General features: G+C 69.7%; 46 protein-coding genes (1 of these 46 cut by a window edge). 22 read left to right on the forward strand and 24 right to left on the reverse strand.

All coding sequences use genetic code 11. The features are described 5' to 3' along the window. Window positions 1-135: 135 nt before the first annotated feature. On the reverse strand, window positions 136-363 hold the full coding sequence (locus KGA65_RS16020; RefSeq protein WP_225864129.1) for a hypothetical protein: 228 nt from the start codon (window positions 361-363) through the stop codon (window positions 136-138). 682 nt (window positions 364-1,045) lie between these two features. Between KGA65_RS16020 and KGA65_RS16025 the strand changes: the two genes are divergently transcribed. From KGA65_RS16025 to KGA65_RS16035, 3 genes are read left to right on the forward strand one after another with little or no spacing between them, the layout of a single operon-like run. Continuing rightward, a complete protein-coding gene (locus KGA65_RS16025; RefSeq protein ID WP_225864130.1) occupies window positions 1,046-2,257 on the forward strand; it encodes an efflux RND transporter periplasmic adaptor subunit in 1,212 nt (403 codons plus the stop codon). 10 nt (window positions 2,258-2,267) lie between these two features. Continuing rightward, a complete protein-coding gene (locus KGA65_RS16030; protein WP_225864131.1) occupies window positions 2,268-4,256 on the forward strand; it encodes a MacB family efflux pump subunit in 1,989 nt (662 codons plus the stop codon). Between the two features lie 4 nt (window positions 4,257-4,260). Next, entirely contained in the window at window positions 4,261-5,667 is a 1,407-nt protein-coding gene (locus KGA65_RS16035) for an efflux transporter outer membrane subunit (RefSeq protein WP_225864132.1), read from the forward strand. Window positions 5,668-5,688: 21 nt separating this feature from the next. Here the strand turns inward: KGA65_RS16035 and KGA65_RS16040 are convergent, their stop codons facing one another. Beyond that, window positions 5,689-6,231 (reverse strand): hypothetical protein, encoded by a 543-nt coding sequence (locus KGA65_RS16040; RefSeq protein WP_225864133.1) that lies wholly within the window; start codon window positions 6,229-6,231, stop codon window positions 5,689-5,691. Continuing rightward, a complete protein-coding gene (locus tag KGA65_RS16045) occupies window positions 6,219-7,676 on the reverse strand; it encodes an aminotransferase-like domain-containing protein (RefSeq protein ID WP_225864134.1) in 1,458 nt (485 codons plus the stop codon). Before KGA65_RS16045 ends, KGA65_RS16040 begins: the two co-directional genes overlap by 13 nt. Before the next feature lie 152 nt (window positions 7,677-7,828). Between KGA65_RS16045 and KGA65_RS16050 the strand changes: the two genes are divergently transcribed. The 6 genes from KGA65_RS16050 to KGA65_RS16075 all read left to right on the forward strand — a co-directional run bounded on the left by KGA65_RS16050 (window position 7,829) and on the right by KGA65_RS16075 (window position 14,052). Beyond that, entirely contained in the window at window positions 7,829-8,152 is a 324-nt protein-coding gene (locus tag KGA65_RS16050; protein WP_225864135.1) for a DUF2917 domain-containing protein, read from the forward strand. 93 nt (window positions 8,153-8,245) lie between these two features. Beyond that, entirely contained in the window at window positions 8,246-9,142 is an 897-nt protein-coding gene (locus KGA65_RS16055) for an aspartyl/asparaginyl beta-hydroxylase domain-containing protein (protein ID WP_225864194.1), read from the forward strand. A gap of 19 nt (window positions 9,143-9,161) precedes the next feature. Further along, entirely contained in the window at window positions 9,162-9,545 is a 384-nt protein-coding gene (locus KGA65_RS16060; protein ID WP_225864136.1) for a hypothetical protein, read from the forward strand. A 37-nt stretch (window positions 9,546-9,582) separates the two neighbouring features. Then, the gene (locus KGA65_RS16065; RefSeq protein ID WP_225864137.1) at window positions 9,583-10,671 is read left to right on the forward strand and encodes a 5'-methylthioadenosine/S-adenosylhomocysteine nucleosidase; all 1,089 of its coding nucleotides are present in this window, start codon (window positions 9,583-9,585) and stop codon (window positions 10,669-10,671) included. Next, window positions 10,668-11,717 (forward strand): purine-nucleoside phosphorylase, encoded by a 1,050-nt coding sequence (locus KGA65_RS16070; protein WP_225864138.1) that lies wholly within the window; start codon window positions 10,668-10,670, stop codon window positions 11,715-11,717. The genes KGA65_RS16065 and KGA65_RS16070 overlap by 4 nt, the downstream gene beginning before the upstream one ends. 67 nt (window positions 11,718-11,784) lie before the next feature. Further along, entirely contained in the window at window positions 11,785-14,052 is a 2,268-nt protein-coding gene (locus KGA65_RS16075; RefSeq protein ID WP_225864139.1) for a TonB-dependent receptor, read from the forward strand. A gap of 3 nt (window positions 14,053-14,055) precedes the next feature. Here the strand turns inward: KGA65_RS16075 and KGA65_RS16080 are convergent, their stop codons facing one another. Beyond that, a complete protein-coding gene (locus KGA65_RS16080; RefSeq protein WP_225864140.1) occupies window positions 14,056-15,120 on the reverse strand; it encodes an adenosine deaminase in 1,065 nt (354 codons plus the stop codon). Window positions 15,121-15,293: 173 nt separating this feature from the next. Between KGA65_RS16080 and KGA65_RS16085 the strand changes: the two genes are divergently transcribed. The 5 genes from KGA65_RS16085 to KGA65_RS16105 are packed head-to-tail and all read left to right on the forward strand — an operon-like array spanning window position 15,294 to window position 21,192. After that, on the forward strand, window positions 15,294-16,298 hold the full coding sequence (locus KGA65_RS16085; protein ID WP_225864141.1) for a BMP family protein: 1,005 nt from the start codon (window positions 15,294-15,296) through the stop codon (window positions 16,296-16,298). 12 nt (window positions 16,299-16,310) lie between these two features. Further along, window positions 16,311-17,888, forward strand: a complete 1,578-nt coding sequence (locus KGA65_RS16090; RefSeq protein WP_225864142.1) for an ABC transporter ATP-binding protein — start codon at window positions 16,311-16,313, stop codon at window positions 17,886-17,888. After that, the gene (locus tag KGA65_RS16095; RefSeq protein WP_225864143.1) at window positions 17,878-18,963 is read left to right on the forward strand and encodes an ABC transporter permease; all 1,086 of its coding nucleotides are present in this window, start codon (window positions 17,878-17,880) and stop codon (window positions 18,961-18,963) included. Before KGA65_RS16090 ends, KGA65_RS16095 begins: the two co-directional genes overlap by 11 nt. Further along, on the forward strand, window positions 18,960-19,883 hold the full coding sequence (locus tag KGA65_RS16100) for an ABC transporter permease (RefSeq protein WP_225864144.1): 924 nt from the start codon (window positions 18,960-18,962) through the stop codon (window positions 19,881-19,883). Before KGA65_RS16095 ends, KGA65_RS16100 begins: the two co-directional genes overlap by 4 nt. Window positions 19,884-19,911: 28 nt before the next feature. Next, entirely contained in the window at window positions 19,912-21,192 is a 1,281-nt protein-coding gene (locus KGA65_RS16105) for an amidohydrolase family protein (protein WP_225864195.1), read from the forward strand. Between the two features lie 11 nt (window positions 21,193-21,203). Here the strand turns inward: KGA65_RS16105 and oxlT are convergent, their stop codons facing one another. From oxlT to KGA65_RS16140, 7 genes are all read right to left on the reverse strand, one after another. Continuing rightward, the gene (gene oxlT, locus KGA65_RS16110; RefSeq protein ID WP_225864145.1) at window positions 21,204-22,481 is read right to left on the reverse strand and encodes an oxalate/formate MFS antiporter; all 1,278 of its coding nucleotides are present in this window, start codon (window positions 22,479-22,481) and stop codon (window positions 21,204-21,206) included. A 113-nt stretch (window positions 22,482-22,594) separates the two neighbouring features. After that, complete coding sequence (locus tag KGA65_RS16115) at window positions 22,595-24,190, reverse strand: gamma-glutamyltransferase family protein (protein ID WP_225864146.1); 1,596 nt, start codon at window positions 24,188-24,190, stop codon at window positions 22,595-22,597. A 200-nt stretch (window positions 24,191-24,390) separates the two neighbouring features. Further along, on the reverse strand, window positions 24,391-25,131 hold the full coding sequence (locus KGA65_RS16120) for a GntR family transcriptional regulator (protein WP_225864147.1): 741 nt from the start codon (window positions 25,129-25,131) through the stop codon (window positions 24,391-24,393). 42 nt (window positions 25,132-25,173) lie between these two features. Next, entirely contained in the window at window positions 25,174-25,788 is a 615-nt protein-coding gene (locus tag KGA65_RS21100; protein ID WP_310740979.1) for a TetR/AcrR family transcriptional regulator, read from the reverse strand. Between the two features lie 11 nt (window positions 25,789-25,799). After that, complete coding sequence (locus tag KGA65_RS16130) at window positions 25,800-27,269, reverse strand: efflux transporter outer membrane subunit (RefSeq protein ID WP_225864148.1); 1,470 nt, start codon at window positions 27,267-27,269, stop codon at window positions 25,800-25,802. A 1-nt stretch (window position 27,270) separates the two neighbouring features. Beyond that, a complete protein-coding gene (locus KGA65_RS16135) occupies window positions 27,271-30,429 on the reverse strand; it encodes an efflux RND transporter permease subunit (RefSeq protein ID WP_225864149.1) in 3,159 nt (1,052 codons plus the stop codon). A gap of 24 nt (window positions 30,430-30,453) precedes the next feature. Beyond that, entirely contained in the window at window positions 30,454-31,644 is a 1,191-nt protein-coding gene (locus KGA65_RS16140; protein WP_225864150.1) for an efflux RND transporter periplasmic adaptor subunit, read from the reverse strand. Window positions 31,645-31,839: 195 nt separating this feature from the next. Here KGA65_RS16140 and KGA65_RS16145 point away from each other — a divergent pair, with 195 nt between their 5' ends. Continuing rightward, window positions 31,840-32,451 carry a TetR/AcrR family transcriptional regulator gene (locus KGA65_RS16145; protein WP_225864151.1) on the forward strand — a complete coding sequence of 204 codons (612 nt, stop codon included), beginning with the start codon at window positions 31,840-31,842 and terminating at the stop codon, window positions 32,449-32,451. Between the two features lie 28 nt (window positions 32,452-32,479). On the opposite strand, the gene KGA65_RS16150 is transcribed toward KGA65_RS16145, so the two are convergent. The 8 genes from KGA65_RS16150 to KGA65_RS16185 form a co-directional block, all read right to left on the reverse strand. Beyond that, entirely contained in the window at window positions 32,480-32,911 is a 432-nt protein-coding gene (locus KGA65_RS16150; protein WP_225864196.1) for a universal stress protein, read from the reverse strand. Between the two features lie 156 nt (window positions 32,912-33,067). Continuing rightward, window positions 33,068-34,234 carry a BMP family ABC transporter substrate-binding protein gene (locus KGA65_RS16155; protein WP_225864152.1) on the reverse strand — a complete coding sequence of 389 codons (1,167 nt, stop codon included), beginning with the start codon at window positions 34,232-34,234 and terminating at the stop codon, window positions 33,068-33,070. Between the two features lie 37 nt (window positions 34,235-34,271). Beyond that, on the reverse strand, window positions 34,272-35,192 hold the full coding sequence (locus KGA65_RS16160) for an ABC transporter permease (protein WP_225864153.1): 921 nt from the start codon (window positions 35,190-35,192) through the stop codon (window positions 34,272-34,274). Beyond that, complete coding sequence (locus KGA65_RS16165; RefSeq protein WP_225864154.1) at window positions 35,189-36,256, reverse strand: ABC transporter permease; 1,068 nt, start codon at window positions 36,254-36,256, stop codon at window positions 35,189-35,191. The genes KGA65_RS16160 and KGA65_RS16165 overlap by 4 nt, the downstream gene beginning before the upstream one ends. Next, a complete protein-coding gene (locus KGA65_RS16170; protein WP_225864155.1) occupies window positions 36,243-37,751 on the reverse strand; it encodes an ABC transporter ATP-binding protein in 1,509 nt (502 codons plus the stop codon). Before KGA65_RS16170 ends, KGA65_RS16165 begins: the two co-directional genes overlap by 14 nt. A gap of 135 nt (window positions 37,752-37,886) precedes the next feature. After that, window positions 37,887-38,750, reverse strand: a complete 864-nt coding sequence (locus KGA65_RS16175; RefSeq protein WP_225864156.1) for an outer membrane protein OmpK — start codon at window positions 38,748-38,750, stop codon at window positions 37,887-37,889. Window positions 38,751-38,852: 102 nt separating this feature from the next. Continuing rightward, entirely contained in the window at window positions 38,853-40,190 is a 1,338-nt protein-coding gene (gene guaD / locus KGA65_RS16180) for a guanine deaminase (protein WP_225864157.1), read from the reverse strand. Further along, window positions 40,187-41,203 (reverse strand): LysR family transcriptional regulator, encoded by a 1,017-nt coding sequence (locus KGA65_RS16185; protein ID WP_310740980.1) that lies wholly within the window; start codon window positions 41,201-41,203, stop codon window positions 40,187-40,189. Before KGA65_RS16185 ends, guaD begins: the two co-directional genes overlap by 4 nt. 108 nt (window positions 41,204-41,311) lie before the next feature. Between KGA65_RS16185 and xdhA the strand changes: the two genes are divergently transcribed. The 4 genes from xdhA (at window position 41,312) to KGA65_RS16205 (ending at window position 46,927) form a co-directional block, all read left to right on the forward strand. After that, complete coding sequence (gene xdhA, locus KGA65_RS16190; protein WP_225864159.1) at window positions 41,312-42,847, forward strand: xanthine dehydrogenase small subunit; 1,536 nt, start codon at window positions 41,312-41,314, stop codon at window positions 42,845-42,847. Between the two features lie 10 nt (window positions 42,848-42,857). After that, window positions 42,858-45,224 (forward strand): xanthine dehydrogenase molybdopterin binding subunit, encoded by a 2,367-nt coding sequence (xdhB, locus tag KGA65_RS16195; RefSeq protein WP_225864160.1) that lies wholly within the window; start codon window positions 42,858-42,860, stop codon window positions 45,222-45,224. Window positions 45,225-45,240: 16 nt separating this feature from the next. Next, a complete protein-coding gene (gene xdhC, locus KGA65_RS16200) occupies window positions 45,241-46,056 on the forward strand; it encodes a xanthine dehydrogenase accessory protein XdhC (RefSeq protein ID WP_225864161.1) in 816 nt (271 codons plus the stop codon). Window positions 46,057-46,144: 88 nt separating this feature from the next. Next, window positions 46,145-46,927 (forward strand): sulfite exporter TauE/SafE family protein, encoded by a 783-nt coding sequence (locus KGA65_RS16205; protein WP_225864162.1) that lies wholly within the window; start codon window positions 46,145-46,147, stop codon window positions 46,925-46,927. Between the two features lie 36 nt (window positions 46,928-46,963). On the opposite strand, the gene KGA65_RS16210 is transcribed toward KGA65_RS16205, so the two are convergent. Beyond that, window positions 46,964-47,773, reverse strand: coding sequence for a Crp/Fnr family transcriptional regulator (locus tag KGA65_RS16210; RefSeq protein WP_225864163.1), 810 nt, complete (start codon window positions 47,771-47,773; stop codon window positions 46,964-46,966). A gap of 299 nt (window positions 47,774-48,072) precedes the next feature. On the opposite strand from KGA65_RS16210, the gene scpC reads away from it, so the two are divergent. Further along, window positions 48,073-49,587, forward strand: a complete 1,515-nt coding sequence (scpC, locus tag KGA65_RS16215) for a succinyl-CoA:acetate CoA-transferase ScpC (RefSeq protein ID WP_225864164.1) — start codon at window positions 48,073-48,075, stop codon at window positions 49,585-49,587. Window positions 49,588-49,669: 82 nt separating this feature from the next. Here scpC and KGA65_RS16220 read toward each other — a convergent pair whose 3' ends face one another. From KGA65_RS16220 to hyi, 3 genes are read right to left on the reverse strand one after another with little or no spacing between them, the layout of a single operon-like run. Further along, the gene (locus tag KGA65_RS16220) at window positions 49,670-50,929 is read right to left on the reverse strand and encodes a putative Na+/H+ antiporter (RefSeq protein WP_225864165.1); all 1,260 of its coding nucleotides are present in this window, start codon (window positions 50,927-50,929) and stop codon (window positions 49,670-49,672) included. Between the two features lie 19 nt (window positions 50,930-50,948). Beyond that, a complete protein-coding gene (locus KGA65_RS16225; protein WP_225864166.1) occupies window positions 50,949-52,265 on the reverse strand; it encodes a glycerate kinase type-2 family protein in 1,317 nt (438 codons plus the stop codon). Then, entirely contained in the window at window positions 52,262-53,053 is a 792-nt protein-coding gene (gene hyi / locus KGA65_RS16230; RefSeq protein ID WP_225864167.1) for a hydroxypyruvate isomerase, read from the reverse strand. Before hyi ends, KGA65_RS16225 begins: the two co-directional genes overlap by 4 nt. A gap of 66 nt (window positions 53,054-53,119) precedes the next feature. On the opposite strand from hyi, the gene KGA65_RS16235 reads away from it, so the two are divergent. Next, the gene (locus KGA65_RS16235) at window positions 53,120-54,205 is read left to right on the forward strand and encodes a DUF4056 domain-containing protein (RefSeq protein ID WP_225864168.1); all 1,086 of its coding nucleotides are present in this window, start codon (window positions 53,120-53,122) and stop codon (window positions 54,203-54,205) included. A gap of 25 nt (window positions 54,206-54,230) precedes the next feature. Further along, on the forward strand, window positions 54,231-55,622 hold the full coding sequence (locus KGA65_RS16240) for an 8-oxoguanine deaminase (protein ID WP_225864169.1): 1,392 nt from the start codon (window positions 54,231-54,233) through the stop codon (window positions 55,620-55,622). Here the strand turns inward: KGA65_RS16240 and KGA65_RS16245 are convergent. Beyond that, window positions 55,607-57,127: the 3' portion of a serine/threonine protein kinase gene (locus tag KGA65_RS16245; RefSeq protein ID WP_225864170.1), read on the reverse strand. 945 nt of this gene lie beyond the right edge of the window; the window shows 1,521 of its 2,466 coding nt (coding positions 946-2,466); its start codon lies beyond the right edge, outside the window; the stop codon is at window positions 55,607-55,609. The genes KGA65_RS16240 and KGA65_RS16245 overlap by 16 nt on opposite strands.

The following is a 57,127-nucleotide window of genomic DNA, read 5'->3' on the forward strand; positions in this document are numbered from 1 at the left end:
CTGAACTGGCGCAGCCCCATTCAGGTCTTCGCAGAACTCATGCGCGGCTTGGCCCAAGCCCATCAGGCTACAGTCCACTGATCAAGCAACCCGGGTGGGGTGTTGCACTTCAGATTTGAGAACGCCCCTGTTAATTCAAACGTTGAGGCTGGGCGGTCTCAAATCTGAAGTGCAACACCTTGCCAACCGGTAAGGTGTGAGGATGACGACGAGATACAGGCAACTGCAACCCGAAGAGCGCGTGACGATTGCGGCGCTGCGTCTGCAAAACCGGGCAAATTCAAAGGTGCCGGGCAACAACTGCTCGGACAGCACCACCGGCAGGAAGCAAGGTTGGTTGGCAACGGTGCGGTAGCGGGCCATGGGCATCCCCAGCACAAGGCGACACATTCACCTGCAAGCCCCATGCCGCAACGATAGGCTGGGGCCATTACCCCACATCCGAACCAAGCACCGACACGGACGTCCCATGCCTGAGATCCACATGCTGCTCGACCGCACCGGGACCGCCATGGGCGGGGTTTCGCTGCAGCTTCGTTAGCCGCATGAAAAAGCGACTACTCTTTGCAGTCCTCATCGGGGCGGGCGCAGTCGGGCTGCTCATGGTCCCCTTTCTCGGCGCTTTTACAGTTGGGCTGGTGCTGGCAATTATTTGCGCCCTGTCTGGCAGTCTCTTGGGTCCGTATTGCCACAACAGTGAGTACGTTGAAGTTGGTTTCGCGTGGATCACAGTTCACTCCAGCCACGTCTACGTCGTATATTGGGCACTGTTCAGTGCAACCATATTCGTCTTGCTTACGCTAGTTTCATTCGTCTCCCGCGGGCGCGGCAAGCGGAATGGGAAACAGTGACGATTCAGCCCCGGAGTGCAAAGCCCTGGGGCCCCTATATGCCCCTCTCCAAACACTAGGCTGGTCTCGGCTTCAGCAAAGCCAGTCGCACCTCCTGACCCGCCCCCTAGCTTCGTGAAGCCGCTTCACAGACCAGCAAAACGCCAGCCCTGAAGCACAGCGACAGTCACGAGAAAACTCCCCGTTCTTGCCTCATGAAACTCTCTTCCCCGCGCATCCGGCGCCTGGCCCTGGGGGTCGTCGTGCTGGTGCTGGTCGCCCTGGGCGTGCAGCACTTTGTCTTCCGCCAGCCCGCGCCGCCGTCGCTGATCACCGCCAAGGTGCAGCGCGCCGACATCGAGGACACCGTGCTGGCCAATGGCACGCTGCAGGCCTTCAAGCAGGTCAGCGTGGGCGCCCAGGTGTCGGGCCAGGTCAAGTCGCTCAAGGTGGCCTTGGGGGACATGGTCAAGAAGGGCCAGCTGGTGGCCGAGATCGACTCGATGACGCAGCAGAACACGCTGCGCACCACTCAGACCACGCTGGCCAATGTGCAGGCCCAGCTGAAGTCGGCCCAGGCCACGCTGGCGCAGAACCAGCGCACCCTGGCCCGCCAGCAGCAGATGCGGCGTTCGGACGCCAGCGCCCAGGCCGACCTGGACAGTGCCCGTGAAGGCGTCGAGACCGCGCAGGCCAATGTGGAGGCGCTGAAGGCCCAGGTAGAGGCCGCCCGCATCGCCGTGGACACTGCCCAGGTGAACCTGGGCTACACGCGCATCACCTCGCCGATCGACGGCCAGGTGGTCTACATCGTGACCGAGGAGGGCACGACGGTGAACTCCAACCAGTCCACGCCGACCATCCTGATCGTGGCCCAGGTGGACACGATGACGGTGAAGGCGTCCATCTCCGAAGCGGATGTGACCAGTGTGAAGCCGGGCCAGAAGGTGTACTTCACCATCCTGGGCGAACCCGACCGCCGCTGGGACACCACGCTGCGCAGCATCGAGCCCGCCACCGACAGCATCAGCTCCAGCAGCACCTCCAGCACCAGCAGCAGTTCCACCAACAGCACCACCAGCGCCACCGCCATTTACTACAACGGCAAGCTGGATGTGCCCAACCCGGACCACCTGCTGCGCATCTCGATGACGGCCACGGTGCACATCGTGCGCAACGCGGCGAAGAACGCGCTGACCATCCCCGCCGGCGCCCTGGGCCCACGCGGCCAGGATGGCCAGACCCAGGTGCAGGTGGTGGGCCAGGACGGGCGCCCCCAGACCCGCGCGGTCAAGATCGGCATCAACAACAACGTGACCGCCCAGGTGCTGGACGGCTTGCGCGAAGGTGAGCAGGTGGTGCTGGGCAACGCGGCCAGCACCAGCAGCGGCAGCAACCAGCGGCGCATGGGCCCGCCGATGTTCTGACGCCGGCACCATGAGCGAACACACGCAAGCCGCCCCGCTGCTGGACCTGCGCGGCGTCGGCCGCGAATTCCCCGCCGGCGAAGGCACCCTGACGGTGCTGCAGGACATCAACCTGCAGATCCAGGCCGGTGAGATGGTGGCCATCGTCGGCCAGTCGGGCTCCGGCAAGTCCACATTGATGAACCTGATCGGCTGCCTGGACCAGGCCAGCCGCGGCCGCTACGCCATCGCCGGGCGCGAGGTGGCCCAGCTCCGCCCGGACGAGCTGGCCGAGCTGCGGCGCGAACACTTCGGCTTTATCTTCCAGCGCTATCACCTGCTGTCCGACCTGACGGCCCAGGGCAATGTGGAGGTGCCGGCGATCTACGCCGGCCTGCCGGCCGCGGAGCGCCACAGCCGCGCACAGGCCCTGCTGCAGCGCCTGGGGCTGGGCGACCGCACGCAACATGTGCCGGGCAAGCTCTCCGGCGGCCAGCAACAGCGGGTGTCCATCGCCCGCGCGCTGATGAACGGCGGCAGCGTCATCCTGGCCGATGAGCCCACCGGGGCGCTGGACAGCGGCTCGGGCGAAGAGGTGATGCGCATCCTGGGCGAGCTGCATGCCCAGGGCCAGACCATCATCATCGTCACCCACGACATGGGCGTGGCCCGCCACGCCGAGCGCATCGTGGAGCTGAAGGACGGCCGCATCGTCTCCGATGCGCCCAACACCCCGGTGCGGTCCGCCACCCCGGCGGCCGGCCCGCACACGCCACCCGCGCACGCCCGCCCCCAGACCCTGGCCCGCCGTTGGCGCGCCACCGCCGACAGCCTGGGCGAAGCTTTCCACATGGCCTTGCTGGCCATGAACGCGCACCGCCTGCGCACCCTGCTGACCATGCTGGGCATCGTCATCGGCATCGCCTCGGTGGTGTCGGTGGTGGCCCTGGGCCGCGGCTCGCAGCAGAAGGTGCTGGCCAACATCAGCAGCATCGGCACCAACACCATCGAGGTGTTCTCGGGTCTGGGCTTTGGCGACCCACGCTCCGCGCGCATCCAGACCCTGCGGCCAGACGACGCCGACGCCCTGGCCGAGCAGTCCTATGTGGACAGCGTGACGCCCAATGTGCAGACCTCGGTCACGGCGCGGGTGGGCAACATCGACGCCTCGGTCAACGTCAACGGCGTGGGCGAGCAGTACTTTCGCGTCAAGGGCCTGACCATGGCCCTGGGCACCGCCTTCGATGCCAACGGCATCCGCCGCTACGCCCAGGTGGCGGTGATCGACGACAACGCCAAGAAGAAGCTGTTCCCCACCGGCGACCCGATCGGCCAGGTGCTGTTCCTGGGCAGTATGCCGGTCTACGTGGTGGGCGTCACCGCCAAGAAGGACAGCGCCTTCGGCCCCAACAGCGAGAGCCTGAACATCTTCGTGCCCTACACCACGGCGATGCGGCGTCTGATCGGCCAGGGCTATCTGCGCAGCATCACGGTGCGGGTGGATGACTCCGCACCGATGGCCGCGGCCGAGCAGGGCATCAACCAGCTGCTGGAGCGCCGCCACGGCCGGGTGGACTTCTACGTGCTCAACACCGACAGCATCCGCCAGACCATCGAGAGCACCACCCAGACCCTGACCCTGCTGATCGCCTCGATCGCGGTCATTTCCCTGGTGGTGGGCGGCATCGGGGTGATGAACATCATGCTGGTGAGCGTGACTGAACGCACCGCCGAGATCGGCGTGCGCATGGCGGTGGGCGCGCGCCAGCGCGACATCCAGCAGCAGTTCCTGATCGAGGCGGTGCTGGTCTGCCTGCTGGGCGGCGTGCTGGGCATCGCCGGCGCCCTGGGCTTCGGCGCGCTGTTCTCGCATTTCAGCCAGGACTTTGCCCTGTCCTTCTCACCCACCGCGATGGGCGCGGCCTTCCTCTGCGCCACGCTGATCGGCGTCGTGTTCGGCTACCTGCCAGCCCGCAGCGCCGCCCGCCTCAACCCGGTCGAGGCCCTGTCCCGTGATTGATCCCATGGCCGCTCGCTCCCGCTTCTTCCCGCTCCAGGCGCTGACCCTAGCCACCCTCACCTTGCTGGCCAGCGGCTGCGCCGTCACCCGCACGCCCTACAGCGCGCCCGAACCGGCCGTGCCGGCGCAGTGGGACACCCCGAGCCCGTCGGCAGCCCCGGCGGCCGCCGCCACCGACCGCTGGTGGACCCGCTTCGACGACCCGACCCTGACCGCCCTGGTGGACGAGGCCCTGCGGCGCAACGCCGACATGGCCGTGGCCGCCCTGTCGGTCAAGCAGGCGCAGCTGGCCGCCGGCCTGGCCGACAACGACCGCTGGCCCGTGCCCAGCGCCAGCCTGGGCAGCACCTCGCAGCGCGCCATCCACCACGCCGGCACCCGCAGCCAGACCCACAGCGTCAGCGGGGGCGTGAGCTGGGAAGTGGACCTGTGGCAGCGCCTGGCCGCGCTGAGCGACGCCGCCGAATGGGAGGCCCAGGCCACCGAGCAGGACCGCCAGGCCACCGCCCTGAGCCTGGCCGGCACCGTGGCCGAGGATTACTGGCAGCTGGCCTACCTGAACCAGCGCGTGACCAGCGCCCAAGCCAGCCTGGACTACGCGCAGCGCACCCGCGATCTGGTGAAAGCGCAGTACGCGGCCGGTGCGGTCTCAGGCCTGGACCTGCAGCAGGCCGAGCAGACCGTGCTGAGCCAACAAGCCAGCCTCTCGGCCCTGGCGGAACAGCGCTCACAAGCCCGCCACGCGCTGGTGCTCCTGTTCGACCATGCGCCCAGCGCGGCGGCGCTGGCCGGCCTGCTGCCGCAGGAGCCGCAGACCCTGCCCGAGCGACCCCTTCCGCCGGTGGCCGCCGGCGTACCCGCCGAGGTGCTGGGCCGCCGCCCCGACCTGCGCGCGGCCGAACTGCGCCTGCGCGAAACCCTGGCCAGCCACGATGCCGCCGCCGCGGCCTACTACCCCACGCTGAGCCTGACGGGCGCCCTGGGCAGCAGCAGCAACGCGTTGGGCAACCTGCTGTCCAACCCGGTGGGCACGCTGGGCGCGGGCCTGACCCTGCCCTTCCTGCGGGTGCGCGAAATGCACCTGACCAATGCCAAGAACCAGGCGGCCTATGAAAGCGCGGTCATCGGCTACCGCCAGACCCTCTACAGCGCCCTGGCCGATGTGCAGAACGCCCTGAGCAACCGCGAGGCCCTGGCCCGCCAGGGCGAGTGGCTGGCCGGCTCGCTGGCTGCAGCCCGCCAGGTCGAGGCCATGACCGAGGTGCGCTACCGCCACGGCGCGGTGGCGCTCAAGGACTGGCTGGACGCCCAGGAAAGCCGCCGCAGCGCAGAGGTCGCCCTGGCCGAAAACCAGCTCGCGCGCCTGCAGAACCAGGTGACGCTTTACCAGGCCCTGGGCGGCGGGGTCTGACCCCCGTCTCCGGCCCTGGTCTCAGGGCAAGGCCTGCAAGGCCGCCCGCAGCGCGGCGGCATCCGGCAGAAAGCGGATGTCCGTCACCTCCAGCGCCTTCAGCTGGATCAGCGTGGCCTGCCCGGTTTGGCGTGGCAGGTCGGCGGCCTCGGCCGCGTCCTGCACCAGCCCGAGGGAGAACGGCAGTTCGCGCAGCTTGGGCAGGGCGAACATGCGGGTGATCAGCGCCGGCATGGCACTGATGTCGGCCAGCGCGATGACCCGGTGCTGCACCAGGGCCGCGGCACCCCACTCGGCCAGCACCGGGTGAACCCAGGCACTGGCCTGCTTGTCGGCCGTGAAGACGATCGCCTGGACCGAGGCATCCAGATAGACGGCACGGGCATTGGCGTCCAGCACCCTGCGCACGGTCAACGATGTGCCCACCATGGCCGGCTCCGTCGGAATGGGGGCGGCTTCGGGCGCGCCCCAGGCCAGCCCCGCCCAGCCGCCCAGGGCCCCCAGCAGCCACTGGCGACGGCGCGGCGCGCCACGGAAAGGTGTCGTCGAGGTCAGCGTGTGCATGGCGCGATGGTAGCGGCCGCGCGCATCAGCCCGCAGGCCAGCGCCCCCACCCGTTTCAGGCCGGCGCGCTGCGCGTCGTCCCAGCGGCTGGCCACGCCCAGGCGGATGCAGTGGCGGAAGCGGTCGGTGGCGCTGAACATGGTGCCCGGCGCAATGCAGATGCGCTCGGCCAGGCAGGCCTGGTAGAGCGCCCTCGAGTCCACGCCTTCGGGCAGCTCTACCCAGAGGATGTAGCCACCGGGCGGGTCGGTCACCCGGCTGCCCTTGGGAAAGTGGCGGGCGATCAGGTCACGCGCCTCGTCCACCCGGGCGGCGATGGTGCTGCGCAGCGCGCGGTAGCTGGCCTCGATGCCGGGCTGGGTCAGCAGATCGGCCATGGCCCGCTGCAACATCACCGTCTGTCCGCCGCCGGTGGTGGCCTTCAAGCGGGCCAGCTTGTCCAGCCAGCGGCCCGGCGCCACCCAGCCCATGCGCAGACCCGGGGCGATGGTCTTGCTGAACGAGCCGCACAGCATCACCTGCCCGCTGGGGTCGAAGGAGGCCACCGCCCGGCGCTTGTCCTCCTGCTCGACCAGGTCGTTGCACAGCACATCCTCGATCAGCGGGATGCCGCGCGCGGCCGTCATCTGGGCCAGCCGGCGCCGCTCCGGCAGCGGCATGCAGGCGCCCAGCGGGTTGCTCAGCGTGGGCACCACCAGCACGGCCTTGACCGGCTGGGTGTCGAAGGCCAGTTGCAGCGCATCCAGCGAGAGGCCGGTGCGCGGGTGAGTGGGGATCTCCAACGCGCGCAGGTGCAGCGCCTCCAGGATCTCCAGAAAGCCGAAATAGGTCGGGGACTCCAGCGCCACCACATCGCCCGGCCGCGTCACCGCCCGCAGGCACAGGCTGATCGACTCCAGACAGCTGTTGGTGACCACGATGTCGCGCGCCTCGTAGCCGCAGCCCATGCGCAGCGTGTGGCGGGCGATGGCGCGGCGCAGTTCTTCGTCGCCCTGCCCGAGCGGGTACTGGCACAGCGTGGCCCGGTGCCGCTGGGTGGCTCGGCTGACCGCGCGCCGCACCCGCTCCTCGTCGAACAGATCGGCCGAGGGACAAGCGGCGCCAAAGGACAGATAGCTCGGATCCGACGCGAGCTGCATCACCTGCTGCGACATGGAGCTCACATCCACCGGCAGCGAGGCCTCGGGCGGGCGCGAGGCCTCGGGCTCCGGCAGCCGGCGCGGCCGGGCCGCCACAAAGTAGCCGGAACGGGCCCGGGCCTCGATCAGCCGGGCATCCTCCAGCGTGCGGTAGGCCTGCACCACCGTGGCCAGCGAGACCCCGCGGGCGCGGGCCAGCTCGCGCACCGAGGGAATGCGCTCGCCGCGGGCCAGCGTGCCGGCCCGGATCGGCCCGGCCAGCGATTCGGCGATCTGCAGGTACAGGGTGTCGGCGGCGGTGTTCATGGCCCCATTCTGTATGGGTCACTCCCGGCCCAACCAGTACAGATACCCTCGAGACAGACCAGCACAGCCGCGCCCCAGGGCCGGGTGTGGTGCCCAAGATCATCGCGCGCTGTGGCTGGGCCAGACGGGCGGCACCGCCTACGGTAGAGGCCATGAACACGCTGCCCTTTCCACCGCCTTCCGCCCTGCGGCAAGACCGCAGCCTGCCCCCAGCCGTCCGCGCGTCGGCGCCCGCCCTGCCGGCCCACCTGGCCCCGCCCACGTTGGCCCTGGCGTCCGGCGAGGTTCACAGCCGCACCGGCGCGGCCGGCAGCCGGCTGCACGTCCAGGCCGGGCGGGTGTGGCTGACCGAGACCGACGATGCGCAGGACCACTTTCTGGATCCCGGCGACAGCCACCTGGTGCGCGGCTCCGGTCTGCTGGTGGTGGAGGCCCTGGGCCCCGAGGTGGCGGTGCTGGCCTGGGAAGCGCGCTAGCCTTGTCCTGACGCAGACTGGGCCCATGGGCGGCCGTTTAAGATGCCGTCTTTACGCTCGGAAACGTCGGTCATGGAAGCTTGGATGCCCCCGCTGCGCTATTGGGTTCTGGCGATCTTCATCGCGTCGGCGCTCTACGCCCACCTGCGCGGCAAGGTGCGCTTTGGCCTGGTGCGGGCGCTGACGGACTTCACCGTGCTGCTGGCCCCGGTCAACGCGCTGCTGTACCTGGGCTCCAAGGTGCCGGCCAAGCCCTTCCTGGACGCCAAGGACTTCCCCGAGCTGAAGCCGCTGCAGGAACACTGGGAAGAGATCCGCGCCGAGGCCTTGCGCCTGAACGACGAAGGCTTCATCAAGGCCGCCGAGGGCTACACCGACATCGGCTTCAACTCCTTCTTCCGCACCGGCTGGAAGCGCTTCTACCTGAAGTGGTATGGCGAGGACATGCCCTCGGCCACCAAGCTGTGCCCGCGCACGGTGGAACTGGTCAACCAGATCCCCGGCATCAAGGCGGCCATGTTCACCTCGCTGCCGCCGGGCGCGCGCCTGGTGCGCCACCGCGACCCCTTTGCCGGCTCCATCCGCTATCACCTGGGTCTGATCACGCCCAACTCGGACGAATGCTTCATCGAGGTGGATGGCCAGCGCCGCTCCTGGCATGACGGCGAGCCGATGATGTTCGACGAGACCTACATCCACTACGCCGAGAACAAGACCGACCACCCGCGGGTGATCCTCTTCTGCGACGTGGAGCGCCCGGTCTACACCGCGCCGCTGGCCTGGTTCAACCGCGCCTTCGGCCGCATCGTGCTGAACGCCGCCCGCACCCAGAACGTGGAAGGCGAGTCGATCGGCCTGGTCAACAAGATCTTCGCCCACGGCTACAAGCTGCGCCTGGCCGGCAAGGCCCTGAAGGCCAAGTCCCGCACCACCTATTACGTGCTCAAGTGGGTGGCCATCCTGGGCGCGCTGTACCTGATCTTCCGCTGAAGCCCTCCGGGCGCGCGACATGATCCTGCTGCTGTGGACCGCCGCTGCGCTGGGCCTGCTGCTCTGGACCGGCCTGAGCTGGGCGCTGTGGGCCCTGCTGACGCACGACCCCAGCTGGGTCGTTGCGCTCAAGACCTGGCTGGATGCCAGCCCGCTGGCCGGCTGGCTGGATCAGGTGGCGCCGGGTTGGGACGGTGTGCTGGCCGCCACGGTGGGCCTGCTGCAGGCCCTGCTGCGCGGCGTGGCCCCGTGGGTGTCCTGGGTGCTGGGGGCCGTCTGGGTCGGTGGCTGCCTGCTGGGTCTGGCCCTCGCCGGCCTGCTGCACTGGGCCATCCGGGTCGGCAGCACCCCGGTCCGTCCTGCGGCCCCACCGCCTGCCGCGCCCCCACCGGCCACGGCCTGAGCGGGCCCCGGGCATCCCACTTGCTTGCCCGGCCGCCATGAACTTCCGACCCCGTTTTGTCCTGGCGCCCCTGGTCGCCAGTGCCGCCGCCCTGCTGGGGCTGCTGGCCCCGGCCGCCCAGGCCGCCACCCCGCCCCGCCCGGCCCCCCCCACCGCGGCGCAGGCCAGTTGCCTGAGCGACTGCACGCCCCGCATCGGCATCGTCTCGGCCTTCGGCGCCGAGGCCGACCTCTTGCTGGGCCGACTGCAGCACCCCAAGACCTGGACGATCACCGGCAAGCGCTTCACCACCGGCGAGCTCGAAGGCCACCGCGTGGTGGTGGTGCTCAGCGGCGTCAGCCTCGTCAACGCCACCCTCACCACCCAGCAGCTGCTGGACCACTTCCGCATCGACCGGCTGGTGATGAGCGGCATCGCCGGCGGCGTGAACCCGGCCAACCATGTGGGGGACGTGACGGTGCCCGAGCGCTGGGCCCTGCCGCTGGAGACCTTCTGGAACGAAAGCGACACCCTGCCCGCCCCCTGCGGCCAGACCGGTGACCTGAGCTGCCTGGGCCTGAACCTGGCCGCGCCGGACGGCCAGCCCCTGCCGCCCTTCCAGCACCAGTTCCCGCGGGGCACCTACCTGCTCAACACGGCCAATGCCCCGCAGGGCGAGTACCGCTTCGACTACCCGGTGGACGCGGCCATGCTGGCCACGGTGCGCACGCTGCAGCCGCGCCTGCAGCGCTGCGGCCCCAAGGCCAAGCAGACCGATGGCAGCGTGGACGAAAAGCTCTGCGTGAAGGAACAGCCACGCCTGCGGGTGGGCGGGCGCGGCGTCTCGGGCCCGGTCTTCCTGGCCAATGCCGAGTACCGCGAGTACCTGTTCAAGCACCTGCAGGCCCAGACCTTCGAGATGGAGACCGCCGCGCTGGCCCATGTGGCCGCGGCCAACCAGGTGCCCTACATCGCCTTCCGCTCGCTGAGCGACCTGGCCGGCGCCGAGGGCTTCAATGCCGACGTGGGCGCCCTGTTCGCCAGCGGCCTGGCCGAGACCAACGAGGCCGAGGTGACGCTGTCCTTCCTGCGCGCCTGGCGCTCGCCCGTCACCGCCGTGGCCCACCGCCATGGAGGCGCCCGATGAGCCGCTTCCTGCGCCGCCCCGCCGCGCTGCTGAGCGCCCTGCTGCTGAGCGCCGGCCTGGCCCAGGCCCAGACCGTTCCCGTGGCCCCCCGCCCGGTCAAGGCGCTGGTGATCTCGATGTTCGGCCCCGAGGCCGAACCCTGGATCGAACCCTTCCAGCTGACCGAGTCGATCTCGGTGCCGGGCCTGTCGCCTGACCACCCGGCCCTGCGCTGCAACCGCGACGACGTCTGCCTGCTGACCACCGGCATGGGCCACGCCAATGCGGCCGCCTCGGTGCTGGCGGTCACGCTGGACCCGCGTTTCGACCTGCGCAAGACCTGGTTCCTGATCGCCGGCATCGCTGGCATCGACCCGGCCCAGGGCACGCTGGGCAGCGCCGCCTGGGCCCGCTGGCTGGTCGACACGGGCATCGCCCACGAAATCGATGCCCGCGAGATGCCCCAAGATTGGAGGACCGGCTACTTTGGCGTGCTGACTGCCGGGCCCGGCATCAAGCCCAAGCTGGAGTACCGCACCGAAGTGGCGCACCTGGACGACGCGCTGGTGAACAAGGCCCTGGCCCTGACCCGCGGCGTGCCGCTGGCCGACAGCCCCCAGGCCCAGGCCTACCGGGCCCACTACGCCAAAGGCAGCCCGGCGGCCCGGCCGCCCGCGGTGATCCAGTGCGACACCGCCGGCGGTGACACCTGGTGGCACGGCCACCGCCTGGGCCAGCATGTGCGGGACTGGGTGAAGCTGATGACCGACGGCCAGGGTCGCTACTGCACCACCCAGCAGGAGGACAACGCCAGCTACAACGCGCTGGAACGCGCAGCCGCCGCCGGCAAGGTGGACCTGAAGCGCCTGGCCGTGCTGCGCACCGGCTCCAACTTCGACCGCCCCTACCCCGGCCAGACGGCCCAGGCCTCGCTGAAGGCCTCGACCACCGGTGCCACCGGGGGCTTCGTGCCCGCCACGCAGAACCTGGCCCGTGTCGGTGGCGTGCTGGTGCGCGACATCGTCGCCCACTGGGACCAGTGGAAGGACGGTGTGCCCGCCCCGTGAGGGGGCCGGAGTGATGGCATGTGGGTTGCTTTACAGCGCGAACGACAACTTTGCGTTGCAGCAACCCATGACCACCCGTCATCACCCAGCCGCCCACCCCGCGGCGCAGTTCCGTCCCTCTCTGCTGAGCCTGGCGGCGCTGGCCGCCCTGCTCCCCACCGCCCCCACCTGGGCCCAGGACGCGACGGCCGGCGCCGAAGCCGGCAAGCTGACCACCATCACCGTGACCGCCGAGCGCCGCGAGGAAAACGCGCTCGAGGTGCCGATGTCGATCACGACGCTGCGCGGCGAGGCGCTGGACGTGATCAACTCCAGCGGCGAGGACCTGCGCATGCTCTCGGGCCGCGTGCCCAGCCTGAACATCGAATCCTCCTTCGGCCGGGCCTTCCCGCGCTTCTACATCCGCGGCTACGGCAACACCGACTTCCGCCTGAACGCCTCGCAGCCGGTGTCCCTGATCCTGGACGACATCGTGCAGGAGAACCCCATCCTCAAGGGCTTCCCCATCTTCGACAGCGAAGGCGTGGAAGTGCTGGCCGGCCCGCAGGGCACGCTGTTCGGCCGCAACACCCCGGCCGGCGTGGTCAAGTTCGACTCGGTCAAGCCGCAGAAGACCTTTGGCGGCTACGGCAGCCTGAGCTACGGCACCTACGGCACGGTCAACGCCGAGGGCGCGATCAACCTGCCGGTGGACGAACAGTGGCAGGCCCGCGTCTCGCTGCAATCGCAGCACCGTGACAACTGGGTCACCAACGAAGCGCCGGCCCCGGTGGTGCAGCAGACCCACAAGCTCGAAGGCTATGACGACAACGCCGTGCGCGCCCAGCTGCTGTACGGCGCCGGCACCCCCTTCAGCGCGCTGTTCAACGTGCACGCCCGCGACCTGAACGGCAGCGCCCGCCTGTTCCGCGCCAACATCATCCAGAGTGGCACGAACGACCTGGCCGACGGCTTCGACAAGAGCAAGGTCTCTCTGGATGGCAAGAACGAGCAGAAGCTCAGCAGCACCGGCGCCAACGCCCACCTGACCTGGGCCTTCGACGGCTACAAGCTGCACTCGATCACCGGCTTCGAGAAGGTCCATTCCTTCAGCCGCGGCGACGTGGACGGTGGCTACGGCGCCAGCTACCTGCCCTACATGGGGCCGGGCCTCATCCCCTTCTCCAGCGAGACCGCGGACGGTCTGCGCGCGCACCAGCAGTGGACGCAGGAACTGCGCGCCGAGTCCGCCACCAGCGGCCCGCTGAGCTGGCAGAGCGGCCTGTACTTCTTCCACGAGAAGTACGCCATGGACGCCTACAGCTACGACTCCACCAGCGGCGGCGCCCAGACCGGCCTGTCCACCACCACCCAGACCAACAACTCCTGGGCGGCCTTCGGTTCGGTCAACTACGCCATCGCACCGGATGTGACCGTGCGCGCCGGCCTGCGCTACACGCACGACTGGAAGAAGCTCTCGACCGACCCCGGCGACGTGGCGGTGGACGCCAGCGCCGGCCTGAGCGACACGGTGTCCAGCAACAAGGTCACCGGCGACCTGGCCGCCACCTGGTCGATCACCAAGGACACCAACCTCTACGCCCGCATCGCCACCGGCTACCGCGGCGCCAGCATCCTGCCGGCCTCGGGCTTCAACCCGATGTCCAACGCCGACCCGGAGACCACGACCTCCTACGAGGCGGGCGTGAAGTCCGAGCTGTTCGACCGCCGCGCCCGCGTGACGGCCAACGTCTTCCACTACGACGTCAAGAACCAGCAGCTGACCGCCGTGGGCGGCGCCAGCAACTCCACCCTGTTGCTCAGCGCCAAGAAGGCCATGGGCGAGGGCGTGGAAATGACGCTGGACGCCTACCTGACCGAGAACCTGCTGTTGAACCTGAACGGCAGCGTGAACACCACCAAGATCAAGGACAAGAACCTGGTGGTGGCCGGCTGTGCGCTGTGCACCGTGACCGACCCGGCGGGCACCGTCAGCGGCACCTACCACATCGACGGCAACCCGCTACCGCAGGCGCCCAAGTACGTGGCCAACGCCAACCTGCGCTACAGCCTGCCGATGGCCGATGGCAGCGAGTTCTACGTCTACACGGACTGGACCTACCGCAGCAAGATCAACTTCTTCCTGTACGAGTCCACCGAGTTCACGGGCAAGTCGCTGACCCAGGGCGGTCTGCGCCTGGGCTATGTCTGGGGCAACGGCAAGTACGAGGTCGCCGCCTTCGGCCGCAACATCACCAACAAGGTGGTGGTCAACGGCGCCATCGACTTCAACAACCTGACCGGCTTCATCAACGAACCGCGCACCTTCGGCGCGCAGTTCAAGGCGATGTTCTGAGCCTCAGGCCGCGGCGGCGCGGAAGGCGGTGTCCAGCTGGGCCAGCCACTGCGCCCGCTGCGCCGGGGCCACGAAACTGGCCTCGAAGCTGTTGCGGGCCAGCACATAGGCCTCCCGCGCGCCCAGCGCCGGCATGGCCTCGAAACAGGCCAGGTAGTTGGCGTTCAGGTAGCCGCCGAAATAGGCCGGGTCGTCCGAGTTCAGCATCGCCACCAGGCCGTGCGCCAGCAGCTGCGGCAGCTGGTGCTCGGCCAGGTCCTGGACGCCACAGAGCTTCAGGTTGGACAGCGGGCAGACCGTCAGTGGCACCCGCTCGGCGGCCAGCCGGTCCATCAGGGCCGGGTCCTCCACGCTGCGCACGCCGTGGTCGATGCGCTCGACCTTCAGCACGTCCAGCGCGCCCGTCACATAGGCGGGCGGCCCTTCCTCGCCCGCGTGGGCCACGCGGTGCAGGCCCAGCTCGGCCGCCTTGGCAAAGACGCGGGCGAACTTCTCCGGCGGGTGGCCGCGCTCGGAGCTGTCCAGGCCCACGCCGATGAAGTACTCGCGCCAGGGCAGCGCGGCCTCCAGCGTGGCCAGCGCGTCCTCCTCGCTCAGGTGGCGCAGAAAGCACAGGATCAGCTTGGCGCTGATGCCCAGTTCCTGGTGCGCCCGCTGACAGGCATGGTGCAGGCCCAGGATCACCGTCTGCATCGGCACGCCGCGGGCGGTGTGGGTCTGCGGGTCGAAGAAGATCTCGGTGTGGACCACGTTCTCGGCCGCCGCCTTCTCCAGGTAGGCCCAGGCCATGTCGAAGAAGTCTTCCTCCTTCAGCAGCACGCTGGCCCCGGCGTAATAGATGTCCAGGAAGCTCTGCAGGTCGGTGAAGGCATAGGCCGCGCGCAGGGCCTCGACGCTGGGATAGGCCAGCGCCACGCCATTGCGCTGGGCCAGCTTGAAGATCAGCTCGGGCTCCAGCGAGCCTTCGATGTGGATGTGGAGTTCGGCCTTGGGCATGGTGCGCAGCAGCGCAGGCAGCCGGTCGCGGCCAATGCGGTCAAAGGGGATGTTTGGCAGGGCGGCGGTCATGAACGGGCTCCGGAATGAACGGACGCGAGCGGCGTCCACGGGGCCATTCTGGCGCCCGCGCGGGGCTTTTTGTACACAGGATGTGTGGCACGTGACTTGCACCCACACCGTGCCCCTTCCCGGGGCTCCCGCACTTGGTGCATTTCCCTTCTTCTTTTTTGGAGTTCGATCCCATGACGTCTCGTCGCTCCCTGCTGGCCTCGGCCGGTGCGCTGGCCGGATCCCTTGCGCTGTCGAGCCCGGGCCTGGCCCTGGCCGCCGGCGGCAAGATCAAGGTGGCCGCGGTCTACACCGTGCCCTTCGAGCAGCAATGGGTGAGCCGCATCCACAAGGCCCTGAAGGCGGCCGAGGCCCGCGGCGAGATTGAATACAAAGCCACCGAGAACGTGGCCAACGCCGACTACGAGCGCGTGATGCGCGAGTACGCCACCGGCGGCGCCCAGCTGATCCTGGGCGAGGCCTTCGCGGTGGAAGCCGCCGCCCGCAAGGTGGCCAAGGACTTCCCCAAGACCGCCTTCCTGCTGGGCAGCTCGGGCAAGTCGCAGGCGCCCAACTTCGCGGTGTTCGACAACTTCATCCAGGAGCCGGCCTACCTGAGCGGCATGATCGCCGGCGCCATGACCAAGACCAACAAGATCGGCATGGTCGGCGGCTTCCCCATCCCCGAGGTGAACCGCCTGATGAACGCCTTCATGGCCGGCGCCAAGGAGACCAACCCCAAGGTCAGCTTCACCGTCAGCTTCATCAACAGCTGGTTCGACCCGCCCAAGGCCAAGGAGGCCACCTTCGCGATGATCGACAAGGGCGCCGACGTGCTCTACGCCGAGCGCTTTGGCGTCAGCGACGCGGCCAAGGAGAAAGGCAAGCTGGCGATCGGCAACGTGATCAACACCCAGCCCCAGTACCCCGACACCGTGGTGGCCTCGGCGCTGTGGAACATGGAGCCCTCGGTGGACCGCGCGATCCAGCTGGTCAAGGCCGGCAAGTTCGCCGCCGAGGACTACGGCATCTACTCGACCATGAAGTACAAGGGCTCCGAGCTGGCCCCGCTGGGCACCTTCGAGAAGAAGGTGCCGGCCGACGTGGTCGCCAAGGTCAAGGCCAAGGAAAAGGCCATCCTGGCCGGCAGCTTCAGCGTCAAGGTGGACGACAAACAACCCAAGTCCAGCGCCCAGTGAGTTCGTGAGCCAGTGACTTCCAACGACACGACGACCGGCACGGCCCCCGCGCCGGTGCTGCGCCTGTCGGGCATCACCAAGCGCTTCGGTGCGCTGACCGCCAACGACGGCATCTCGCTGGACCTGCGGGCCGGCGAGGTGCTGGCCCTGCTGGGCGAGAACGGCGCCGGCAAGAGCACGCTGATGTCCATCCTGTTCGGCCACTACACGGCCGACGCGGGCCACATCACCGTACATGGCCGGCCGTTGCCGCCGGGCCAGCCGCGGGCCGCGCTGGCGGCCGGCATCGGCATGGTGCACCAGCACTCCACGCTGGCCGACAACCTGACGGTGCTGGACAACGTGATGCTGGGCACCGAGCCGCTGTGGCAGCCCTTCACCCGCCGCCGGGCCGCGCGTGCGCGCCTGCTGGCGGTGGCGCAGCGCTTTGGCCTGACGGTGCAGCCCGAGGCCCGGGTGGGCACGCTCAGCGTGGGCGAGCGCCAGCGGGTCGAGATCCTCAAGGCCCTCTACCGCGATGCCCGCATCCTGATCCTGGACGAGCCCACCGCGGTGCTCACCCCGCAGGAGAGCGAGGCCCTGTTCGACACCCTGGGCCAGATGGTCGCCCAGGGCCTGGCCATCATCTTCATCAGCCACAAGCTGGGCGAGGTGCTGCGCGTCTCGCACCGGGTCGCCGTGTTGCGCGCCGGCCGGCTGGTGGCGCAGGCCCGCGCGGCGGACACCGATGCCGCCACGCTGGCCCAGTGGATGGTGGGCCAGGCCGTGGCCCGCACCGAACGCCACCCGGCCGAGCACCGGGACGGCCCGGTGGTGTGCGCGCTGCGCGGCGTGGCCACCGACGGCCACCCACGCGAGCAGCTGCACGACATCCACCTGGACCTGCGCGCCGGCGAGATCGTCGCGGTGGCCGGCGTCTCCGGCAATGGCCAGGTGGCGCTGGCCGAGCTGCTGTGCGGCACCCGCCGCGCCAGCCGCGGCACGCTCACCCTGGCCGGCCAGCCGCTGCGCGCCGCGCCGGCCTGGCTGGTGCAGCAGGGTGTGGCCCGCATCCCGGAAGACCGGCACGGCACCGGCGTGGTGGGCGACCTGCCGGTGTGGGAGAACGCGGTGGCCGAGCGCCTTGGCGAGACCCGTTTCTCACGCTGGGGCTGGGTGCGCCGCGACGCCGCCCGGGCCCATGCCGATCGGCTGGTGCGGGAATTCGACGTGCGCGGCGGCGGCCTGGATGTGCCGGCCCGTTCGCTGTCGGGCGGCAACATGCAGAAGCTGATCCTGGGCCGCGCCCTGCGCGCGCCCGATGGCCAGCCGCCGCGGCTGATCGTCGCCCACCAGCCCACCTGGGGCCTGGACGTGGGCGCGGTGGCGGCCATCCAGGCCCAGCTGCTGGCGGCCCGCGACGCCTGGGCCGCGGTGCTGCTGCTGTCCGATGACCTGGACGAGGTGATGACCCTGGGCGACCGCATCGCGGTGATGCACAGCGGCCACCTCGGCCCCGCCCGGCCCGCCGAGGCCTGGACCCGCGAGACCATCGGCCTGGCCATGGCCGGCCATGCCGAGGCCCCGCAAGGAGACCCTGTTGCGACTTGAACCCCGCGCCACCCCGTCCGCCCGCGCGCTGCTGCTCGCGCCGCTGGCGGCGGTGGGCTTCACCCTGTTGATCGCCTCCGCCCTGGTGGCCTGGGCCGGTGCGCCGGTGGGCACCACCTGGGGCCTGCTGCTGCAGGGCGGCTTTGGTTCCGTCTTCGCCTGGAGCGAGACCCTCACCCGCGCGGTGCCGCTGATGCTGACCGGCCTGGCCGCGGCGGTGGCCTTCCAGGCCCGCTTGTTCAACATCGGCGCCGAGGGCCAGCTCTACCTGGGCGCGCTGGCCGCGGTGGCGGTGGGCGGCCTGCACGACGGCACCGGCTTCGCGCTGCCGCCCTATGTGCTGTTCCCGCTGATGATGGCCGCCGCCGCGCTGGCCGGCGGCCTGCTGCTGCTGGGCCCGGCCCTGCTGAAGGCCCGCCTGGGCGTGGACGAGGTGGTGACCACGCTGCTGCTGAACTTCATCGTCGCGCTGTTCATCGGCGCCATGCTGGACGGCCCGATGAAGGACCCGCTGGCCATGGGCTGGCCGCAGAGCGTGGCCCTGCAGCCCGCGCTGGAGCTGGCCAAGCTGATCCCGCAGACCCGGGTGCACACCGGCCTGCTGTGGGCGCTGCTGCTGGCCGGCGCGCTGTGGGCGGTGATGCGCCGCACGGTGCTGGGCTTCCAGATCCGCGCGGTGGGGGCCAACGCCCGCGCCGCCGCCTTTGCCGGCGTGCCGGTGCAGCGCACCGTGGTGTGGGTGGCCCTGCTGTCGGGCGCGCTGGCCGGGCTGGCCGGCGCCATCGAGGTGGCCGGCCGCACCAGCTACCTGACGTTGGACATGTCCCCCGGCTACGGCTACAGCGGCATCGTCATCGCGATGCTGGCCGGCCTGCACCCGCTCGGTGTGGTGGTGGCCAGCATCTTCGTGGCCGGCGTGCTGGTGGGCGCGGACAGCATGAGCCGCGCCATCGGCGTGCCCACCTACCTGGCCGACGTGATCGTCGCCACCGCGCTGCTGGCGGTGCTGGTGGCCGCGCTGGCCGCCCGTTACCGCCTGGTGCGCAACCCGGCCGCGGCCAAGGGGGTGGCATGAACGATCTGCTGTCCTGGCTGGTGTTGCCGGAGTTCTGGGTCGCGGTGCTGCGCATCGCCACGCCGCTGATCCTGGGCACGCTGGGCGTGCTGCTGTGCGAGCGCGCCGGGGTGCTGAACCTGGGCGTGGAGGGCATCTGGGTGGCCGGCGCCTTTGCCGGCTGGCTGGCCGTCTACCACGGGGCCCCGCTGTGGGGCGGAGTGCTGGCCGCGGCCGCCGTGGGCGCGCTGGCCGGCCTGCTGCTGGCCGCGCTGACCGTGGGCCTGGCCTTGTCGCAACATGTGGCGGGCCTGGGCATCACGCTGCTGGCCACCGCGCTGAGCTATTTCGGCTACCGCGTGGCCTTCCCCAAGGTCAGCACGCCGCCCACCATCACCCCCTTCGCGCCGATGGACTGGCTGCCGGTGCCGGTGCTGAACCAGGAGACCCCGCTGACCCTGCTGGCCCTGGGGCTGGTGCCGTTGATCGCCTGGGGGCTGTTCCGCACCCCGCTGGGCCTGGCGGTGCGCATGGTGGGCGAGAACCCGCAGGCCGCCGAGGGCCAGGGCATCCCGGTGCGGGCGGTGCGCACCGGCGCCATCGTGGCCGGCTCGGCCCTGATGGGCGTGGCCGGCGCCTTTCTGACCCTGGCGGCCTTCAACGCCTTCTTCTTCAACATGGTCAACGGGCGCGGCTGGATCTGCGTGGCGTTGGTGGTGTTCGCCTCCTGGCGGCCGGGCAAGGCGTTGCTGGGCGCGCTGCTGTTCGCCTTCTTCGACGCGCTGCAGCTGCGCCTGCAGCAAAGCGGCGGGGCGGCCCTGCCCTTCCAGGTCTACCTGATGCTGCCCTATGCCCTGTCCATCCTGGCCCTGGTGCTGGTGGCCCGCCATGCGCGCTACCCTCAGGCCCTGATGAAACCCTACCGCAAGGGCGAGCGCTGAGCGCCCCGCCCCCTTGCCCGAGACCACCATGCTGGACCTGCTGATCCACAACGCCCGCCTGCCCGACGGTCGCGCCCACATGGGCGTGGCCGTGCAGGGCGGCCGCATCACCGCCCTGGAAGCGGGCCTGAGCCCCGCCACTGCGCCCGCCGCCCAGGTGGTGGACGCCGGCGACCAGCTGCTGAGCGCGCCCTTCGTCGATGCCCACTTTCACATGGACGCGACGCTGAGCTACGGCCTGCCGCGGGTCAACCAGAGCGGCACGCTGCTGGAGGGCATCGCGCTGTGGGGCGAGCTCAAGCCCCAGCTGACGCAGGAGGCACTGGTCGAGCGCGCCCTGGCCTACTGCGACTGGGCGGTGGCCAAGGGCCTGCTGGCCATCCGCAGCCACGTCGACGTGTGCGACCCGCGCCTCTTGGCAGTGGACGCGCTGCTGGAGGTCAAGCGGCGCGTGGCACCGTATATCGACCTGCAACTGGTCGCCTTTCCGCAGGACGGCGTGCTGCGCAGCCACGGCGCGCTGGACCTGCTGAAGGAGTCACTGAAGCGCGGTGTGGACGTGGTGGGCGGCATCCCCCACTTCGAGCGCACCATGGCCGATGGCGCGGCCAGCGTGAAGCTGCTGTGCGAGCTGGCCGCCGAGCAGGGCAAGCGGGTGGACATGCACTGCGACGAGAGCGACGACCCGCTGTCGCGCCATGTCGAGACCCTGGCCTACGAGACCCAGCGCCTGGGCCTGCACGGCCGTGTCACCGGCTCGCACCTGACCTCCATGCACAGCATGGACAACTACTACGTCAGCAAGCTGCTGGCCCTGATGGCCGAGGCGCGGCTGAACGTGGTGGCCAACCCACTGATCAACATCACGCTGCAGGGCCGGCACGACAGCTACCCCAAGCGGCGTGGCCTGACCCGCGTGCCCGAGCAGCTGGCCGCCGGCCTGACGGTGGCCTTCGGCCACGACTGCGTGATGGACCCCTGGTACAGCCTGGGCAGTGGCGACATGCTGGAAGTGGCGTCCATGGGCTTGCATGTGGCCCAGATGACCAGCCAGGCCGCGATGCGCCAGTGCTTCGAGGCGGTGACCACCGCCCCGGCCCAGATCCTGGGCCTGGACCACTTCGGCCTGGCGGTGGGCCGGGAAGCCAGCTTCGTGCTGCTGCAGGCCCGCGACCCCATCGAAGCCCTGCGCCTGCGGGCCCACCGCCTGGGCGTGTGGCGCCGGGGTGTGCAGCTGGCCGCCAGCGCCCCAGTGCAGACCACCCTGACGCTGCCCGGGCGGCCTGCCAGCACCGACTTCCGGCGCTGAGGCGCGGGGCTTCAGGCCCGCGTCTGGCCTTGCAGATAGCGCTCGCGCATCGGCTTGAGCAGCAGGATCGCCAGCAGCGCGGCACAGACGTCGAGCGTGATGGCGGTGCCGAACACCGGCAGCCAGCTGCCGGTGGACTGGTGCATCAGCGCGGCCAGCGGGCCGCCGAACACCGCGCCCACGCCCTGGGCGATGTAGAGCCAGCCGTAGTTCGCCGTGGCGTGGCGGGCGCCGAAGGTGTCGGTCAGCGTGGAGGGGAACAGCGAGAAGATCTCGCCCCAGCCGAAGAACACCACGCCCGACAGCAGCACGAACAGCGCTGGGTGATCCCTGTTGGCCAGCCACAGGGCCATGGCCGCGGCCTCCAGCGTGAAGGCAATGAACATCGTCTTCTCGCGGCCGATGCGGTCCGACACCCAGCCGAAGAACGGGCGGGTCAGGCCGTTGGTGAGACGGTCGATGGTGAGGGCCAGCGGCAGCGCGGTGAAGCCGAACACCATCATGTCGGCCACGCCGAAGTCGCGGGCGAAGCTGGCCATCTGCGAGGTAACCATCAGGCCCGAGGTGGCCATCATCGCCATCATCAGGAACATCAGCCAGAAGATCGGCTGACGCAGCATCTGCGAGGAGTTCAGGTCGCGCACCGTCTCGGCACCGGCCTCGCCGCTGGCGCTCGCATAGTCGATGGCCGGCTCGCGCAGGCCCTGGGCCACGATCCAGCCGATCACGGCAAAGGCCACGCCGTACTGCCACAAGGTGGTCTCCAGCCCGCGGGTGCTCAGCGAGCCTGCGATCGGGAAGGTGGTGAGGATGGCGCCCATGCCGTAGCCGGCCGCCACCACGCCGGCGGCAAAGCCGCGTTGGCGGGGGAACCAGCGCACCATCAGCCCCACGACGCCGACATAGACGATGCCGGTGCCCAGGCCCGCGAACAGGCCATAGGTGAGGTAGAGCATGGCCACGCTGTTGGCCTGCGAGGCCAGCACCCAGCTCAGGCCCGTCAGCACGATGCCGAAGCCGATCAGCCGGCGCGGCCCGAAGCGCTCGGCCAGCTTGCCTTGGAAGGGTGAGAACAGGGTCTGCAGCACGATGACGATGGAGAAGGTCACCTGCAGAACCGCCAGCGAGGCGCCCAGCTTGGCGCCGAAGGGCTTGGTGAACAGCGTCCACACGTACTGCGGGCTGGAGATCACCATCATGCAGCCCAGGCCCAGCAGCAGCTGCACCCAGCGGTTGGCGAAGACCGAGACGGGTGAGGCGGGGATGGCCCCGGCACTTTGGATGCTCATCGGAGATTCCTTTTGACGGACAGGAGACGGCATGCGGGCATGCGGCAGCCGTTCCCGGGCTGTCCAGACCCCGGGAACGTCGTGAAAAAGGGAGGGGCGGTGCGGCGGGAGGGCTACCAGCCCGCGACGATGCCGTCGCTGCGCAGGTCGAAGCCGCCTTCGAGCAGGCCGTCCGGGTGCCGGACGATGGCGCCAGCGTGGCCCATCGTCTCGTCAAAGGCACCCAGCACATCCACCTCATGGCCCCAGTCGCGCAGGGTCTGCACGGTGGCCTCCGGGAAGCGGCTTTCCAGCTTCAGGCTGTCGCTGCTCTGGCCCCATGTGCGGCCCAGCAACCAGCGCGGCGCAGCGATGGCGTCCTGCGGGTTCAGGCCCAGGCGGGCGATGCGGCTGAACACGGCCGCCTGCGACTGCGGCTGGCCGTCGCCCCCCATGTTCCCGTAGACCAGCGTGCGGCCGTCGTCGAAACGGGCCAGGCCCGGGATCAGCGTGTGATAGGGCTTGCGGCCCGGCATCAGCGGGTTGCGTGCCTCGGGCGAGAGCGAGAAGCTGCAGCCCCGGTTCTGCCAGCAGATGCCCGAGCTTTCCAGCACCAGCCCGCTGCCGAACTCGTGGTAGACGCTCTGGATGAAGCTCACCGCCAGCCCCTGGCCGTCCACCGCCCCCATCCAGACGGTGTCGCCCGGCCCACGGCCACGCCCCCAGGGCGCGGCTTGGCCGGGCAGGATCTTCGCGGCCATCGCATCCAGACGCGCCGGCTGCAGGTAGTCGGCGGGATCCTCCGTCATGTAGGCCGGGTCGGTGATCACGCGGTCGCGGATGCGGAAGGCTTGCTTGGTGGCCTCCACGCAGGCATGCACGAAGGCCGGGCTCTCGGACGTCATGCCCGGCTGCCACAGGCGCTCCAACTGGCCCAGGATCAGCAGCGCCACCAGGCCCTGGGTCGGCGGCGGCATGTTGAACAAGGTCCAGTCGGCCTGCCGCAGCGACAGCGGCGTCTTGCGCTGGGCTTGGTGGGCCTGCAGGTCGGCCAGCGTCACCGGGCTGTCCTGCGCCGCCAGGTCCTTGGCCAGGCTGCGGGCCAGGTCGCCACGGTAGAAGTCGTCCAGCCCCGCGCGCACCAGCTGCTCCAGTGTCTGCGCCAGACGCGGCAGGCGCAGGCGCTCACCCGTGCGCATGGCGCCGGCTTGCTGGAAGCTCTGCGCGTAACCCGACACCGGCAGCAGGTCCCCGGCCAGCTTGTCCATCGCGGCCACCTGGCTCTCGGTGATCGGGAAGCCGTCGCGGGCATAGCCGATGGCATCGGCCAACAGACGCGACAGCGGCAGGCGCGCGCCCAGGCTCTGTGCCAATTCCAGCGCCGCGGCCCAGCCCGAGACCGTGCCCGCCACGGTGCAGGCCGCCCGCCCACCCCGGAACGGGATGCTCGACAGACCGGCGGCCCGGTAGGCGGCCATGCTGGCCCCCGCCCCGGCGGCGCCGCAGGCGTCAATGGCGATGGGGGCCTGGCCCGGCTGGGCCACCAGCCAGAAGCCATCGCCCCCGATGCTGTTCATGTGGGGATAGACCACTGCGATGGTGGCGGCCATCGCCACCATCGCCTCGATGGCATTGCCGCCGTCCCGCAGGACCGCCTGCCCCGACTGGGCGGCCAGCGCGTGCGGTGCGGTCACCATGCCATGTGTGCCGCGAATGGGTTGCAAATGCATGGAAAAGACTCCTTGGCCGAGGTTGACCAATTTATGCATACATAATTTCGACCGACCGATGTAAGCAGCATCTGTGCCATACCTTGGCGCGGCATGACACGGGGTAAACCCTCTCGGCGCAGGGACCGGAGCGTGACGGAAAAGAACCCGGTGTACCCCGGGGAAAACGGCCGCCGGCGAGGCGGCACGGCCAGACGCGGTCAGCTGCGGTCCGACGCGGTGCGGACGAAGCGTTTGCGCCGCGCCGGAGCCCCAATCAGGGGCGAATGCACCACATTGGCCCGCGCCTGTTCCAGGCGCTCGATGGTGATCTGCTGCACCGAGGCATGCCCACTGCGGATGTGGTTGCGCAAGGCCGCCTCGGCGGCGGCTTCGTCATGGGCCTCAATCGCGTGCAGGATGGCCAGGTGCTCATGGCGGGTGCCGGGGGTGCAATTGCCATAGGCGAAATCCAGCCGCCGCATGATGCGGATGCGGTCCGTCACCTGCGCCAGAACGCGGTCGATCTCCGGGTTGCCCGCCCCCGCCACCAGCGTGGCATGGAAGGCTTCGTCCAGGGTCGCCGCTTCCAGCGGATCCTCGGCCAGGGCGGCCGCCGGGCGGCTCCACTGGGCCCGCAGCGCCCGCACCTCGAGCGGCAGCTCGGGCAGCGCGCACAGCTTGCGCACCGCCTGCAGCTCCAGCAGTTCGCGCAGCTCGTACAAGGCATCGAAGCGCGCGAAGTTCAGCGGCTCGACCTCCCACCCATTGCGGAAATAGCCGCGCACCAGCCCCTCGGCCTCCAAGCGGGCCAGGGCTTCATGCACCGGTGTGCGCGACACCTGCAGCCGCTCGGCGATGTCGTTCTCGGCGAAGCGGTCGCCGGGCAGCAGCCGGAAATCGAAGATGTCCTGCCGGATCAGGCGGTACACCGTGTCGGAATGGCGGACGCGATCGTTCACGGGCGATGGGGTGGCGATACGGGTGGGGGGAATGAATGACCATTATCTGGCTTCACCAGCCCTGCCGCTGCGCAAAGCCTGCGCCAGCACCGGCTGCAGCGCGCGCAGCACCTGCTCGGGCGGCAAGGGATGGGCCACCAGCTCACCCAAGGCCCCCACCACGCAGGCCCGGACCACCCAGCCTGCCGCGCGGGCGGACTGCCGGGGCCAGACACCGGGCTGCCATGTGGCATCGCCCCGCAGGGCGACCAGGATGCAGCGCTGCAGCCGCAGCCGTGCCTGGTGCAGGCGCTGCCGCACTTCCGGCACCTCCGGATTGCGCACCAGCAGATGACACAGGCGCCGGCTGGCCGGCTCGGTCACCGTCTCCGCCACGGCCTGCGCCAACACCCCGGCCGGGTCGGTGCGCAGCGCCGCCACGGCCACGCGCTCCAGCGGCATGCGGTGTCTCTGCAGCACCGCCTGCAGCAGCTCGGACTTGCCGGCAAAGTGCCAGTAAAGCGCCCCCCGGGTGAGGCCGGCCTGGGCCACGATGGCCTCGAGGGTGGCCGGGGCGATCCCGTCGCGGCAGAAGACCGCCTCGGCCGCGGCCAGCAGCCGCGAGCGCGTCTGCGCCGCGTGCTGGTTCTTGCGCCCCGGCCCGGCCACGCCCACCACGCTCGGCCTCTTCAGGGGCGGGCGGCCCCGCCGCCGGTCAGCCCCGGCGTGGCCGCGGCCACCGTCTGATCGGTCCAGCCGCCGCCCAGCACCTTGTAGAGCGTCACCAGGTTGCTCGCCCGGGTCAGCTCGACGCTGATCAGGCCCTGCTGCGCCGCGTACAGCGTGCGTTGCGCATCCAGCAGTGTCAGGTAGCTGTCCACCCCGTGCTGGAAGCGGGCCTGCGACAGGTTCAGGCTCTGCTGCGAGGCGTCGACCAGCCGCGCCTGGGCGCCGCGCCGGTCGTTGATCGTCGAACGCACGGCCAGTGCGTCGGCCACCTCCCGAAAGGCCGACTGGATGGACTTCTCGTACTGGGCCACCGTGATGTCCCGCTCGGCCCGGGCGCTGTCCAAGGTCGCCTGGTTGCTGCCGGCGTCGAACAGCGGCAGCGTGATCTGCGGCGCGAACGACCAGACCCCATGCCCGCTCTTGAAGAGCTCGCTCAACTGGCTGCTGCTGTAGCCGGCCGAGGCCGTCAGGCTGATGCGCGGGAAGAAGGCCGCCCGGGCCGCACCGATGCTGGCGTTGGCCGCCCGCAGCGCATGCTCAGCCGACCGGATGTCCGGGCGGCGGGTCAGCAAGTCCGAGGGCAGGCCCACCGGCAGCTCGTCCCGCGCACCGAACACCTGCGCCAGCACCTCGGTCGAGGGCGGCGGCAACAGCTCGGCCGGCACATCGGTGCCCACCACCAGCGCCAGCGCATTGCGGGCCTGGGCCACCTGGGCGGTGTAGGCGGCCACATCGACCCGGGCCGATTCCAGGCTGGTCTGCATCTGCCGCAGGGTCAGCTCGGAAGCCGAGCCCAGCGCATGGCTGCGCTGGGTCAGCTCGTAGCTGGTCTGGCGGGTGGCCAGCGTCTGCTCGGCCAGCCTCAACAGGGCAGCATCGGCCGCCAGGCTCAGGTAGTTGCTGGCCACCTCGGCCACCAGGCTGATGCGGGTCGTCTGGGCCGCCTCGGCCGTGCCGAGGTAGGCCTGCAGCGCCTGCTCGTTGAGACTGCGCACCCGGCCGAACAGGTCCAGCTCGTAGGCGGCAAAGCCGATCCCGGCACTGTAGGCGTGCGTGACCTCGACCTGACCGGTGCCGCTCTGATCCTTGGCGAGCCGGTTGCCGCTGCCATCCGCCGTGGCGTTCACGGCAGGGAACAACTCGGCGCGTTGGATGCGGTAGGTGGCGCGCGACTTCTCGATGTTGAGCAAGGCCACGCGCAGATCGCGGTTGTGGTCCAGTGCCATCGCGATCAGCTTGCGCAGCCGCGCGTCGGCAAAGAAGTCCTGCCAGCCCAAGTCGGCGGTGGCCACACCGCTGGCCGCCGTCGGCGCGGCCAGCGGGTAGTCCTGCGCCACGGGCGAGGCCGGACGTTCGTAGGCAGGCATCAGCGTGCAGCCGGTCAGCAGGGCCAGCGCGGACGCCGCCAGAGAGAAGGTTCCTCGTGTCATCTCAATGCACCTCCGCGGTGGTGGAACGGGAGACCGCGGCAGGCGGCTCGCCCGCCGGTGTCCGGTTGAAGAGCCGCATCACCACCACGAAAAACAGCGGCACGAAGAAGATGGCCAGGAAGGTGCCCGTCAGCATGCCGCCGATCACGGCGTTGCCCAGCGCGTTCTGCGCCCCGGAACCGGCGCCGCTGTTGTGGGCCAGCGGCAGGATGCCCAGCACGAAGGCCAGCGAGGTCATCACGATCGGACGCAGCCGCAGACGGGCCGCCTCGATCGCGGCCTCCACATAGGACTTGCCCTGCGTGGTCAGCTCCTTGGCGAACTCGATGATCAGGATGGCGTTCTTGCTGGCCAGACCAACCGTGGTCAGCAGACCCACCTGGAAGTACACGTCGTTGAGCTTCCAGGTCAGCATGGCTGAGACCAGCGTGCCCAGCACGCCCAGCGGGACCACCAGCACCACCGCGAACGGAATGGACCAGCTCTCATACAGCGCCGCCAGGCACAGGAACACGATCAGGATGGAGATCGCATACAGCGCCAGGGCCTGCGAGCCGGCCTGCCGCTCCTGCAGCGACACGCCGGTCCATTCGTAGCCGATGCCCTTGGGCAGCTGGGCCACGAGCTTCTCCATCGTGTCCATCACCTCCCCGCTGGAGGCCACGCCCGGCAGCGCCATACCCAGGATCTCCACCGACGGAGAGCCGTTGTAGCGCTCCAGACGGGGCGAGCCCGTGGTCCAGTGGCCCGAGGCGAAGGTGTCGAAACGCACCATCTCGCCCGCACTGTTGCGCGCGTACCAGCGCTGCAGATCCTCCGGCACCATGCGGTAGGGCGCATCGCCCTGCAGGTAGATCTTCTTGACGCGCCCCTTGTCGATGAAGTCATCGACATAGGCGCTGCCCCAGGCGGCCGACAGCACGTTGTTGATATCCCCCAGCGAGAGGCCTTGCGCCGTGGCCTTGGACTGGTCGATCTTCACCGCGTACTGCGGGGTGTCGTCCATGCCATTCGGGCGCAGACCAACGATGCCCTTCTCCTTGGCGGCCAGGCCCAGCAGCTGGTTGCGGGCCTGCATCAGGGCCTCATGGCCCAGGTTGGCGCGGTCCTGCAGCATCAGGTCGAAGCCGGTGGCATTGCCCAGCTCGGCCACCGCCGGCGGCATGAAGGCATACACCGAGGCGTCCCGGATCAGCGTGAACGCCTTCAGGGCCTTGGCGACCACCGCATCGGCCTTGAGCTCGGGCGAGGTGCGCTCGTCCCAGGGCTTGAGCTTGACGAAGGCAATGCCCATGTTCTGGCCCCGGCCCGAGAAGCTGAAGCCGCTCACGGTCATCACCGATTCCACGGCGTCCTTCTGGTCCACCAGATAGTGGTGCTCGACCTGCTTGAGGACCTCGATGCCGCGCTCCTGCGTGGCGGTTGGCGGCAGCTGCACCAGCGTGAAGACGATGCCCTGGTCCTCATCAGGCAAAAATCCCTTGGGCAGCTTGGTGTAGGCCCCCACGACCAGCAGGGACAGCAGGCCGTAGATCAGCAGATAGCGTCGGCTGCGGCCCAGCACATGGCCGACCGCCCCCTCGTAGGCCCGGCTGCTGCGCTTGAAGGTCCGGTTGAACCAGCCGAAGAAACCGGCCGTGGCCTCCTGGTGGCCCTTTTCGACCGGCTTGAGCAGGGTCGCACACAGGGCCGGCGTCAGCACGATGGCGGTCAGCACCGACAAGGTCATCGCCGCCACAATGGTGATCGAGAACTGGCGGTAGATCACCCCGGTGGAGCCCGGGAAGAAGGCCATCGGCACGAACACCGCGGCCAGTACCAGGGCCACGCCCACCAGCGCGCCGGTGATCTGGCCCATGGACTTCTTGGTCGCCTCCTTGGGCGAGAGCCCCTCCTCGCTCATCACCCGCTCGACGTTCTCCACCACCACGATGGCGTCGTCCACCAGCAGGCCGATGGCGAGCACCATCGCGAACATGGTCAGGGTGTTGATCGTGAAGCCCGTGGCCAGCAGCACACCGAAGGTGCCCAGCAAGACCACCGGCACCGCGATCGTCGGGATCAGCGTGGCGCGGAAGTTCTGCAGGAACAGGTACATCACCAGGAACACCAGCACGACGGCCTCGCCCAGGGTCTTGACGACCTCTTCGACGGCGATGCGCACGAACGGCGTGGTGTCGTAGGGCGTGACCACCTGCATGCCCTGCGGGAAGTAGGGCGACAATTCATCGAGCCGGGCCTGCACGGCCTTGATCGTGTCCAGCGCATTGGCCCCGGTGGCCAGCTTGATGGCCAGACCGGCGGAGGGCTGTCCATTGAAGCGGCCGACGACGGCGTAGTTCTCGCCGCCCAGTTCCACCCGCGCCACGTCCGACAGGAACACGCGCGAGCCATCGGCCTGCGTGCGCAGCAGGATGGCCTTGAACTGGTCCACCGTCTGCAGCCGCGTCTGGGCCGTGATGGTGGCGTTGAGTTGCTGCCCCTTGACGGAAGGAGCACCGCCGAACTCGCCGGCCGAGACCTGCGCGTTCTGTGCCTGGATGGCCGCCGAGACATCGGCCGGCGTCAGCTTGTACTGGTTGAGCTTGCTCGGGTCCAGCCAGATGCGCATCGCGTACTGGGCCCCGAAGAGCTGCGTCTCACCGACCCCTGGCACACGGCTCATCGGGTCCTGGATGTAGGCCGCCACATAGTCGCTCAGGTCGGAGGCCGACATCTTGCCGTCCTTCGAGATGAAGGCCAGCACCGCCAGGAAGTTGGTCGAGGACTTGGTGACCTTGACCCCCTGCGCCTGAACGGCCGATGGCAGCAGAGGCGTGGCCAAGGCCAGCTTGTTCTGCACCTGCACCTGGGCGGTGTCCGGGTTGGTGCCGTTCTCGAAGGTCAGCGTGATCTGCACGTTGCCGGTCGAGTCGCTGGTGGAGGCCATGTACAGCAGGTGGTCCAGGCCCTGCATCTTCTGCTCGATGACCTGGGTGACGGTATCCTCCAGCGTCTTGGCAGAGGCGCCGGGATAGGTGGCCGTGATGGCCACCGCGGGTGGCGCGATGCTCGGATACTGCGCCACCGGCAAGGCGTGGATGGCCATCGCGCCGGCCAGCATCGTGACGATGGCCAGCACCCAGGCGAAGATGGGCCGGTCAATGAAAAAACGAGCCATGGTGTGTGTTTCTCCCGGGCCGGGTCAGTGTTCAGCCGGGGCCGAGGGTGCGGCCTTCGGCGGCGTGGGTCCGGCGGAGGCCGGCAGGACCTCCACGGTCTGGCCCGGGCGCACCTTCTGCAGGCCATCGATCACCAGCCGGTCCCCGGCCTTGAGGCCCGCACTGACCAGCCACTGGTCACCCATCGTCTGGCCGGTCTGCAGGACGCGCAGCTCGATCTTGTTGTCGGCCGTCACCACATAGGCGGTGGGCTGGCCCTTGTTGTCGCGCACGATGGCGCGCTGGGGCACCGCGATGGCGTCCTCGGCCACGGCCTGCTGGATGACCGCCCGCACATACATGCCGGGCAGCAGCTCGCCCTTGGGGTTGGGAAACTCGGCTCGCAGCGTGACGGCCCCGGTGCCCTCGTCCACCGACACCTCCGAGAATCTCAGCGTGCCGGTCTGGGCATAGCGACTGCCATCCTCCAGCAGCAGCTCAACCTTGGCGCCATTGGCCCCGGCCTGCTTGAGCTGACCGGCCTCCAGCGCCCGCTTGAGCTGCAGCAGTGCCGCGCTGGATTGGGTCACATCGACATAGATCGGATCGAGCTGCTGCACCGTGGCCAGGGCCGTGGCCTGGTTGGCCGTCACCAGCGCCCCCGGGCTGACCGTGGAGCGCCCCACCCGGCCCGCGATGGGCGCGGTGACACGGGTGTAGTCCAGACTGATCTTGGCCGTGGTGAGCGCTGCTCTGGCGCTGTTCACATCGGCCTGGGCCTGCCGACGTGCGGCAAAGGCGTCGTCCGCATCCTGCTGACTGACCGCCTTGATCTTCACCAGCTCCTGGTAGCGGCCGGCCTTGAGCTGCGCCGTGGCCAGCGTGGCCTCGCTGCGCTCCAGCGCCGCCTGGGCCGACGCGACCGCGGCCTGGTAGGTGGCGGGGTCGATCTGGTAGAGCACCTCGCCTGCCTTCACCAGGCTGCCCTCGGTGAAGCTGCGGCGCTGAACGATGCCCGTCACCTGCGGCCGGACCTCCGACACCATCTTGGCCGCCGTGCGCCCCGGCAGCTCGCGCGTGATGGGCAAGGCCCTGGCCTGCACCGTCACCACCCCCACCTGCGGCACGGCCAGGCTGGGCGGCGGCCCACCCGCCGGCGGTTTGCCGCAGGCCGCCAGCAGCACCGCGGCGCTGGCCATGGCCAGCAAGCTCTTGGGAAGGGGGAGATGGGTCATGGTGGGGTCTCTTTCAGCCATGGGCAAACCTAAACTGTACAGTTCGGTATTGTATTGATGGCCGGCTTAACCTCAAGCCATTCAGGGGGCTTTCTGGGGCTCACCCACCCCACGGGGGCAGCGGCCCCGTGCACAATCACACGGCCCACCACCCCGCCTGACGGTTTCCACCCGGGGCAGACCCCACAGCAACAGATGCGCACCAAGAGTGAAGAACGCCGGCAGCACATCCTGGCCATCGCCGCCGAGGTGTTCCGGGAAGTCGGTTTCGAGAAGGCCTCCATGGCCGAGATCGCCTCACGCGTGGGCGGCTCCAAGGCCACCCTCTACAACTACTTCCCCTCCAAGGACGAGCTGTTTGTCGCCGTGATGGAGCACGCGGCCGAACGGCTGATCGGCTCCGTGTTCGAGCGGCTCCAACGGCCCGGCCCCGTGCAGCAGGTGTTGCTGGAAACCGGTGTGGACTACCTGTTGGGCCTGCTCTCGCCGGAGATGGTGGCCATCCAACGCATGGCGACGCACGAGGGCGATCGCAGCGAGGTGGGCCGCCTGGTGTATGAAAAGGGCATCTCGCGGGGCTGGTCCCAGATGCGCGACTACCTCGCCGCGGCCTTCCAGGCCGCTGGGCAGCCGAAGACAGATGCCGGCGTGGCCGCCTGGCACTTCAAGGCTCTGATGGAAGCGGAACTGCGGGAGCCCCGCATGCTGGGCGTCTACCGCACGGCCCCGTCACGGGCCCAGGCCACCAAGGCGGTGCAGCGGGCCTTGACGGTCTGGCTGCGGGGCTACGGGTTGGCCGCCGACTGAGGCCCACCGCGCGGGCCCTCAGTCGGCCTCAGCGATAGACCAGCACCGGCACGCGGCAGTGCGTCAGCACCTTGCGGGTCTCACTGCCCAGCAGCCAGGCATCCAGACCATGGCGCCCGTGGGACGCCATGAACACCAAATCGCATCCTAGGGACTCGGCGGCTTCGACGATCAGTTGCCAGGGCTGCTCGCCCTGCGCCATCTGCCAGGTGGCCTGCACGCCGGCGGCCTCCAGCACACGCTGGGCGGCATCCAGCGGCGGCTCGGGCAGCACCTCCGGCGCCGGGTCACGGGCCCAGACGGGCGTGGGGCGCACGCCACGGTAGAACGGCAGCGCAGCCGACGCGACGTGGAACACCGTCACCCGCGCGCCGGTGGCACGGGCCCACTCGGCTGCAGCCGCCACAGCGCGCAGAGACAAGTCCGAGCCATCGGTCGGCACCAGGATGTGCTGAAACACGCTCACGTCGTCTTCCTTTCCCCACAGCGACTTCCCCGGGGCCCTTCGCTCCCGGCCGAATCAGACTGCCACTATAAATGAACTGTACCGTTCAGTATTGTTTTTGGCACAAAAAAGCCGCTGGAATGCCAGCGGCTTCGGTGGTCAGCGACCGGCTTACTTGGCGCCCGGCACCTTGCCTTCCACGCCCTTGACGTAGTACTTCACGCCGCCCAGGAAGGCGTCGTCAGCGACCTTGTCCTTCTCCAGCACCACCTTGCCGGTGTTGTCGGAGATCGGGCCCTTCCAGATCACGAAGCTGCCGTCCTTCAAGCCTTCCTTGATCTTGGCGACCTTGTCCTTGACCTCGGCCGGCACGTCGTCGGCGATGGAGACCAGGTCCACCATGCCTTCCTTGACGCCCCACCAGGTCTGCTCGGTCTTCCAGGTGCCGGCCAGCATGTCCTTGGCGGCCTTCACGTAGTACGGTGTCCAGTTGATGATGGACGAAGCCAGGTGGGCCTTCGGACCGTAGGACTTCATGTCGCTGTCCCAGCCGAAGGCGCGCTTGCCCTTCTCTTCCGCGGTCTTCAACACGGCGGGCGAGTCGGTGTTCTGCATCAGGATGTCGGCGCCGCCGTTGATCAAGGCGGTGGCGGCTTCGGTTTCCTTGGGCGGATCGAACCACTGGTTGACCCAGACCACCTTGGTCTTGACCTTCGGGTTCACGCTCTGGGCGCCCAGGGTGAAGCTGTCGATGTTGCGGATCACCTCGGGGATGGGCACCGAACCGACCACGCCCAGCACGTTGGACTTGGTCATCGAGCCGGCGATCACGCCCGCCAGGTAGGCACCTTCGTAGGTGCGGGCGTCGTAAGTGCGCAGGTTGTCAGCGGTCTTGTAGCCGGTGGCGTGCTCGAACTTGACGTCCTTGTGGTCGGCCGCGACCTTCAGCATCGGCTCCATGTAGCCGAAGGAGGTGCCGAAGATGATCTTGTTGCCCTGGGCGGCCAGGTCGTTGAAGACGCGCTCGGCGTCCGCGCCTTCGGGCACGTTCTCAACAAAGGTCGTCTGGACCTTGTCGCCCAATTCCGCCTCCAGCGCCTTGCGGGCGCTGTCGTGGGCGAAGGTCCAACCCCCGTCGCCGACCGGGCCGATGTAGGTGAAGGCGATCTTCAACGGCTCGGCCTTGGCTTCGGCCGAAGCGGCAGCGGAAGCAGGCTCGGCAGCCGCCGGTGCCGCTTCTTCCTTCTTGCCACATCCCACGAGGGCAGCGGTGGCCGCCAGCGTGGTCCAGCCGGCCAGCTTGAGCAGGCGGCGCTTCGAGGTCACGTTGTGATTCATGAATTCTCCATGGAGGAACTGCGAAGGAAACGAGGCGTCACTGCCCCGGTGAGAAAGGTTTGCCCAGCGAGGCCGGCATGTTGACCCGGATCCAGGTTGGGTTGCGCGAGATCAGCACCAGCACCAAGATGGTGGCCAGGTAGGGCAGCATGGTCAGCCACTGGCTGGGCAGTTGCACGCCCTCGCCCTGCAGGTAGAACTGCAGCATGGTGACCCCGCCGAACAGGTAGGCGCCCACCAGCACGCGGGCCGGCCGCCAGGTGGCGAAGGTGGTCAGGGCCAGCGCAATCCAGCCGCGGCCGGAGACCATGCCCTCCACCCACAGCGGGGTGTAGATCACGGACAGATAGGCTCCCGCCACGCCGCACAGCGCGCCGCCCACCACCACCGCCAGCAGACGGATGCGGCGCACCGGATAACCCAGCGCATGGGCCGACTCGGGCGACTCGCCCACCGCCCGCAGGATCAGGCCGGCGCGCGAACGGTAGAGGAACCAGGCCAGAAAGATCGCCAGCGCGATGGTCAGGTAGACCAGCGGGTGGTGGCGGAACAGGGCCGGGCCGACGAAGGGCAGGTCGCTCAGGCCCGGGATGTGCAGCTTGAAGCGCTCGCTCAGCCGGGCCTGGGTGAAGCCGGTGCCGACGAAGGCCGAGAAGCCAGTACCGAACATGCTCAACGCCAGGCCGGTGGCGTACTGGTTGGTGTTCAGCCAGATCACCAGCACGCCGAAGATGGCGGCCAGCAGCGCCCCGGCGCCCGCACCGGCGGCGAAGGCCGCCACATCCGAGCCGGTGTGCACCGCGGTGGCGAAGCCGGCGATCGCGGCCACCAGCATCAGGCCCTCGGCGCCGAGGTTGATGATGCCCGAGCGTTCGTTGATCAACAGGCCCAGGCCGGCCAGGGCCAGGGCGGTACCCGCGTTCAGCGTGGCCGCCAGCAGCAATGCGAATTCGTTCATGCCCGCTCCCCCGTGACACGCCGGATGCGGTAGTTGATGAGGGTGTCACAGGCCAGCAGCGCGAACAGCAGCAGGCCCTGGAACACGCCGGTCAGCGCCTTGGGCATGCCCAGCCGGCTCTGCGCCAGCTCGCCGCCGATGTAGAACATGCTCATCAGGATCGAAGAAAACACGATGCCCACCGGGTGCAGACGCCCCACGTAGGCCACGATGATGGCCGCAAAGCCATAGCCCACCGGCACATACGGTGTGAGCTGCCCCAGCGGACCGGCAGCTTCCATCGCCCCGGCCAGGCCGGCCATGCCGCCGGAGATCAGCAGCGCCGACCACAGCGCGGCGCTGGAGGAGAAACCGGCATAGCGCGCGGCTGCCGGCGCCAGCCCGCCCACCTGCAGCGCAAAGCCGCGGCGGGTGCGGAACAGAAACACCCAGGCCCCTGCCACCGCCACCAGGGCGATCAGCACCCCGATGTTGGCCCGCAGGCCGTCGATCAGGCGGGGCATCTTGGTGGACGCGGCGAACACCACCGTCTGCGGGAAGTTGTAGCCGTCCGGGTCCTTCCAGGGCCCGTAGACCAACCAGTTGAGCACCTGCACCGCGACGTACACCAGCATCAGCGTGACCAGGATCTCACTGGCATTGAACTTGTCGCGCAACCAGGCGGCGATCGCGGCCCAGGCCATGCCGCCCAGCACGCCGGCCAGCAGGATGGGCACGATGATCCAGCGCGAAGTGTCGGGCCCGGCCTGCATGGCCACCCAGCCGCCGGCCAGCGCACCCAGCACGTACTGGCCTTCGGCGCCGATGTTCCAGACATTGGAGCGGAAGCACACCGCCAACCCCAGGCCGATCAACACCAGCGGCACCGCCTTCACGCTCAGCTCGGAGAGCGCATAGGCGCTCTTGAGCGGCTCGACGAAGAAGGCCTGCAGGCCCTTGGCCGGATCCTTGCCCAAGGCCCAGAACAGGAACACCCCGATCACCACCGTGATGGCCAGCGCCAGCAGCGGCGAGGCCAGGGACATCCATTTCGACGGCTGCGGCCGCGCTTCAAGCTTCAGCATGGGTGCCTTCCCACAGTCCCGACATCCATTCGCCGATCATTTCCCGTGTCGCGTCCGCCGTGGGCACCGACGGGGAGAGCTTCCCCTGCGCGATGACCACCAGCCGGTCGCTGATTTCAAACAATTCGTCGAGTTCCTCGCTGACCACCAGCAAGGCACAGCCGGCATCGCGCAGCGCCAGCAACTCGCCGCGGATCTGTGCCGCGGCGCCCACATCCACGCCCCAGGTCGGCTGCGAGACGATCAACAGCCGGGGCTGGGCGTCGATCTCGCGCCCGACGATGAACTTCTGCAGGTTGCCGCCCGACAGCGAACGCGCCGGGGCATCTGGGCCGCCGGCCTTCACATGGAAGCGCGCGATCAGGTCGGCGGCCATCTTGCGGGTGGCGGCCAGGTCGAGCCAGCCGCCCGGCCCCACCGCCTCCTTGCGGGTGAGCAAGGTGTTCTGGGCCAGCGACAGGGTGGGCACGGCGCCTCGCCCCAAGCGCTCCTCGGGCACGAAGTGCAGGCCCTGGGAGCGTCGCGTGGCGGGCGAGGCCGCCGCGATGTCCTGTCCGAACAGCGCGACCGAGCCGGCCGGCGCACGCCGATCTTCGCCGGACAAGGCCGCCATCAATTCCTGTTGGCCGTTGCCGGACACCCCGGCCACGCCCACGATCTCGCCCGCCCGCACGGTCAGGCCAATGTCTTTCAGGGTCACACCGAAGGGATCGAGCTGTGGCAGCGACAGCCCTTGCACCGACAGCGCCACGGCTCCGGCCTTGGACGGTCGGTGGGTCAGCGCCGGTGGTTCCGCGCCGATCATCAGCCGGGACAGGCTGGCATTGGTTTCCTGGCTGGGGTCCACCTCGCCGGTCACCTTGCCACCGCGCAACACGGTGCAGTGGTGGCACAGCGCACGGATCTCGTCGAGCTTGTGGCTGATGTAGAGGATGGAGCAGCCCTCGTCGCTGAGCTTGCGCAGCGTGACGAACAGCTTCTCGACCGCCTGCGGCGTCAGCACCGAGGTCGGTTCATCCAGAATCAACAATTGCGGGTTGGTCAGCAGCGCCCGCACGATTTCGACCCGCTGACGCTCGCCCACGCTCAGCGTGTGCACCGGTCGCAGCGGGTCCACTTCCAGCCCATAGCCGGCCGCCACCTCGCGGATGCGTTCGACCACCTCGGCCAGCGGCTGGCTCTTGTCCAGGCCCAGCCAGACGTTCTCGGCCGCGGTCAGCGTGTCGAACAGCGAGAAGTGCTGGTAGACCATGCTGATGCCCAGCGCACGCGCCTGGGCCGGGCTGGCGACCTCAACCTGCCGGCCGTTCCAGACCATCTCGCCCTCGTCCGGCTGGACCGCGCCATAGATGATCTTCATCAGCGTGGACTTTCCCGCGCCGTTCTCGCCCAGCACCGCGTGGATCTGGCCGGGCGCCACCTTCAGATGGATGTCGTCATTGGCCCGCACCGCAGGGTACTGCTTGCTGATGCCGGAGAGTTCGAGTCGGAGCATGGCTGGAAGAGGTCGGGTGGCGAGCATTTTGCCCTCCAGGCCTGCCCCTGTGTCAGGCCCCCCGTGGAGGGGGAAGGGCCGATGCGGACGCCCGCACCGGCCATGCAGCCGGGCGGATGCCCGGCTTCAGCGCGATCAGAAGTGGTATTCCGCGCGGATCATCGGGGTCTTGGCGAAGGCGCCATCCCCCGCAGCACCCTTGTACGAGTTGCCGAACTTGTTCTTCCAGTACTGGTACTCGATGCCGAGCTTGAACTTCTTGGGCGTGTTCCACAGCGTGCCCACGTCGTACATCAGCTGCATGTCGATGTTGGTTTCGGGCGCGGTCTGCACACCGAACTCGTTCTTGCCCTTGGCCACGATGAAGTTGGCGAAGCCTTCGAAGGAGATCGGCAGGCCCACCGGCACCGGGATCGACCAGGCCGCCGTCAGCATCGGGTGCGCGTCATAGCTGTAGCGCGGCGTGCTGGTGCTGCTGAATTCATTGGTCGGCGCATTGCTTTCCCACAGTTGCAGCAGGCTGACATTCAGGAAGCCCGGCACGTCGAACATGAAGGTGGGGCCGGCCACCAGCATGCGCTTCTTCGAGTTGTAGCCGGCGTCGTCCTTGGTGTTCCAGTCAAAGCCGGCGGTGAAGCCAACGTTCTTCACGACGCTGAAGCTCAGGTCCTTGCCGGTGACCTTGGCCAGGTCCAGCGTGTGGCGGTAGACCACATAGGCTTCCTGCGCGCCGTTGTGCGAGCCGGGCGACGCGGGATCGTCCTTGTTCGACATCAGCAGGTCGACGTTGAAGAAGTTGGTGCCGTAGCTGTAGCCGCTGACGTGGTTCAGGTTGAAGATGTTCTTGTGGATGTCGTTCGGATTCAGCGTGTTGAACGGCTCGGCGAACTTGCTGCCGTAGCGGTAGCCAATCGAGGTATCGCTCCAGTCGGCGGCTTGCGAAGCCATCGAGACGACCGCCAGCGAGGCGGCCAGGGCGATGCGGGAAAGTGACTGCATGGAGTGTGTCCTATCGTCGTTGTGAATGAAGAGAGAAGGGAAGGAAGGGAAGCAGATGTTGAAATTCAACAGAAGAAACAGCGCGCAAATTTCGTACCAAGTTCAGACTGGCTCACCGAGCGATCCAGGGCGGCGGTGACGCAGCTGGCCCGCCACATAGCTGGCCACCAGATTGCGGTCATCACCCTGGGTCATCCAGGCAAACGCACGGGCATGCAGGCTTTGCGCCGGCAGTGGCGAGACCGCCCCCCGCGCCACCGCATCCCGGTGTCGGGCCACCGGACCGACCGCCCAGTCCCACACCGCCAGGTCGGCCATGCAGCCCGCCTCCAGGCGGCCCAGCTCATGGTCCAGATGCAGCGCCTGCGCTGCGCCCAGCGTGGCGGCATGCAGGGCCGACCAGGCCGTCAGGCGAGTACCCCGCAGGGCTTGCACCTTGTAGGCCTCGGCCAGCGTGCGCAGCATCGACAGGCTGGTGCCGCCGCCAACGTCCGTGGCCATCGACACGCCGTGCCCCAGGGCACGGGCCGCTTGCCAATCGAACAGACCGCTGCCCAGGAACAGGTTGCTGGTGGGACAGAAGGCAATGTGCGCCCCGGTCTCGTGCAGCAGCGCCCGGTCGGCCTCGTCCAGCCAGATGCCGTGCGCCAACACGGCACGCTCGTTCAACAGGCCATGGCGGTGGTAGACATCGAGGTAGCTGCGTGCCTCGGGGAACAGCTCGCGCACCCAGCGCACCTCGTCGGTGTTCTCGCCCACATGGGTCTGCATGTAGAGCCCCGCGTGGCGCTGCAGCAGCCGGCCCGCCATGGCCAGTTGCGCCGGCGTGCTGGTGATGGCAAAGCGCACCGTCACCGCGAAGGCATTGCGCCCCTGGCCATGCCAGCGGGCGATCTGCGCCTCGCAATCGCGCTCCGCCCCGGCCACGTCATCGCGCAGACCGGCCGGCGCGTGTCGGTCCATCAGCACCTTGCCGCTGATGAGGCGCATGCCGCGTTGCGCGGCCGCCTCGAACAAGGCGTCAGCCGACACTGCATGCACCGTCGGGAACACCACCGCTGCGGTCGTGCCCTGGGCCAGCAGGGCATCCAGGAACAGCGCTGCCCCTGCATGGGCCACGGCCGGATCGGCAAAACGCTGTTCGGCCGGGAAGGTGTAGGTGTCCAACCAGTCGAGCAGCGTGGTCCCGTAGCTCGCGATCACGTCCAGCTGCGGGCAGTGCACATGGGTGTCGATGAAGCCAGGCAGGATCAGGCGGCCGGCATGCACCTCACGCGGCCAGTCCTCGCCCGGTGCCTGGGGCTGCACCGCGACGATGCGGCCGTCTTCGATCAACAGCCAGTGGTCGGGCCGAAAGCGCACCGCCGGACTGTCCACATCGTCCAGGCCCGGCAGGCCGGTGAAATCCAGCAGGTCACCCTGCAATGCCAGCCGACTCATGCGGGGGTCACCTTTCGTGGGGCAGACTCATCGTCGCGGCTGCGTGCGGGCTGGGGTTTCTCCCCCAGTGCCCGCGCCGTGTCGCGCACCTGCTCACGCAGCCAGCGCTGAGCGGCCGAAGCGTGGGTGCGGTCATGCCAAAGCTGGTAATAGGCCATGGCCGGGAAGGCCACCGGGCAGCGCACGATGCGCACCGGGAAGCGGCCCAGCTGCCGTTCGCAGAACTGGCGCCCCGTGGTCAGCACCAGCCGCGTCTGGGCCACCATCAGGGGCGCCAGGCTGAAATGGGAGCAACGCACCGCGATGCGGCGCTCCAGCCCCTGCAGGGCCAGAAAATCGTCGATCACGCCGCGGGCGCCGGGGTGCATGGGCGTGGGCGCGATGTGGTCGCTGTCCAGGTAACGGGCCGCCGTCCACTGGCGCGGGTTCTTCACCGCCGGGTGATCCTCCCCCACCAGGCAGACCACCTCGTCGGTCATCAGGCGCCCCAGGTGCAGTTCCTCGGGCGGCTGCAGCCAGTTGCCGACCACCAGGTCCACCTCGCCGGTGGCCAGCTTGCGGCGGTAGTCCGAATCGGCCGACAGCGGGTGCAACGCCACCTTCAGGCGCGGGGCCAGGGTGTGCAGGCGCGCCACCAGGTTGGGCAGGAATTGCGGGTTCAGGTAATCGGTGGCGGCGATGTTGACCTGCCCGTCGGCCTCGGCCGGCTCGAAGTCCCGACCGACCCGCGCCGGGCCGAACAAGGTGTCCGCCTCCTTCAACAAGCGCTCTGCCGGTGCCAAAAGCCCCAAAGCGGCCTCCGTCGGCACCAAACCAGTGCCAGCACGCACCAACAGGGCGTCCCCCGTCAGCACCCGCAGCCGCTTGAGCTGGGCGCTGATCTGGGGTTGCGTGCTGCCCAGGCGCAGGGCAGCCCGCGACACGCTGCGTTCAGTGAGCACGGTGTGGAGGACCTTGACGAGATGGAGGTCGATGTTGGCAAAGGAAAGCGCCGACGTCATACGGCACGCCATATGCAACTCATGGGCCAGCCCGTATTTTGGGCGGGGCAGAACCGGAGTAACTTCCCGCCCTGCCCCATGAGGCCAGCCCGGCTGCCCTCTTGAACACGATTGCGAGACATGCCCGAACCTTCCCCGATCCGATTCCTCTTCCGCGGCCAGCCGGTCGCGGTGCCAGCCGACACCCCCACCCGCACCGTGCTGCAGTGGCTGCGCGAGGACCGCCAGGCCTGCGGCACCAAGGAAGGTTGCGCCGAGGGCGACTGCGGCGCCTGCACCGTGCTGGTGGCCGAACTGGCCGAACAGGTGCCCGATGGCACCCAGGCGGTGCTCAGCCACGGCCTGGCCGTGCGGCCGGTCAATGCCTGCATCCGCTTCCTGCCCACCTTGCATGGCAAGGCCTTGCTGACGGTGGAGGATCTCGCCGGCCCCGGGCCGACCCCGACCGCCCTGCACCCCGCCCAACAGGCCTTGGTGGATTGCCACGGGGCCCAATGCGGCTTCTGCACCCCCGGCTTCGTGATGACCCTGGCCGCGGTGCACGAAGCCCACCAGGCTCGGCAGGACCTGCACCCCGCCGCCACGCCCCCGGGGCGCGCGGCCCTGGCCGACGCCCTGTCCGGCAACCTGTGCCGCTGCACCGGCTACCGGCCCATCCTGGATGCCGCTCAGCAGATGCTGGGCCAGACCGGCCCGCGTCTGCCCTTGGCCAGCCTGCGTGATCAGCTGCTGGCCCTGCAGGCCGAACCGGCCGTCGAGATCGCCGGTCAGGTGCACCTGCCCCGCGACCTGGCCACGCTGGCCCGGCTGCGGGCCGAGCGCCCACGCGCCCGGCTGGTGGCCGGTGCCACCGATGTCGGGCTGTGGATCACCAAGCAGATGCGGGAGCTCGGTGAGCTGATCTTCCTGGGCGACGTGGCCGAACTGCGCCGCATCGAAACAGGCTCCGACGCCCTGCGCATCGGTGCGGCCGTGACGCTGGAAGACGCCTGGGCGACCCTGACCCGCCACTGGCCGTCGCTGCACGAGATGCACCGGCGCTTTGCCGGGCCACCGGTGCGTCACGCCGGCACGCTGGTGGGCAACCTCGCCAACGGCTCGCCGATCGGCGATGGCGCGCCGGTGCTGATTGCCCTGGGCGCGCGCCTGGTGCTGCGGCACGGCGAGGCCCAGCGCACACTGCCGCTGCGGGACTTCTACCTGGACTACATGAAGAACGCGCTGGAACCGGGCGAGTTCGTCGAAGCAGTGGAGGTGCCGTTCCAGACGCGCGACACGGGCTGGATCACCCAGGCCCACAAGATCTCGAAACGCTCGGACTGCGACATCTCCGCGGTCAGTGCCGGCTTCGCGCTGCGCCTGGCGGGTGACACCGTGGCGGAAGCTCGCCTGGCCTACGGCGGCCTGGCCGCCACCGTCCGCCGCGCGGCCGGTGCCGAGGCGGCCCTGGTCGGCCAGCCCTGGACCGAGGCCACGCTGCGCGCCGCCCAGACGGCCCTGGCCAGCGACTTCAACCCGCTGACCGACCTGCGCGCCAGCGCCGATTACCGCCGCCACACGGCCGCCGCCCTGCTGGAACGCCTGTGGCTGTCCACCCGGCCGGTGGACCCGGTGCCCGTTGAACAACTGCGCGTGGACCTGCGCGCCCCGGTCTGAAGGAGTGGCCATGGACCTGAAAGACCTCCCCGCCTCTGCCCCGACCGCCGGCTCCCCGGTGGTCGGCGCTTCCCTGCCCCATGAATCGGCCCGCCTGCACGTCACCGGCAAGGCCGCCTACACCGACGACCTGCCCGAGCCCGCGGGCACCCTGCACGCGGCATTGGGCCTGTCGCCGGTGGCCCACGGCCGCATCGACGGCCTGGACCTGGCCCGCCTGAAGGCCCAGCCCGGCGTGGTGGCCGTCTTCACCGCGGCCGACATCCCGGGCGAGAACAACGTCGGCCCCATCGTGCACGACGACCCCATCCTGGCCCGGGACACGGTGGCCTACCTCGGCCAGCCCGTGTTCGCCGTCGTGGCCACCCATCGGGATGCCGCCCGCCGGGCCGCTGCCCTGGCCCGTGAGGTGCTGCAGATCACCCCGCTGCCGCCGCTGCTGGACCTGCGCGCCGCCCATGCCGCCGGCCAGCATGTGGTCCCCGCCATGCACCTGACCCGCAGCAGCCACCCCGGCGGCGTGGTGGGCGCCATCGCCGCGGCGCCGCACCGGTTGCAGGGCCGTTTCAGCCTGGGTGGCCAGGAACAGTTCTACCTGGAAGGCCAGATCAGCCTGGCCACGCCGCTGGACGACGGCGGCCTGAAGGTGAACTGCAGCACCCAGCACCCCAGCGAGATGCAGGCGATGATCGCCCACGCCCTGCAGCTGGGTGCCCACCAGGTGCAGGTCGAGTGCCGGCGCATGGGCGGCGGCTTCGGCGGCAAGGAATCGCAGTCGGCGCTGTTTGCCTGCGTGGCCGCGCTGGCCGCCCAGGCCCTGGGGCGCCCCGTCAAGCTGCGGCCGGACCGCGACGACGACTTCCTGATCACCGGCCGCCGGCATGGCTTCGAGTTCGACTGGGAGGTCGGTTTCGACGACGCCGGCCGCGTGCTGGGCGTGGAGGTGACGATGCTGGGCCAGGCCGGCCACTCGGCCGACCTGTCGCCGCCGGTGCTGACCCGGGCCATCTGCCACTTCGACAACGCCTACTGGCTGCCCGACGTCGCCATCCACGGCCACCTGCCCCGCACCCACACCCAGAGCAACACGGCTTTCCGTGGCTTTGGCGGGCCGCAGGGCGCGCTGGCCATCGAGATGATCATGGACGACATCGCCCGCACGCTGGGCCGGGACCCGTTCGAGGTGCGGCGCGCCAACTGGTACGGCACGCCGGAGGACGGCCGCGGCCACCATGTCACGCCCTACCGGCAGGCGGTCGAGGACAACATCATCGACCCCTTGACGCAGACCCTGGCCCAGGACGCCCGCTACGCCGAACGCCGCAGCGCCGTGCAGGCCTTCAACGCCCAGAGCCGCTGGCTAAAGAAGGGCTTGGCCCTGACGCCGGTGAAGTTCGGCATCTCGTTCAACGTGGCCCAGTTCAACCAGGCCGGCGCGCTGGTGCATGTGTACCTGGACGGCACGGTGCTGGTGAACCACGGCGGCACCGAGATGGGCCAGGGCCTGAACACCAAGGTGGCCCAGGTGGTGGCCCATGAGCTCGGGCTACCGCTGGCGCAGGTACGGGTGACCGCCACCGACACCAGCAAGGTGGCCAACACCTCGGCCACCGCGGCCTCCACCGGCGCTGACCTGAACGGCAAGGCCGCCCAGGACGCCGCCCGCCGGGTGCGCGCCCGGCTGGCCGGCGTGTCCGCCCAGGCCTGGGGCGTGGAGCCCGAAACCGTGCGCTTCGAGGCCGGCCAGGCCTGGGGTCCGGACGGACAGCAGCTGGGCTTCACGGCCCTGGTGCAACAGGCCTACGCGGCCCGGGTGCAGCTCTGGTCGGATGGTTATTACGCCACCCCCGGCCTGCACTGGGACCGCGAGACGCTGACCGGCAAGCCCTTCTTCTACTTCGCCTACGGGGCGGCCGTGGCCGAGGTGCTGCTGGACACGCTGACCGGCGAGTGGAAGTTGCTACAGGCCGACCTGCTGCATGACGTCGGCCAGTCGCTCAACCCGGCGCTGGACATCGGCCAGGTGGAAGGCGGCTTTGTGCAGGGCATGGGCTGGCTGACCAGCGAAGAGCTGGTCTGGCACCCGCAGACTGGCAAGCTGATGACGCACGCCCCCTCCACCTACAAGATCCCGACCGCCAACGACGTGCCGGAAGCCTTCACCACCCGGCTCTACGAGAACCGCAACGTCTCCGACACCATCCACCGCAGCAAGGCGGTGGGGGAGCCGCCGCTGCTGCTGGGCTTCTCGGTCTTCCTGGCGCTGCGCGATGCGGTGGCCGCCTGCGGCGCCCCGGGCTGTCTGCCCCCGCTGCGTGCGCCCGCCACCCCGGAGGCCCTGCTGACCGCGCTGGCGGCGGTGCAGGCCACGGCCTGAGGTCGCATCGCGCGCCATGGCCCTGCACGACACCCGGGACCCCGATGCGGTCACCGCGACCGCCTGGCTGGCCCGCGGGCAGCCGGCCGTGCTGGTGGAGGTCGTCGCTGCGCGCGGCTCGGTGCCACGCGGCATGGGCACCCGCATGCTGGTGCGCGCCGGCGAGGTGCGCGGCACCATCGGCGGTGGCCATCTGGAATGGCAGGTGCTGCAGCGCGCCAAAGAGCGCCTGGACCACGGCGACACCTTGGCCCAGGACTGGCCGGTGGCGCTGGGCCCCAGCCTGGGCCAGTGCTGCGGCGGCGCCCTGACGCTGCGCTTTGCACCGCTGACGGCCGACACTGTGGCCGGCTGGACCGATCCCAGCCCCCGGCTGCGGCTGCAGCTGCATGGGGCCGGCCACATCGGCCGGGCCATCGTGCGCCTGCTGGCCGACCTGCCCTGCCAGGTGCTGTGGGTGGACGAGCGCGATAAAGAATTTCCGTCCGAACCACCACCCCCTCACATCCAGCCCTGCGTGAGCGAGGCCCCGGAAGACGAGGTGGCCCTGGCCCGGCCCGGCGACGCCTACTTGGTGCTGACCCACCGCCACGACCTGGATCTGCGCATCGTCGAGGCCATCCTGCGCCGCGGCGACTTCGGCTTCTGCGGGCTGATCGGCTCGGCCACCAAGCTCGCCCGCTTCCAGCACCGCCTGCGCGAACGCGGCATCCCGCCGGCCACCCTGGCCCGGCTCACCTGCCCCATCGGCCTGCCCGGCCTGACCGGCAAGGAACCGGCGGTGATCGCCATCTCGGTGGTCGCCCAGCTGCTGCAGCACAGCGGCCGCTGAGCGACGCCCCCTGCTTCTGGGGGGGGACAAGCCGGGGGCGCAATGCAACAATCCGCCTTGAACAGGTCAAGACATTAAAAGGTTGCATATGGACTTCAGCACGGGTGTCGCAGGTCTGCTGGTCGGCACCATCGTGGGCATTACCGGTGTGGGTGGTGGCGCGCTGATGACCCCGATCCTGGTGTTGCTGTTCGGCATCAGCCCGCAAACCGCTGTCGGGACCGACCTGCTGTATGCCTCCGTCACCAAGATGTTCGGCACCGCCATGCACCACAACCACGGCACGGTGGACTGGGGCGTGGTGAAGCGCCTGGCCCTGGGCAGCCTGCCGGCGGCGGCGCTCACGCTGCTGTGGATGAACCTGAGCCACACCCACCAGATCAAGGGTGGCTTCATCATCAGCGCCGTGGGGATCGCCCTGATGATCACGGCCCTGGGCATGCTCGGCAAGGACTGGCTGCACGCCATGGGCCGCAAGCTGCGGGTCGGTGATGTCGAGAAATTCAAGGCCGCCCAGCCCGTCCTGACGGTGTTGGCCGGGGCGCTGCTGGGCGTGCTGGTGACGCTGACCTCCATCGGCGCCGGTGCCCTGGGCACGGTGATGCTGGTCTACCTCTACCCACTGCGCCTGAACGCCAGCAAGCTGGTCGGCACCGACCTGGCCCATGCCATCCCGCTGACCCTGATCGCCGGCCTGGGCCATCTGAGCCTGGGCAATGTGAACTACGGGCTGCTGTTCAACCTGCTGGCCGGCTCCATCCCCGGGATCCTGCTGGGGACCTTCATCAGCACCCGCGCCCCCATGAAACTGATCCGCTATGCGATCGCGCTGGTGCTGGGCGCGGTGTCGGTCAAGATGCTGTCGCTCTGACTTGAACAGCCTCCGGCGCCCTCCCGGGCGCCGGGCTCAGTCGCCCACGGCCAGCCGACGCAGCGCCGGCACATCCAACACCCGCACGGTGTAGCCGGCCACGGCAATCACGTCCTTGCTGGAAAAACTGCGCATCAGCCGGGACAGGGTTTCCGGCGTGATGGCCAGTTGCGAGGCGATGTCGCGCTTGCGCACCGGCAGCTGCACCACCCCGGTGGTCGCAGCCGCGCCATCCTGCAGGCTGCAATGCTGCAGCAGCCAGGCGGCCAGACGGGCCGGCGCATCCTTGTGCATCAGTTCATGCGTGTTCAAGGCCAGACCGCGCACCTCGCGGGCCAGGATCGTCACCAGGTGATGCCACAGCGATGGACAGCGGTCGGCCACCTCGCACAGCGCATCCCGCGGCAACTCGATCAGCCGGGCCGCACTCAGCGCCCGGGCATCCAGGGCATGGGGCTCGCGCAGCCAGGCCGCGCTCAGATCCAGCCACGCCGGGCCATGCAGGTGCCGCTCGGTGCGGAAACTGCCGTCTGCCGCATGGCAGCCCAGGGCCACGTCCCCGTCCAGCACGGCCAACAGGCCATGGGCCGGCTCCCCTGCGGCAAACACCATGCCCCCCGGAGACACCTGCAGCAGGCGGGCAATGCCTGCCAGTGCGGTGCTTTCCACCGCCCGGACGGGCTCCCCGCCCAGCAAACGCTCCCACACCAGCGCGTCCAGCATGCCCCCTTGAGCGGCCACGCCGCGCACGGCCCCCACCGGACGGGCCGGCAGGCGCAACCTCACGGCCGCTGCACGCTCGGAAGTCGTGCCCAGCTCTGGGGTCAGGATGGTGGGAGGGCTCATGCTTGTGCCGCCTTGCTGGCGTGGTTTCGCTCAGATCGTGGCGTCACTGTCTCCCAGGGGCTGCAGAGGGGGGTTGCGCCAGATCAAGCAGGGGGACATGCCGCCTCGGCGGACCGCCCCTCCGCCCGCCGGACCCTGCGCCGTCCCGCGGTGGACGCGGCCTTTCCTGGGAACGGTCTGCCCCAGATCAAGGGAAAACCCTTAAGCGATTTTCATTAAGTAGCAGCGATGATTTCGCCTTTCGCTCCAGGGGGCGGAATACCCCCTGCCGTTCTTTACATCGCCTGATCTGATCTGCCATGTCCGACGCATCCCGCATCCTCAATCCCGCCCTGCGCAGCAAAATCATGTCCGCCGACGAGGCCGCCGCCCTCATCAGCCACGGTGACAACGTCGGCATGAGCGGCTTCACCGGCGCCGGCTACCCCAAAGAGGTGCCCGCCGCGCTGGCCCGCCGCATCGAGGCCGCCCACGGCGCCGGCCAGGAATTCCGCGTCGGCGTCTGGACGGGTGCCTCCACCGCCCCCGAGCTGGACGGTGCGCTGGCCCGTGCCAACGGCGTCGAGATGCGCATGCCCTACCAGTCGGACCCCACCAGCCGCAAGCGCATCAACGCCGGCGAGATGGAGTACCTGGACATCCACCTCTCGCATGTCGCCCAGTTCGTCTGGTTCGGCTTCTACGGCCCGCTGAACGTGGCCGTGGTCGAGGTGTCCGGCATCCTGGAAGACGGCCGCCTGATCCCCTCCTCGTCGATCGGCAACAACAAGACCTGGCTGGACCTGGCCGACAAGATCATCCTTGAGGTCAACAGCTGGCAGAGCCCCAAGCTGGAGGGCATGCACGACATCTATTACGGCACCCAGCTGCCGCCCAACCGCCAGCCGATCCCGCTGGTGCACCCGAACGACCGCATCGGCGACGCCTACTTCCGCGTCGATCCGTCCAAGGTGGTGGCCGTGGTGGAGACCCACCACGCCGACCGCAACAGCGCCTTCACCCCGCCCGACGAGAACTCGCGCAAGATCGCCGGCCACATCATCGAATTCCTGCAAGAGGAAGTGAAGCGCGGCCGCCTGCCGGCCAACCTGCTGCCGCTGCAGTCGGGCGTGGGCAACATCGCCAACGCCGTGATGGCCGGTCTGCTGGACAGCCCGTTCGAGAACCTGACCGCCTACACCGAGGTGCTGCAGGACGGCATGCTGGACCTGCTGAAGTCCGGCAAGATGAAGACGGCCTCGGCCACCGCGTTCTCGCTCAGCCCCGCCGCGCTGGAAGAACTGACCGAGCGCCTGGACGAGTTCCGTGACCGCATCGTGCTGCGCCCGCAGGAAATCAGCAACCACCCCGAGCTGGTGCGTCGTCTGGGCATAATCGCGATGAACGGGATGATCGAAGCCGACATCTACGGCAACGTCAACTCGACCCACGTGATGGGCACCTCGATCATGAACGGCATCGGCGGTTCGGGCGACTTCGCCCGCAACGCTTTCCTGTCGATCTTCATGACCCCGTCGACCGCCAAGGACGGCAAGATCTCCTGCATCGTGCCGATGGCCAGCCACGTGGACCACACCGAGCACGATGTGCAGATCATCGTCACCGAACAGGGTCTGGCCGACCTGCGCGGTCTGTCGCCGCGCCAGCGCGCGCAGCTGGTGATCGACCGCTGCGCCCACCCGGACTTCCGCCCGGCGCTGCACGACTACTTCAACCGCGCCCTGGAAAGCGGCGGTGGCCGCCACACCCCGCACCTGCTGCAGGAAGCCCTGAGCTGGCACCTGCGCTACATGCAGACCGGTTCGATGCGCTGAGCCCCGGGACCGCTGGCCCCTGTCAGCCCCCCCATGAAAACGGCGCCCCGCGGGGCGCCGTTTCTGTTTCGACCTACGGCCCTCAGAACAGGCGGAAGGCCGCCATCGCCACCAGGGTCGGCGCCAGGGCCGCCAGCAGCAGGGCCACCGGCTGGATGGCCTGTTGCGAGAAGCTGCCCTTCAGCAAGGCCGCGCCCGCCGGGTTGGGGGCGTTGGCGATCAGCGTCAGGCCCCCACCGGTGACCGCTCCGGTGACCAGCGCCAGCTTGAACTCCAGGCTCAGACCCGGCACCAGCGAGCCCAGGTAGGTCAGCGCCGCGTTGTCGGTGACAGCCGTCAGCGCCGTGGCCCCGAAGTAGACCGCATCGGCGTCCATCGCCATCAGGGCCGGTTGCAACCACCATTGCTGCAGCCCGCCCAGCACCACCAGACCGGCCAGGAAGAAGGCCACCAGCAGCGACTCGCGCAGGATCAGCGGGTTCTGGTAGCGCTCGTAGGCATGGGTGAAGCCCAGGAAGAACAGGAACAGGCCCATGAACACCGGCGGATGGTGCGAAAACGCCGCCACCCCGGCCAGAAAGCCCACATGCACCAGCGTGATCGGCCAGGGCACCAGCGCCTCGTCGGCGGAGGGCTTGCCCGAGACCGTGGTCAGCTCACGCCAGAACAGCCCGGTCAACAGGGCCGCGTTGACCAGCACGGCCAGGGCGGCCCGGTCGCCGATGTGGGTGATCATGAACGACAGGTCCCAGCCCCAGGCCTCGGCCACCATCAGCACCGGCGGCGCCGCAAACGGGGTCAGGGTGCCGCCGATGGAAACGTTCACGAACAGCACGCCCAGCACCGCGTACTTCAGGCGCTCGGACACCGGCGCAGCGTAGAGACCGTTGCGCAGCAGCATGGCCGCCAGCGTCATCGCGGCCGGCTCGGTGATGAAGGAGCCCAGCAGCGGCACCAGCGACAGCGTGACGAAGACGATGGCCGGGCTGCGGGGAATCGGCAGCAGCGCCGCCACCAGGTGCACCAGGCGCGCCGCCAGCTGCAGGATGGGTCGGGTGCCGGCCATCACCATGATGGCGAACACGAACATCGGCTCGGTGAAGTTGCGCGTGTCCAGGTACTGCACGGCCGCGTGCTGGCCTTCGAGGGCGAACATGGCGATCAACAGCACCATGGCCCAGAAGCCGAACACGACCTCCACCTCGCCCAGCAGGTGCCAGATGCCGGCATGTTCCGGTTGGCGATGGGCCAGTTTCTCGAAGAACTTGGTCGAAAACGTGTGCAGAAGCGCCACGGCGAACAGGCCGGCACCCAGCCACTGGATCACACTGATGTCTTGCATGGTCCGACCATACCGCAGCTCAGGTGACCAACAGCGCGCGGAAGTCGTTCACGTTGGTCAGTGTGGGACCGGTGACCAGCAGGTCGCCCAGCGCGGCGAACAGGCCGTAGGCATCGTGGCCCGCCAGGTGCGCCGCTGGCGAATGACCGAGGGCAGCCGCCCGGGCCAGCGTGTCCGGCGTCACCCAGGCGCCGGCGTTGTCCTCCACCCCGTCAATGCCATCGGTGTCGCCCGCCAGGGCCCAGATGCCTGGCTCGCCCTGCAGCGCCAGCGCGGTGCCCAGCAGGAATTCGGTGGCCCGGCCGCCCCGGCCGGTGGGCGCCCCGCTGCCCGGTGGGGGCAGCGTGACGGTGGTCTCGCCGCCGGACAGGATGACGCAGGGCGGGGCAAAGGGCTCACCATGGCGCCGGCAGGCCCGGGCCAGCGCTGCATGCACCCGCCCCACATCGACCGATTCACCCTCGATCTCGTCGGACAGCAGGTGCACGGCCAGGCCTTGCTGGCGCGCCAGTGCCGCGGCCGCCAGCAGGCTCTGCCGGGGCGCCGCGATGCCCCGGGTCTCGGTGCGGGCGAAGCAGGCGTCGCCGGGTTTGGGGGTTTCCCAGCGGCCCTGTTGCAGAGCCTCCCGGGCCGCCGCCGGCAGCGCGATGCGGTAACGGTCCACCAGGGCCAGGGCCTCGGCGCAGGTGCTGGGATCAGGCACCGTGGGTCCGCTGGCGATCACGGCCGGGTCGTCGCCCGGCACATCCGAGATCAGCAGGCTGAGCACAGGGGCCGGCGCGCAGGCCGCGGCCAGCCGCCCGCCCTTGATCGCCGAGAGGTGCTTGCGCAGCGTGTTCATCGCCCCGATCGGCGCGCCGCTGGCCAGCAAGGCCCGGTTGACCGCCTGTTTGTCGGCCAGGCTCAGCCCGGGCTGGGGCAGGCTCAGCAGGGCCGACCCGCCGCCCGAGATCAGGCAGATCACCCGATCGCGCTCGGTCAGCCCCTGGGTCAGGGCCAGCATGCGCTGGGCAGCCTGCTGGCCGGCCGCGTCGGGCACGGGATGCGCCGCCTCCACCAGTTCGATGCGGTGCGGGTGATCCGACCAGCCCGGCGGGGTGTGCCCGTAGCGGGTGACGACCAGACCGGACAGCGGCGCCTCGGCCGGCCAGGCCGCCTCCAGCGCCGCCACCATCGCGCCGCCGGCCTTGCCGGCCCCCAGCACCAGCGTGCGCCCGCCCGCGGGCGGCGGCGGCAGCTGCGCGGCCAGCATCGCGTCGGGCCGGGCCGCGTGCACGGCTTCGTCAAACAGCCCGCGCAACAGGGCGCGGGCACGGGCATCGGTCCATACGCTCATGCGTCACCTTTCCGGCGCCAGGGCGCCCATCCGTCCAGACTGGACTCGGTGCTGCCCAGGGGCAGGTACTCCGCCCCCACGTGGCCGGCGTAGCCCAGGCGGTCCAGCTCGGCAAACAGAAAGTCGAAGTTCAGCTCGCCGGTGCCGGGTTGGTGCCGCCCAGGGTTGTCGGCAAACTGGATGTGGCCGATCTGCGGCAGTGCCCGCGCCAGCGTGGCGGCCAGGTCGCCCTCCATGCGCTGGGCATGGTAGAGGTCGTACTGCAGCTGCACGTTGGGCTCGCCGGCCGCGGCGATCAGCGCCAGGGCCTGGTCGCTGCGGTGCACGCAAAAGCCCGGCACATCGTGGGTGTTGATCGGCTCGATCAGCAGCGTGCGCCCCTCCACAGCCAGCGCCCGGGCGGCAAAGCGGATGTTCTCCAGCAGGGTCTCGCGGGCGAGGCCGGCGCTCACGCCCGCGGGCACGCGCCCCGCCAGCAGGTTCAGGCGCGGCACGCCCAGCACGCGGGCGTAGGCCAGCGCCTGGGGCACGCCGGCCCGGAATTCGGCCACCCGGCCCGGGTCCGCGGCAATGCCGCGGTCGCCACCGGCCCAATCCCCCGCGGGCAGGTTGTGCAGCACGGCCGTCACCCCTGCCTGTGCCATTGCCTGCGCCAGCGCCTCGGCCGGCCAGTCATAGGGGAACTGGAACTCGACCGCCTCAAAGCCGGCGGCGCGCGCGGCCGCAAAACGTTGCAGAAACGGCTGCTCGGTGAACAGCATCGACAGGTTGGCGGAAAAGCGCGGCATGGCGGGAGGGACAATCGCCCCACGGGCTGGTCGGAACGGCTCACGATACCAGCCACTGCCCACCCCATGACGACCCGCCTCGTGTCCCTGCTGCTGGCCCTGGCGCTCACCGGACCGGTGTGGGCGCGGCCCCCCGCGCCCGGCGAGTGGCCGCCGACACCGGTAGGCCGGGGCGGCACCCTGCCCACTCCGTACACGCTGTTCTTCCTGCCCAACACGCTGGCCGACCCCAGCGACCTGGGCACCCATGCCTGGCGGGACCACAGCCAGGAGACCCTGGGCATCGTCTACAGCTGCCGCATGGGCTTTCTGGACCTGGTGCACATCCGCAATGCCGCCGACTGGACCCTGCACCTGTATGTCCTGTTCCTGCGGGCCTTGCAGGACGGCACGCCCACGCTCGACTTCGATGGCGGCGAGCGCGGGGTGCATTTCCAGGTGCGCTTTCCCGCCCCGCTGTCGGCCGAGGAGCGGGCCACCCTGGCCCCGACGCTGGCCCTGCAACTGGCACGCCGCCATGCGGACTGGGTGCTGGCCTGGCACGAGGTGCTGACCTGGTATGGCTACAGCACGCTGTGGGGCGTCTCCGAGCATGCGTCTGCCTTCTCGGTCGATGACCTGCCCTCCCACCGGGTGGGGCTGACCCTGGCCGAGCGGGCGCTGGCCGACCCGGACCACGAACTGCTGCCCGCCCTGACCGCCCAGCTGGCGCCGCTGCTGGCCGAACTCCAGGTCCAGCCCCGCGCGGTGACCACCGAAGCGATGGAGCGGGTGAAGGGCCTGTGGTGGAACCCGCGCAGCGGCTGGCCGGCCAACGGTTTCATCTCACGCCGCTATCTGGGGATGGAGGACGCTGGCCAGCTGTCCCTGGCGCCCTGGCGGGTGCCCGGGCTGCCCGCCTGCGAGGGCGGCCCGGCGGCCCAACTGCCGGTGGACCGGCTGGACCAGTGGGCCGATGGCCGCTTCGCCCACTGGGCCACGACGGTGCTGACGCCGGGCATGGACAGCGTGCTGCGCGACAGCTTCGGTCCCGAGGCGCCCCAGACCCGCGCCGGGACGCTCCAGCTGCCCGACGACCTGCCGGCGGTGGTGGCAGAACTGCGCCGCCGCATGCGGGACGAACTGGGCCCGCGCGCCGACCAACCCGATTGACCCCGCCCTCTTGCGCCACTCCCCCATGCCCACGACCGAACCGACCTTGCTGATCCGCGACGCCGACCTGGTGGTCACGGTGGATGAACAACGCCGCGAACTGCCCCGCGCCAGCGTGCTGGTGCGCGGCCGTGCCATTGAGGCCATCGGCCCGGCCGACACCCTGCCGCGCGAGGCCGACGAGGTGATCGACGCACGCGGCCACATCGTCATCCCCGGCCTGGTCAACACCCACCACCACATGTACCAGAGCCTGACGCGGGCGATTCCCGCCGCGCAGGACGCCGAGCTCTTCGGCTGGTTGAAGACGCTCTACCCGATCTGGGCCGGGCTGACGCCGGAGATGGTGCGGGTCTCCACCCAGGTGGCCATGGCCGAACTGCTGCTCTCGGGCTGCACCACCAGCTCGGACCACCTCTACCTCTACCCCAACGGCGTGCGGCTGGACGACAGCATCGAGGCGGCCGAGGCCATCGGCATGCGCTTTCACGCCGCGCGTGGCAGCATGAGCGTGGGCGAGAGCGCCGGCGGCCTGCCGCCCGACGCGCTGGTGGAGCGGGAGGACGCCATCCTGGCCGACACCCGGCGCCTGATCGAGACCTGGCATGACGCCAGCCGCTTCAGCATGCGCCGCGTGGTGGCCGCGCCCTGCTCGCCCTTCTCGGTCAGCCGCGGCCTGATGCGCGACTCGGCCGAATTGGCCCGCAGCTACGGCACCCGGCTGCACACCCACCTGGCCGAAAACGACCACGACATCGCCTACAGCCGCGAGAAGTTCGGCATGACGCCCACCGAGTACGCGGAGAGCCTGGGCTGGCTGGGCGACGACGTCTGGCACGCCCACTGCGTCAAGCTCGATGGCGCCGGCATCGCCCGCTTTGCCGCCACCGGCACCGGCGTGGCGCACTGCCCTTGCAGCAACATGCGCCTGGCCTCGGGCATCGCCCCGGTGCGCCGCATGCTGGACGCTGGCGTGCCGGTGGGCCTGGGCGTGGACGGCAGCGCCAGCAACGACGGCGCCCACCTGCTGGGCGAGGCCCGCCAGGCCCTGCTGCTGGCGCGGGTGGGGCGGGCCCTCGAGCCCTTCGGTTGTGACCACGGGCCGGCCGAGATGACGGCGCGCGCCACGCTGGAGATCGCCACCCGCGGCGGCGCCCGGGTGCTGGGCCGCGACGACATCGGCCACCTGGCCCCGGGCATGGCGGCCGACCTGGCCTTGTTCGACCTGCGCACGCTGGCCCTGGCTGGCGGCGCGGTGCACGACCCGCTGGGCGCGCTGCTCCTGTGCGCCCCCAGCCAGGCGGCCTACACCGTGGTGAACGGCCGGGTGGTGGTGCGCGAAGGCCAACTGGCCACGCTGGAACTGGCGCCGCTGCTGGCACGGCACAACGCGCTGGCCCGTCAGCTGGCCAGCTGACGGAAGGCCATCACCGCCTGGTTGCGCAGGGTGCGCAGCTGGGCCAGCACCTGCTCGCCCAGCGCCAGGGTGTGCGGGGGCAGCAGGTCCGCGTAGATCATGCCGAAGGGAACCTGCTTGACCGTCAAGGGCAGCACCAGGAAGGAACGGGCCTTCACCGTGCGGTGGAACCAGTCCGGCAAGGCCTCGGCAATGGCCCCGGTGCGGGTGTCGACGATCAGCGTGTCGGCGCCGCGCTGGCAGACGGCGGTGAACAAATCGGGCGCCTTCCCGGCCGGCACCTGCAAGGGCACCCGGAACACCTGGCAGAGGGCCTCGACGTCCTCGCCCAGGCCGAAGCGGCCGGTCAGCTGATCGCTCTTGGCATCCCGCAGGCAGAACACCACGCGGGAGAAGCCCACCGCGCGGTAAAGGGTCTCCAGCACCATGCGCAGCACCTGGCTCAGGTCCACCTGGTCGTTCACCATCGCCTGGGTGACATCGGCGATGCCCGCCGTCAGCAGCGACTGCACCAAGGCACCGTCCTGGGCGGCCTGGGGCAGGCGCAGTGTCGGCTCCCCCGGGTCGGGCAGCGCGTCCGGCGGCAGGGCCGTGGCCTCCAGCGCCAAGTCCAGCGGCGCCTCATCGGCCAAGGCCGTGACCGTGGGGGCGTTCAGCCACTGGCGCACCGGGGAGTCGCCCGGCAGGGACAGGGCGCTGGCCTGGACGAAATCGCCCACCTGCTCGCGCGCCTGTCGCACCGCGTCGGCCACCGACTCCGGGCGCAGGGCCAGCGAAGGGGCATGGCGGGCCGCGACGGCCTCCACCCGCGCGCCCGCCTGCGCCGGGTCGCCGGCCAGCAGGACGTCCGCCAGTTCATTGGCCGCGCTGGCCAGCCAGCGCAGCCGCTCCGGCGGCGCGCTCAAGCGCCGCGCCGGGGGCCCGCCGGCCGGCGCGCGCATCACCTGCTGCAGGCTGGCGGGCAGGCCCCAGCGGCGCACCACCTCGCACCCCAGGGTCTCGTAATCCACCCCCAGCACCCGCCAGGCGGCCCGGGTCTCGCCCACCCGTTCGGCCAGTTCGCGCACCTCGCGCGCCTCTTCGGCGAAATAGAAGCCCACCAGCAGACGCCCCAGGTTGCGGAACATCGCCCCGATGAACGCCTCCTCGCGCTCCTGGGGCGTCTGGCCCAGGCTCTGCGCCAGCATGCCGGCCATCAGCGCGCGCAGGAACTCCTGCGTCAGCGCCTGGGCATGGCTGCGGTCGGCCATGTGCTCCAACAGCACCAGGGACAGGGCCATGTTGCGCACGCCGCTCAGGCCCACCAGGGCCACTGCGCGCGAGACGGTGCCGATGGTGCCCCCTCCGGCATGCACGAAACTGGCGCTGTTGACGACGCGCAGCAGCTTGTGGGTCAGCGCCACGTCCTTCAGGATCTCGTTGGCCAGGCTCGACAGGTTGGCCTGCTCGTCACTGGCCACGCGGTGGATGCGGGCCACCGCCTCGCCCAGGGCCGGGAAATCGCT

It is taken from the genome of Ideonella benzenivorans (assembly GCF_020387415.1).
Taxonomy (GTDB): Bacteria; Pseudomonadota; Gammaproteobacteria; order Burkholderiales; family Burkholderiaceae_C; genus Ideonella; species Ideonella benzenivorans.

What these genes read in the sequence shown, in the direction of transcription:
- KGA65_RS16020 (WP_225864129.1), bottom strand. Translation starts at nt 363, where the DNA reads ATGGCCCGCTACCGCACCGTTGCCAACCAACCTTGCTTCCTGCCGGTG.
- KGA65_RS16025 (WP_225864130.1), top strand. Translation starts at nt 1,046, where the DNA reads ATGAAACTCTCTTCCCCGCGCATCCGGCGCCTGGCCCTGGGGGTCGTC.
- KGA65_RS16030 (WP_225864131.1), top strand. Translation starts at nt 2,268, where the DNA reads ATGAGCGAACACACGCAAGCCGCCCCGCTGCTGGACCTGCGCGGCGTC.
- KGA65_RS16035 (WP_225864132.1), top strand. Translation starts at nt 4,261, where the DNA reads ATGGCCGCTCGCTCCCGCTTCTTCCCGCTCCAGGCGCTGACCCTAGCC.
- KGA65_RS16040 (WP_225864133.1), bottom strand. Translation starts at nt 6,231, where the DNA reads ATGCACACGCTGACCTCGACGACACCTTTCCGTGGCGCGCCGCGCCGT.
- KGA65_RS16045 (WP_225864134.1), bottom strand. Translation starts at nt 7,676, where the DNA reads ATGAACACCGCCGCCGACACCCTGTACCTGCAGATCGCCGAATCGCTG.
- KGA65_RS16050 (WP_225864135.1), top strand. Translation starts at nt 7,829, where the DNA reads ATGAACACGCTGCCCTTTCCACCGCCTTCCGCCCTGCGGCAAGACCGC.
- KGA65_RS16060 (WP_225864136.1), top strand. Translation starts at nt 9,162, where the DNA reads ATGATCCTGCTGCTGTGGACCGCCGCTGCGCTGGGCCTGCTGCTCTGG.
- KGA65_RS16065 (WP_225864137.1), top strand. Translation starts at nt 9,583, where the DNA reads ATGAACTTCCGACCCCGTTTTGTCCTGGCGCCCCTGGTCGCCAGTGCC.
- KGA65_RS16070 (WP_225864138.1), top strand. Translation starts at nt 10,668, where the DNA reads ATGAGCCGCTTCCTGCGCCGCCCCGCCGCGCTGCTGAGCGCCCTGCTG.
- KGA65_RS16075 (WP_225864139.1), top strand. Translation starts at nt 11,785, where the DNA reads ATGACCACCCGTCATCACCCAGCCGCCCACCCCGCGGCGCAGTTCCGT.
- KGA65_RS16080 (WP_225864140.1), bottom strand. Translation starts at nt 15,120, where the DNA reads ATGACCGCCGCCCTGCCAAACATCCCCTTTGACCGCATTGGCCGCGAC.
- KGA65_RS16085 (WP_225864141.1), top strand. Translation starts at nt 15,294, where the DNA reads ATGACGTCTCGTCGCTCCCTGCTGGCCTCGGCCGGTGCGCTGGCCGGA.
- KGA65_RS16100 (WP_225864144.1), top strand. Translation starts at nt 18,960, where the DNA reads ATGAACGATCTGCTGTCCTGGCTGGTGTTGCCGGAGTTCTGGGTCGCG.
- KGA65_RS16105 (WP_225864195.1), top strand. Translation starts at nt 19,912, where the DNA reads ATGCTGGACCTGCTGATCCACAACGCCCGCCTGCCCGACGGTCGCGCC.
- oxlT (WP_225864145.1), bottom strand. Translation starts at nt 22,481, where the DNA reads ATGAGCATCCAAAGTGCCGGGGCCATCCCCGCCTCACCCGTCTCGGTC.
- KGA65_RS16115 (WP_225864146.1), bottom strand. Translation starts at nt 24,190, where the DNA reads ATGCATTTGCAACCCATTCGCGGCACACATGGCATGGTGACCGCACCG.
- KGA65_RS16130 (WP_225864148.1), bottom strand. Translation starts at nt 27,269, where the DNA reads ATGACACGAGGAACCTTCTCTCTGGCGGCGTCCGCGCTGGCCCTGCTG.
- KGA65_RS16135 (WP_225864149.1), bottom strand. Translation starts at nt 30,429, where the DNA reads ATGGCTCGTTTTTTCATTGACCGGCCCATCTTCGCCTGGGTGCTGGCC.
- KGA65_RS16140 (WP_225864150.1), bottom strand. Translation starts at nt 31,644, where the DNA reads ATGACCCATCTCCCCCTTCCCAAGAGCTTGCTGGCCATGGCCAGCGCC.
- KGA65_RS16145 (WP_225864151.1), top strand. Translation starts at nt 31,840, where the DNA reads ATGCGCACCAAGAGTGAAGAACGCCGGCAGCACATCCTGGCCATCGCC.
- KGA65_RS16155 (WP_225864152.1), bottom strand. Translation starts at nt 34,234, where the DNA reads ATGAATCACAACGTGACCTCGAAGCGCCGCCTGCTCAAGCTGGCCGGC.
- KGA65_RS16160 (WP_225864153.1), bottom strand. Translation starts at nt 35,192, where the DNA reads ATGAACGAATTCGCATTGCTGCTGGCGGCCACGCTGAACGCGGGTACC.
- KGA65_RS16165 (WP_225864154.1), bottom strand. Translation starts at nt 36,256, where the DNA reads ATGCTGAAGCTTGAAGCGCGGCCGCAGCCGTCGAAATGGATGTCCCTG.
- KGA65_RS16170 (WP_225864155.1), bottom strand. Translation starts at nt 37,751, where the DNA reads ATGCTCCGACTCGAACTCTCCGGCATCAGCAAGCAGTACCCTGCGGTG.
- KGA65_RS16175 (WP_225864156.1), bottom strand. Translation starts at nt 38,750, where the DNA reads ATGCAGTCACTTTCCCGCATCGCCCTGGCCGCCTCGCTGGCGGTCGTC.
- guaD (WP_225864157.1), bottom strand. Translation starts at nt 40,190, where the DNA reads ATGAGTCGGCTGGCATTGCAGGGTGACCTGCTGGATTTCACCGGCCTG.
- KGA65_RS16185 (WP_310740980.1), bottom strand. Translation starts at nt 41,203, where the DNA reads ATGGCGTGCCGTATGACGTCGGCGCTTTCCTTTGCCAACATCGACCTC.
- xdhA (WP_225864159.1), top strand. Translation starts at nt 41,312, where the DNA reads ATGCCCGAACCTTCCCCGATCCGATTCCTCTTCCGCGGCCAGCCGGTC.
- xdhB (WP_225864160.1), top strand. Translation starts at nt 42,858, where the DNA reads ATGGACCTGAAAGACCTCCCCGCCTCTGCCCCGACCGCCGGCTCCCCG.
- xdhC (WP_225864161.1), top strand. Translation starts at nt 45,241, where the DNA reads ATGGCCCTGCACGACACCCGGGACCCCGATGCGGTCACCGCGACCGCC.
- KGA65_RS16205 (WP_225864162.1), top strand. Translation starts at nt 46,145, where the DNA reads ATGGACTTCAGCACGGGTGTCGCAGGTCTGCTGGTCGGCACCATCGTG.
- KGA65_RS16210 (WP_225864163.1), bottom strand. Translation starts at nt 47,773, where the DNA reads ATGAGCCCTCCCACCATCCTGACCCCAGAGCTGGGCACGACTTCCGAG.
- scpC (WP_225864164.1), top strand. Translation starts at nt 48,073, where the DNA reads ATGTCCGACGCATCCCGCATCCTCAATCCCGCCCTGCGCAGCAAAATC.
- KGA65_RS16220 (WP_225864165.1), bottom strand. Translation starts at nt 50,929, where the DNA reads ATGCAAGACATCAGTGTGATCCAGTGGCTGGGTGCCGGCCTGTTCGCC.
- KGA65_RS16225 (WP_225864166.1), bottom strand. Translation starts at nt 52,265, where the DNA reads ATGAGCGTATGGACCGATGCCCGTGCCCGCGCCCTGTTGCGCGGGCTG.
- hyi (WP_225864167.1), bottom strand. Translation starts at nt 53,053, where the DNA reads ATGCCGCGCTTTTCCGCCAACCTGTCGATGCTGTTCACCGAGCAGCCG.
- KGA65_RS16235 (WP_225864168.1), top strand. Translation starts at nt 53,120, where the DNA reads ATGACGACCCGCCTCGTGTCCCTGCTGCTGGCCCTGGCGCTCACCGGA.
- KGA65_RS16240 (WP_225864169.1), top strand. Translation starts at nt 54,231, where the DNA reads ATGCCCACGACCGAACCGACCTTGCTGATCCGCGACGCCGACCTGGTG.